Source organism: Proteus sp. fly-1013 (assembly GCF_040140245.1).
Lineage (GTDB): Bacteria > Pseudomonadota > Gammaproteobacteria > Enterobacterales > Enterobacteriaceae > Proteus > Proteus mirabilis_B.
The window spans coordinates 1-57671 of sequence record NZ_JBEEWD010000010.1 but is presented as its reverse complement, the minus strand read 5'-3'; the positions used below and the strand labels follow the sequence as shown (position 1 = coordinate 57671).

General features: G+C 41.3%; 60 protein-coding genes (2 of these 60 only partly in view). 34 read left to right on the top strand and 26 right to left on the bottom strand.

The features are described from left to right. A protein-coding gene (locus tag ABN236_RS17080) for a helix-turn-helix transcriptional regulator (RefSeq protein ID WP_148512287.1) crosses the window boundary here: on the bottom strand, positions 1–11 show its beginning. It extends 223 nt beyond the left edge of the window; 11 of the gene's 234 nt are visible here — the first part of the coding sequence; the start codon lies at positions 9–11; its stop codon lies beyond the left edge, outside the window. Then, positions 1–246, bottom strand: partial view of a helix-turn-helix transcriptional regulator gene (locus tag ABN236_RS17075; RefSeq protein ID WP_158117003.1) — the 5' portion only. Its footprint begins 3 nt before the window's first position; the window shows 246 of its 249 coding nt (coding positions 1–246); it begins with the start codon at positions 244–246; the stop codon falls past the left edge of the window. The genes ABN236_RS17080 and ABN236_RS17075 overlap by 14 nt, the downstream gene beginning before the upstream one ends. A gap of 267 nt (positions 247–513) precedes the next feature. Between ABN236_RS17075 and ABN236_RS17070 the strand changes: the two genes are divergently transcribed. After that, positions 514–654, top strand: coding sequence for a hypothetical protein (locus ABN236_RS17070; protein WP_167363658.1), 141 nt, complete (start codon positions 514–516; stop codon positions 652–654). A 58-nt stretch (positions 655–712) separates the two neighbouring features. Here the strand turns inward: ABN236_RS17070 and ABN236_RS17065 are convergent, their stop codons facing one another. From ABN236_RS17065 to ABN236_RS17055, 3 genes are all read right to left on the bottom strand, one after another. Further along, on the bottom strand, positions 713–1126 hold the full coding sequence (locus ABN236_RS17065) for a hypothetical protein (protein ID WP_072670333.1): 414 nt from the start codon (positions 1124–1126) through the stop codon (positions 713–715). Between the two features lie 113 nt (positions 1127–1239). Next, positions 1240–3384, bottom strand: coding sequence for a fimbria/pilus outer membrane usher protein (locus tag ABN236_RS17060; RefSeq protein ID WP_349474471.1), 2145 nt, complete (start codon positions 3382–3384; stop codon positions 1240–1242). A 435-nt stretch (positions 3385–3819) separates the two neighbouring features. Then, a complete protein-coding gene (locus ABN236_RS17055; RefSeq protein ID WP_270770239.1) occupies positions 3820–4407 on the bottom strand; it encodes a hypothetical protein in 588 nt (195 codons plus the stop codon). A gap of 413 nt (positions 4408–4820) precedes the next feature. Here ABN236_RS17055 and ABN236_RS17050 point away from each other — a divergent pair, with 413 nt between their 5' ends. From ABN236_RS17050 to ABN236_RS17035, 4 genes are all read left to right on the top strand, one after another. Further along, on the top strand, positions 4821–5387 hold the full coding sequence (locus ABN236_RS17050) for a hypothetical protein (RefSeq protein ID WP_270770240.1): 567 nt from the start codon (positions 4821–4823) through the stop codon (positions 5385–5387). 428 nt (positions 5388–5815) lie between these two features. Continuing rightward, a complete protein-coding gene (locus ABN236_RS17045) occupies positions 5816–6007 on the top strand; it encodes a hypothetical protein (RefSeq protein ID WP_270834640.1) in 192 nt (63 codons plus the stop codon). Then, positions 6004–6861 (top strand): phage replication initiator YdaU family protein, encoded by an 858-nt coding sequence (locus ABN236_RS17040; protein WP_349474470.1) that lies wholly within the window; start codon positions 6004–6006, stop codon positions 6859–6861. Before ABN236_RS17045 ends, ABN236_RS17040 begins: the two co-directional genes overlap by 4 nt. After that, positions 6861–7580: a replication protein P gene (locus ABN236_RS17035; protein WP_124743317.1), complete on the top strand. Its 720-nt coding sequence runs from the start codon at positions 6861–6863 to the stop codon at positions 7578–7580. Before ABN236_RS17040 ends, ABN236_RS17035 begins: the two co-directional genes overlap by 1 nt. A gap of 169 nt (positions 7581–7749) precedes the next feature. On the opposite strand, the gene ABN236_RS17030 is transcribed toward ABN236_RS17035, so the two are convergent. Together ABN236_RS17030 and ABN236_RS17025 are read right to left on the bottom strand one after the other, a co-directional pair. Further along, a complete protein-coding gene (locus tag ABN236_RS17030) occupies positions 7750–8070 on the bottom strand; it encodes a DUF2845 domain-containing protein (RefSeq protein ID WP_099659526.1) in 321 nt (106 codons plus the stop codon). 97 nt (positions 8071–8167) lie between these two features. Then, positions 8168–9472: a hypothetical protein gene (locus ABN236_RS17025; protein WP_099659525.1), complete on the bottom strand. Its 1305-nt coding sequence runs from the start codon at positions 9470–9472 to the stop codon at positions 8168–8170. 930 nt (positions 9473–10402) lie between these two features. On the opposite strand from ABN236_RS17025, the gene ABN236_RS17020 reads away from it, so the two are divergent. The 10 genes from ABN236_RS17020 (at position 10403) to ABN236_RS16975 (ending at position 20994) form a co-directional block, all read left to right on the top strand. Beyond that, on the top strand, positions 10403–10867 hold the full coding sequence (locus tag ABN236_RS17020; protein WP_039036071.1) for a hypothetical protein: 465 nt from the start codon (positions 10403–10405) through the stop codon (positions 10865–10867). Then, complete coding sequence (locus ABN236_RS17015; RefSeq protein ID WP_099659523.1) at positions 10867–11259, top strand: hypothetical protein; 393 nt, start codon at positions 10867–10869, stop codon at positions 11257–11259. Before ABN236_RS17020 ends, ABN236_RS17015 begins: the two co-directional genes overlap by 1 nt. A gap of 11 nt (positions 11260–11270) precedes the next feature. Then, complete coding sequence (locus ABN236_RS17010) at positions 11271–11627, top strand: hypothetical protein (RefSeq protein ID WP_101095840.1); 357 nt, start codon at positions 11271–11273, stop codon at positions 11625–11627. After that, positions 11614–13590, top strand: a complete 1977-nt coding sequence (locus tag ABN236_RS17005) for a type IV secretion system DNA-binding domain-containing protein (protein WP_153674020.1) — start codon at positions 11614–11616, stop codon at positions 13588–13590. The genes ABN236_RS17010 and ABN236_RS17005 overlap by 14 nt, the downstream gene beginning before the upstream one ends. Then, positions 13587–16694, top strand: a complete 3108-nt coding sequence (gene mobF / locus ABN236_RS17000; protein ID WP_270770257.1) for a MobF family relaxase — start codon at positions 13587–13589, stop codon at positions 16692–16694. The genes ABN236_RS17005 and mobF overlap by 4 nt, the downstream gene beginning before the upstream one ends. A 99-nt stretch (positions 16695–16793) precedes the next feature. Beyond that, positions 16794–18317, top strand: coding sequence for a hypothetical protein (locus ABN236_RS16995; RefSeq protein ID WP_212400399.1), 1524 nt, complete (start codon positions 16794–16796; stop codon positions 18315–18317). A 147-nt stretch (positions 18318–18464) separates the two neighbouring features. Further along, on the top strand, positions 18465–18725 hold the full coding sequence (locus ABN236_RS16990; protein ID WP_099659518.1) for a vWA domain-containing protein: 261 nt from the start codon (positions 18465–18467) through the stop codon (positions 18723–18725). Positions 18726–18961: 236 nt separating this feature from the next. Then, entirely contained in the window at positions 18962–19774 is an 813-nt protein-coding gene (locus ABN236_RS16985; protein WP_109402156.1) for a hypothetical protein, read from the top strand. A 31-nt stretch (positions 19775–19805) separates the two neighbouring features. Beyond that, on the top strand, positions 19806–20195 hold the full coding sequence (locus tag ABN236_RS16980; protein WP_153674022.1) for a hypothetical protein: 390 nt from the start codon (positions 19806–19808) through the stop codon (positions 20193–20195). A gap of 133 nt (positions 20196–20328) precedes the next feature. After that, positions 20329–20994, top strand: coding sequence for a hypothetical protein (locus tag ABN236_RS16975; protein WP_109402154.1), 666 nt, complete (start codon positions 20329–20331; stop codon positions 20992–20994). Positions 20995–21062: 68 nt separating this feature from the next. Here the strand turns inward: ABN236_RS16975 and ABN236_RS16970 are convergent, their stop codons facing one another. The 8 genes from ABN236_RS16970 to ABN236_RS16935 all read right to left on the bottom strand — a co-directional run bounded on the left by ABN236_RS16970 (position 21063) and on the right by ABN236_RS16935 (position 28695). Beyond that, the gene (locus ABN236_RS16970; RefSeq protein ID WP_109402153.1) at positions 21063–21419 is read right to left on the bottom strand and encodes a hypothetical protein; all 357 of its coding nucleotides are present in this window, start codon (positions 21417–21419) and stop codon (positions 21063–21065) included. 2 nt (positions 21420–21421) lie between these two features. Continuing rightward, the gene (locus tag ABN236_RS16965) at positions 21422–22585 is read right to left on the bottom strand and encodes a hypothetical protein (protein ID WP_153674023.1); all 1164 of its coding nucleotides are present in this window, start codon (positions 22583–22585) and stop codon (positions 21422–21424) included. Beyond that, positions 22578–22964, bottom strand: coding sequence for a hypothetical protein (locus tag ABN236_RS16960; protein WP_099659513.1), 387 nt, complete (start codon positions 22962–22964; stop codon positions 22578–22580). The genes ABN236_RS16965 and ABN236_RS16960 overlap by 8 nt, the downstream gene beginning before the upstream one ends. A 497-nt stretch (positions 22965–23461) precedes the next feature. Beyond that, positions 23462–24433 carry a GlxA family transcriptional regulator gene (locus ABN236_RS16955; protein ID WP_099659512.1) on the bottom strand — a complete coding sequence of 324 codons (972 nt, stop codon included), beginning with the start codon at positions 24431–24433 and terminating at the stop codon, positions 23462–23464. Between the two features lie 60 nt (positions 24434–24493). Beyond that, entirely contained in the window at positions 24494–24895 is a 402-nt protein-coding gene (locus ABN236_RS16950) for an ester cyclase (protein WP_099659511.1), read from the bottom strand. Positions 24896–24919: 24 nt separating this feature from the next. Next, a complete protein-coding gene (locus tag ABN236_RS16945; RefSeq protein WP_099659565.1) occupies positions 24920–25696 on the bottom strand; it encodes an MBL fold metallo-hydrolase in 777 nt (258 codons plus the stop codon). 740 nt (positions 25697–26436) lie between these two features. Next, on the bottom strand, positions 26437–27660 hold the full coding sequence (locus ABN236_RS16940) for a tyrosine-type recombinase/integrase (RefSeq protein ID WP_099659510.1): 1224 nt from the start codon (positions 27658–27660) through the stop codon (positions 26437–26439). A 171-nt stretch (positions 27661–27831) separates the two neighbouring features. After that, positions 27832–28695: a YicC/YloC family endoribonuclease gene (locus ABN236_RS16935; RefSeq protein WP_075673259.1), complete on the bottom strand. Its 864-nt coding sequence runs from the start codon at positions 28693–28695 to the stop codon at positions 27832–27834. Positions 28696–28820: 125 nt separating this feature from the next. On the opposite strand from ABN236_RS16935, the gene rph reads away from it, so the two are divergent. Beyond that, positions 28821–29537 carry a ribonuclease PH gene (rph, locus tag ABN236_RS16930; protein ID WP_069366895.1) on the top strand — a complete coding sequence of 239 codons (717 nt, stop codon included), beginning with the start codon at positions 28821–28823 and terminating at the stop codon, positions 29535–29537. A gap of 80 nt (positions 29538–29617) precedes the next feature. Further along, complete coding sequence (pyrE, locus tag ABN236_RS16925; RefSeq protein WP_088494131.1) at positions 29618–30262, top strand: orotate phosphoribosyltransferase; 645 nt, start codon at positions 29618–29620, stop codon at positions 30260–30262. 308 nt (positions 30263–30570) lie between these two features. Here pyrE and slmA read toward each other — a convergent pair whose 3' ends face one another. From slmA to coaBC, 3 genes are all read right to left on the bottom strand, one after another. Continuing rightward, positions 30571–31173: a nucleoid occlusion factor SlmA gene (gene slmA / locus ABN236_RS16920; protein ID WP_075673256.1), complete on the bottom strand. Its 603-nt coding sequence runs from the start codon at positions 31171–31173 to the stop codon at positions 30571–30573. Between the two features lie 112 nt (positions 31174–31285). Further along, positions 31286–31744 carry a dUTP diphosphatase gene (gene dut, locus ABN236_RS16915; RefSeq protein ID WP_088494130.1) on the bottom strand — a complete coding sequence of 153 codons (459 nt, stop codon included), beginning with the start codon at positions 31742–31744 and terminating at the stop codon, positions 31286–31288. Further along, the gene (coaBC, locus tag ABN236_RS16910; protein ID WP_194951544.1) at positions 31728–32939 is read right to left on the bottom strand and encodes a bifunctional phosphopantothenoylcysteine decarboxylase/phosphopantothenate--cysteine ligase CoaBC; all 1212 of its coding nucleotides are present in this window, start codon (positions 32937–32939) and stop codon (positions 31728–31730) included. Before coaBC ends, dut begins: the two co-directional genes overlap by 17 nt. 302 nt (positions 32940–33241) lie before the next feature. On the opposite strand from coaBC, the gene radC reads away from it, so the two are divergent. The 7 genes from radC to ABN236_RS16875 all read left to right on the top strand — a co-directional run bounded on the left by radC (position 33242) and on the right by ABN236_RS16875 (position 39268). Further along, positions 33242–33913, top strand: coding sequence for a RadC family protein (radC, locus tag ABN236_RS16905; protein WP_088494128.1), 672 nt, complete (start codon positions 33242–33244; stop codon positions 33911–33913). Between the two features lie 247 nt (positions 33914–34160). After that, on the top strand, positions 34161–34397 hold the full coding sequence (gene rpmB, locus ABN236_RS16900) for a 50S ribosomal protein L28 (protein ID WP_036914542.1): 237 nt from the start codon (positions 34161–34163) through the stop codon (positions 34395–34397). 11 nt (positions 34398–34408) lie between these two features. Next, complete coding sequence (rpmG, locus tag ABN236_RS16895; RefSeq protein WP_006534250.1) at positions 34409–34576, top strand: 50S ribosomal protein L33; 168 nt, start codon at positions 34409–34411, stop codon at positions 34574–34576. Positions 34577–34724: 148 nt separating this feature from the next. Beyond that, positions 34725–35852 (top strand): glycosyltransferase family 4 protein, encoded by a 1128-nt coding sequence (locus ABN236_RS16890; protein ID WP_349474467.1) that lies wholly within the window; start codon positions 34725–34727, stop codon positions 35850–35852. Positions 35853–35990: 138 nt separating this feature from the next. Further along, the gene (locus tag ABN236_RS16885) at positions 35991–36992 is read left to right on the top strand and encodes a glycosyltransferase family 9 protein (RefSeq protein WP_349474466.1); all 1002 of its coding nucleotides are present in this window, start codon (positions 35991–35993) and stop codon (positions 36990–36992) included. A gap of 3 nt (positions 36993–36995) precedes the next feature. After that, on the top strand, positions 36996–38099 hold the full coding sequence (locus ABN236_RS16880; protein ID WP_349474465.1) for a glycosyltransferase family 4 protein: 1104 nt from the start codon (positions 36996–36998) through the stop codon (positions 38097–38099). Then, positions 38099–39268 (top strand): glycosyltransferase family 4 protein, encoded by a 1170-nt coding sequence (locus tag ABN236_RS16875; RefSeq protein ID WP_349474505.1) that lies wholly within the window; start codon positions 38099–38101, stop codon positions 39266–39268. Before ABN236_RS16880 ends, ABN236_RS16875 begins: the two co-directional genes overlap by 1 nt. 1 nt (position 39269) lies before the next feature. Here the strand turns inward: ABN236_RS16875 and rfaL are convergent, their stop codons facing one another. Continuing rightward, positions 39270–40538 (bottom strand): O-antigen ligase RfaL, encoded by a 1269-nt coding sequence (gene rfaL, locus ABN236_RS16870; RefSeq protein ID WP_349474464.1) that lies wholly within the window; start codon positions 40536–40538, stop codon positions 39270–39272. A gap of 99 nt (positions 40539–40637) precedes the next feature. Here rfaL and mutM point away from each other — a divergent pair, with 99 nt between their 5' ends. Beyond that, a complete protein-coding gene (mutM, locus tag ABN236_RS16865) occupies positions 40638–41462 on the top strand; it encodes a bifunctional DNA-formamidopyrimidine glycosylase/DNA-(apurinic or apyrimidinic site) lyase (protein ID WP_349474463.1) in 825 nt (274 codons plus the stop codon). Here the strand turns inward: mutM and coaD are convergent. Genes coaD through waaA form a run of 3 tightly spaced genes read right to left on the bottom strand, consistent with a single transcriptional unit; the run spans position 41459 to position 43990 of the window. Beyond that, positions 41459–41944, bottom strand: a complete 486-nt coding sequence (coaD, locus tag ABN236_RS16860; protein ID WP_349474462.1) for a pantetheine-phosphate adenylyltransferase — start codon at positions 41942–41944, stop codon at positions 41459–41461. The two genes, mutM and coaD, sit on opposite strands and share 4 nt — an antisense overlap. After that, the gene (locus ABN236_RS16855) at positions 41934–42713 is read right to left on the bottom strand and encodes a glycosyltransferase family 2 protein (protein WP_349474461.1); all 780 of its coding nucleotides are present in this window, start codon (positions 42711–42713) and stop codon (positions 41934–41936) included. The genes coaD and ABN236_RS16855 overlap by 11 nt, the downstream gene beginning before the upstream one ends. Continuing rightward, complete coding sequence (waaA, locus tag ABN236_RS16850) at positions 42713–43990, bottom strand: lipid IV(A) 3-deoxy-D-manno-octulosonic acid transferase (protein WP_349474460.1); 1278 nt, start codon at positions 43988–43990, stop codon at positions 42713–42715. The genes ABN236_RS16855 and waaA overlap by 1 nt, the downstream gene beginning before the upstream one ends. Before the next feature lie 201 nt (positions 43991–44191). Between waaA and rfaQ the strand changes: the two genes are divergently transcribed. From rfaQ to ABN236_RS16815, 7 genes are read left to right on the top strand one after another with little or no spacing between them, the layout of a single operon-like run. Next, positions 44192–45256, top strand: coding sequence for a putative lipopolysaccharide heptosyltransferase III (gene rfaQ, locus ABN236_RS16845; protein WP_349474459.1), 1065 nt, complete (start codon positions 44192–44194; stop codon positions 45254–45256). After that, the gene (locus tag ABN236_RS16840; RefSeq protein ID WP_349474457.1) at positions 45253–46383 is read left to right on the top strand and encodes a glycosyltransferase family 4 protein; all 1131 of its coding nucleotides are present in this window, start codon (positions 45253–45255) and stop codon (positions 46381–46383) included. Before rfaQ ends, ABN236_RS16840 begins: the two co-directional genes overlap by 4 nt. After that, complete coding sequence (locus ABN236_RS16835; RefSeq protein WP_349474456.1) at positions 46380–47492, top strand: glycosyltransferase; 1113 nt, start codon at positions 46380–46382, stop codon at positions 47490–47492. The genes ABN236_RS16840 and ABN236_RS16835 overlap by 4 nt, the downstream gene beginning before the upstream one ends. A 2-nt stretch (positions 47493–47494) precedes the next feature. Next, positions 47495–48583, top strand: coding sequence for a glycosyltransferase family 9 protein (locus ABN236_RS16830; RefSeq protein ID WP_349474454.1), 1089 nt, complete (start codon positions 47495–47497; stop codon positions 48581–48583). After that, on the top strand, positions 48574–49668 hold the full coding sequence (locus tag ABN236_RS16825; protein ID WP_349474453.1) for a glycosyltransferase: 1095 nt from the start codon (positions 48574–48576) through the stop codon (positions 49666–49668). The genes ABN236_RS16830 and ABN236_RS16825 overlap by 10 nt, the downstream gene beginning before the upstream one ends. Next, a complete protein-coding gene (locus tag ABN236_RS16820; RefSeq protein ID WP_349474452.1) occupies positions 49661–50623 on the top strand; it encodes a polysaccharide deacetylase family protein in 963 nt (320 codons plus the stop codon). Before ABN236_RS16825 ends, ABN236_RS16820 begins: the two co-directional genes overlap by 8 nt. A 1-nt stretch (position 50624) precedes the next feature. Further along, entirely contained in the window at positions 50625–51698 is a 1074-nt protein-coding gene (locus ABN236_RS16815; protein ID WP_349474451.1) for a glycosyltransferase family 9 protein, read from the top strand. A 21-nt stretch (positions 51699–51719) separates the two neighbouring features. On the opposite strand, the gene rfaC is transcribed toward ABN236_RS16815, so the two are convergent. Genes rfaC through rfaD form a run of 3 tightly spaced genes read right to left on the bottom strand, consistent with a single transcriptional unit; the run spans position 51720 to position 54676 of the window. Next, on the bottom strand, positions 51720–52679 hold the full coding sequence (gene rfaC, locus ABN236_RS16810) for a lipopolysaccharide heptosyltransferase RfaC (RefSeq protein ID WP_349474450.1): 960 nt from the start codon (positions 52677–52679) through the stop codon (positions 51720–51722). Beyond that, entirely contained in the window at positions 52676–53728 is a 1053-nt protein-coding gene (gene rfaF / locus ABN236_RS16805; RefSeq protein ID WP_349474449.1) for an ADP-heptose--LPS heptosyltransferase RfaF, read from the bottom strand. The genes rfaC and rfaF overlap by 4 nt, the downstream gene beginning before the upstream one ends. Before the next feature lie 9 nt (positions 53729–53737). After that, positions 53738–54676 carry an ADP-glyceromanno-heptose 6-epimerase gene (gene rfaD / locus ABN236_RS16800; protein WP_088494111.1) on the bottom strand — a complete coding sequence of 313 codons (939 nt, stop codon included), beginning with the start codon at positions 54674–54676 and terminating at the stop codon, positions 53738–53740. 270 nt (positions 54677–54946) lie between these two features. On the opposite strand from rfaD, the gene ABN236_RS16795 reads away from it, so the two are divergent. After that, positions 54947–56146 carry a glycine C-acetyltransferase gene (locus ABN236_RS16795; protein ID WP_349474448.1) on the top strand — a complete coding sequence of 400 codons (1200 nt, stop codon included), beginning with the start codon at positions 54947–54949 and terminating at the stop codon, positions 56144–56146. A 9-nt stretch (positions 56147–56155) separates the two neighbouring features. Further along, positions 56156–57181, top strand: a complete 1026-nt coding sequence (gene tdh / locus ABN236_RS16790) for an L-threonine 3-dehydrogenase (RefSeq protein ID WP_023583402.1) — start codon at positions 56156–56158, stop codon at positions 57179–57181. A gap of 41 nt (positions 57182–57222) precedes the next feature. Here tdh and ABN236_RS16785 read toward each other — a convergent pair. Further along, positions 57223–57671, bottom strand: a 449-nt coding sequence (locus ABN236_RS16785; protein ID WP_349474447.1) for an IS3 family transposase, incomplete at its 5' end; no start/stop codon positions are given.

Below are 57671 nucleotides of genomic sequence, written 5' to 3'. Positions count from 1 at the left end.
GCTTGCCTCATAGAGCTCTCCTTGCTTGTTACGCAGCAACCACTGGTCTATTTCTGTACGCTTGAAGTAAAGACGTTTGCCCATTGGTTTGAAAAAAGGTATTAGTTTTCTATGAGTTAGTTTGTAGAGATATGATACGGAAAGCCCGGTGTATTGTGCGCACTCGTTTATAGTCATGACTTCTTTTGTCATGGCCTTTAATGAGCGGATGTTTTCAAACATTTCAGCAAGTTGATTTTCAGTCATTTTCTTCCCTTCACTTACTTTACTTGCTGTTATTTTCTCATTTGTTCCTTCAGTATATTGACTCTCAAACTGCCCAATACGGACACATTGAGCGTTATTTGGCTCAGTGTTTATCCCGTTTTCTGTAAAGGTACAGACTACCTACAGTTACTACTGTAAAGAAGGCAAATAATCCCAAGATTCCCCAGATCAACGGTGTCATTCGTCATCCCTCTCGTTATCCAATATCTATAGTTTATAATAGTTTGAACTTAGAAGGAGGGCATCATGGCAAGATCGTTAGATGAAATCATCGAGCATGAGAAACCGGAGGTTGTTCAGCAAGCTCATGAAAAAGCAAAGGAAATTATAAAAGATATTGATGAGAAGGCTGAGGCGTCAGCCGCTGGCGATAAATCAGACGGCTGACTATGGGAGTAGGCACAAAAAACTTTCACATGTGAAAGTTTTTCTGCCTTAGCATGATTCAATCGAAGGCAAATCCACCTTCATCTCTCATGCAGGGGATATCCTGGGAAAAAAACTCACCACGGGCGACTTGTTTATGTCCCTCACTAATTTTTTTATTGTCTAGGTAAGAGAGATATGAGTTAACATAAAATTCCTCTTTAAGTTTTCTTATCAACAACTTAACATCTTCCTTGTAGATGATTGTTGGCTTTTGAGTCATCCAGTCATTCCACTCAATCTCAACCTTACCCAGCACTTGAACAATTAAAGGCTTAACATCCTCAATAGCGCTCAAAACTTCTTTATCCTCTGCGCAAGGATGCGCTGAGATAGGAAGAAGAAGGCCTTGGATTGTCTCTTGAGTTGACCAAGCTTGCTCGGAATAAAAATACTCTTTGTTTTCGAAATCAAGATGTAAATGATATACCATGACCAATCTCCAATTTGCTTAAGACAGAGCTATTTTTACTCAGAAATTAGCCATAGTTGGCACGCTAAAGTGCCCATTTTGGACAAATCGGTCACTTTTGGTACTAAAAACTTTCACATGTGAAAGTTTTTAGTCGGTTTTAACTCAGGTTCTTCCACAACCTTGACCTTGAGTCCTGCCGGTGCATAAAACAGATACCATCCCCCAAACTCAGTGGTTTGTTCCGCTAGAACATCTCCCTTTTCAGCGTCAACGAGAGCGACTCGAATTCCGTCTCGATCAAGCTGGCCCTCAATTTCCCTAACTTCAGACAAAGGCAGGCGAAGATGGTTTATCCCTCCACGAACTAGCCGATCTGACTGAATAGACTTGTACCGAGGCGATAATCCGAAATCTCCAGATACTTCTATATTGTACCGACGGTACGGAGTCAGAGAGTCAACAATGGCCGGAGTTTTCACTTGGCGACCATCCACACTAGCGACAACCCCCTTAACGTCCGGCTCATTTTCCTGGCAAATACCATCGGCATTAAGATCCCGACAGGTGGACAACATGAGTGTGGCTTGACCTCGCTGGGGAGTTCTCTGAAATCCCGTGCGGCCAAAGCTACCACTAATTGATAAAGTAATGTTATTACTAGCACTAGGCGAATGGTTGAACGAAGCAGATAGAGTTGCAAATTTCCAGTTCCAAAGATCAGCACGCAAGCTTTGTTGCTGGCCTTCCCATCCATGACCAAAATTGCTCGCCGTGTAGCGGTAGGTGAGACGCCCCAAGCTGAATCGTTTTGATATCTCTCCATTGAAACGTTCTATATCTCTAATACCATTAATATCTTTACTTTCGTGCTCATAAGACGCCAAAACTTGCCAACCCGCCTCCATGCTAGCAAGCATCCACCCTCCAAAGATGTTGGATCTGACACCATTGGCTAAACGATTCGAATAGTATGGAGATAAAGAAAGTGATGTATTCAGTGTCTCAAGGCGCGTGCTGTGATACGTGCGTAGCGTCGTTTCCTGAGTTTCATAGCCGCCGTGCGTGCGGGAAGAATACTGAATAGTTGGTTGGAACTGAGAGCGGGAAGAATACTGAATAGTTGGTTGGAACTGAGAGCGTGATGAAATACTAACAGAGCGTAATTGATAGTTGTCTAAATCACTTAATTGCCCAAAGATCGCAAGATTGCCATCCTGCCAAGAACCGCTCAGAGCGTATCCACTACTGCCATACCAAGCAGGCTCAAATGAAAAGTTATCACTTGAATATAAAGCGGAAAAATACTGTCTTTCCTGCTCATCCTGACCAGCAAAAAGTGACAATTCATTGGTCATCCCGTAGCTCAAGCGTCCAATTAACTTGCTTTCATCAGTGGTTGGAGATTTGCCTACAGCTACTTGATAATTTAGGCCTCCTACAGGAGCAAGCCGCCCTGAAATGGCTCTCTCGATTGTTTTAGTGTCTGTTCTACCGTCAGGTAAAACCGCATAGAATTTATATTGATTATTACTGTAACTCAGCTCGATTTTGTAAGAGAACGGCTCGCTATCCAGAACCAGAGATTGTAAATAGGTTCCGTCACGGTAAACATCTACCCGTGTTCCAACAGGCCAATAAAGCTCAATTTGGTCATTAGAAAATGAACCAGTGGCAAGGCTACTTTCATTCGTGAGTGAGAAACCATCCAGCCCGTAACGCTGAACACGACCGACTTCAATGTCTTTGACGTTGCTGTTCTCCTCGTCGTGCCACTGGCTGGAGAAATATGATTCTTGCCCTCCTAACCCTGCTCTAACATCAACATCGAGATCTGCGATGCGGCCTGTTCCCGTGATGTTACCTGCAATATCACCTTTGCTTTGATAGGTGAGAAAGTAGTCAAAGGATTTTACATCCAGATTGGATACATTTGGCTCAATTGTAACCTCTGGTTTGACCTTTCTGGCTTTGGCTGCGTTGTTGCGTGGGTAAAAGTAGATGGTTTGTTCTGACCAAACAATTTTGGCATGACCAAGGTTGTTTAGCCTTTCCAAGGGAAGTGATGCTGTTGTGTTTACACCAACGGCTTGCCATAGCCCTGGCTCAGCCGTGGTGCTATCTACTTCACGAGAAACAAGGTATTCCCCCTTGTTTTGTCCGTTCACGACAAACTTCATCAGGTAGTCATCCGCACGTGTTGGTGAAGCTGTGAGTGTGAAAGCTGCGGCCAAGACAGTGGGGACAAAAACTTTCACATGTGAAAGTTTTTTCTTCATCGGGACACCTCCCTAACTGGGAGTCTGAGCGTGATTCTCGAGTGAACGCCTTGTTTTTCTTCGCTTTGTACGGCATAGGAAAATGCCATCTTTGCGTTTTGAGATAAGACTTTCCCATCTCTCTCTCGAGCTTTTACTACTTGCCGCTCTCCTGGAAGAAGCTGGAAACGCCGAGGGAAGACTTGTACTCCAGGAGGGGGAGTAATTCTCACGATGATTGGTGTATTTAAGGTATTTGCTATGGGGATTTCAGCAACCGCCTTGTGAGCGATGTCCACTTCGTGGATCTTGAGTTGGAAGGCTGATGCTGGTCTAGATAGAGATAGAAGCGCTACCATCGCTACCATCAAACCTGAATTAATAAGGGACTTCATTGGGACCTCTGTGAATGACAATGGTTAGGGCCAACGTTTTGCTGGCCCTGACGCTCTGGAATTATTGGTAATCGACGGCGATATCGACGGTTCCAGAAAAGATCCCTTCTTCCCATGCACTGAGCTGCATGAATCCTGATGAGGCTGTGGCGGGTTGGCGATACGACCAGGCGATGTAAAGCTCGCCCGCAGATGAAGTGGTTGCTGTTAAAGGTGCAGCGTTTACACCGACTCCTGTTGATGTTTGCGCTATGGCATCCGAGCAATCCACGTTTGAGGTACGAAGATCAATTTTAGGTGTGCCACTGAAGGTAAGAGTTGCTCCACCCGGAGCTGTTGGGTTGGATAGGTTAGTGATGGTAATCCCAACCGATTTATTCATGTCTCCCGCCACTTTTAGGCAGCCTGGTTGTACCGTGTCCTCCGGATTTTGCGCCAAGTAAGTCGCCCAACTTTTTAAAGAAAAGCCGCCAGTTGGGGCGGCTCCCGGCAGGCGTTCCAAGGTCATTGTGTATGGCTGAACTTCGACCACAGACAAAGCTGGCGGGGTTGCTGAAATTTGAGCTGTCCCGGTGCCTGTACCAGCATAAGCTGCGGCGGATGAAAGAGTAATAAATGCTGCGATGGCGGCGTACTTAAAAGGTTTCATTTCTAGTGTCTCCATGTGAATATAAAATGCGTTTTCGCATGGAGAATTTTGCGGGTGGGCGGCAGATATTTAGGCACGCCAAACTGCCCTTTTTGGACAAAATGGGAAAAATATTAGGGTTACGATAATTACGGTATTATCGTAATTATGATAATTACAGTAATTAAGATTTGTTCTGACGTAACAAAATTAACTGAATGAAATAATTGACTAATTTTGGCTTTGGAGTCGTTGACAACTCCCTATGTGTTGCTATTATTTATATAAAGGTAGCTGGCCTTTAAACAGCATATTATTTTAGCTGAGTTCAACTCAGCCCATTCAAATAGCCTATTCACAATTTGTGATTAGGACACCAAGTAAGGCATGGGGTCTCTCTTGTTCATCGTTTAACACTTTGAGCGGGGGGCTTTATGCGATCTAACATCCTCAAACTATTACCATTTTTACCAGCTCGACACCATCTCAATCGGTGGGCGTACGGTTATTATCTTGTACAAAAAGGGTTTTCTACTTGTATTGTCATGGAAGAAACGTCCTTTAGTTATAAGCAAATCAGAAAAATAAGAGAAGATTTAGCCATCAAAGAAAATCGCCGAGCGAATTATGGGCAGGATATTATTTCAAAAGAGAATTGGATAAAATATTCCGCAGCAATTCATGTTTACTGTGAGCTGAGTGAAAAAATGCCTCACATAGAAGCTGTTATAAAAGCATCTGAGTGGTTAAGAAGAGAAAAAAACTTTGATATTTCTGGCTTTTACAAAGCATGTAAAGAAATAAAAAGTGGCGAGGCTTTTTTTGTTGAATGTGTACATTGTAAAAGTGAAGTTTTTAGTGGGCCAGGTTTGAGAGATAAAGTTGTCAGTAAATGCTGCCCTGTTTGTGGAAAGAAAAATTGGGAGCATCCAAAAAGTGGACACAGACTGGGCCATATTGCTGCCCGTCCTAAACCTGGTGACCAACAACCGTTATTTTGAGGAGATTTGTTATGTACACACAAATTACAAAAATTGAAATGGTAATTGCTGGCTTAGTAATCGCAAGTTTGTTTGGAGTGGACATAATTCGAATCGCCAGCAAAATATTTACCTCCATATTAACAGTAAGTTTTTAAACTGGTGAGGTAGCTGGCCTCCATAAACAAACAGCAGATTAATTGATTTGGTAAGCAAAAACTTTCACATGTGAAAGTTCCAATGCGAGTTCTGGGCTAGCTAAGTCCTGAGCGGCCTTGCAGGTTGATAGCCTGCCTGAGCTTTTGCGTCTCGCCATCAACCTCCATCAAACTGGCACGGGTGGAGCTGAGCGCTGAAATTTAAGCCGCGAGCGCAGTGCCTCAACTTTTTATTCGTTGAGGTTTGTTATGAACGTACAAATTCACCCTTCTTATTTCCGCAAGATTGTATTGTCGGAACCATTTTCACAAATGATCGATGTGGCTGCTGCGACAGGCTATTCATCTCATCATGTTTATGTTTGCTTGTCAGTTGCTCGCGCTGCAAAACTGCCCACAGCATGTGTAAATGTAGCAGTTGAAGCGGAGATTAATCGTCGCTCGATGGTGCGTTCTGCTCGTGTCGCTGGAGGTGTGGTATGAGCAGTAGGGATAAGTTGTCGACTGAGTTATTTAACGCAGCGGACCTCACCAGGGCCATCGACGGACCAAGAATAGCGATCCCTCGCGCATCAATTCAAGCTCTGGGACTGGAAGCGGCTGCATTTTTACAACAGGCGTCGTTTCTGAGCAGCCTCAAATCAAATTCTGGCGGATGGTTCGATCTGCCTGCCGAGGGAGAGCCTGACCCCGAAGCTACCAATATTTTTGCAGAGCTTGGGAGCTGGCAAGCCTGTCTTGGAATTCAGAGAGATGCCCTGCGTAAAATCCGGCGTAAACTTTGTGATATGTGTTTGCTGGAGGAGAAGCGCTCAGGCGTTCCTGCACGACTTCATTACCGTGTAAATCATGATGCGTATATACAGTTTCTTGCTGACTGCGGTCAGAAAATCCAGAATGCGGAAAATCGCAAACTGGATAGCGATTATTCGCAAACTAGTTTGCACGGTTGTCGCACACAAGAATGCAAGGTTTCAGCAAACTATTCCAGAGAGATCCCAGAGAGCTTCAAAGATATTAATAACACCCGCTCTAAAGCGTGTTTTGATTTTGTTGATGCTCTTGTGTCGCGGGGAGTAGATCCGGTCCACGCCCGAGAGTGGCAAGCAATCCGTAAGAAAAAACGCGCGACTCTCACAAAGGACGCTGTGCTGCTGGTAGAGCGGGAGGCGGCGAAAGTTGGCATCTGCCTAGGCGACGCGATTGAAACGTGTGTTCTGAGGGGGTGGGCTGGCCTTAAGGCAGATTGGCTGGCGTCCAACAACGAGCGAAGCTCACAAACTCGCTCGCTTGTTGAAGACCTAACTGACACAAGCTGGGCACTGGGAGGATGGTGATGGCACTAAAATCCATTGCAGAAGTTATTGAGCTTGATCAACAGAAGCGTGTCGTTTGCTCGGCAAAAAACGCAAGGCCTACACAGTCTTCTTTTCGTGAAGTGGAAAGCAAACCAGATTCTGATCAACTTCAAGCTACGGCAAGGATCATCAATATCTTATTTGCCGAGCTCCAGTCATGCTTCCCCGCTTGGAAGGCGACATTCCCGAGCAAATCTGACGTTGACGCGGCGAAGAGGACATGGACCAAGGGCTTGCTGGAAGCAGGTATCATAACTGAACAACAACTCCAATGTGGGCTCCGGAAGGCTCGGCAAGCAGAATCACCATTCTGGCCGCCGCTTGGACAATTCGTTAAATGGTGTCAGCCAGATCCTGCGGATTACGGCCTACCAAGCGTCAGGCAAGCATACATAGAAGCCTGCCGTAACGCGCATCGCCTCGCAGAGATGGCAAATGATGAGTGGAGTCACGCTGCTGTGTACATTGCTTTAAAAAATACAGGGACGTTTGACATCCGAAATCGCAAAGAAGCAGAAACTTGGCCGATTTTTGAGCGGAACTATGAAATTGCTGTCCGGCGCGTCCTTGCTGGTGAAGATCTTAATGTAGAGATCCCCAAGGCACTGCCGCCACGGCCTGCACCACGGCCAGTAGACCCTGAAGTAGCCAAACAGCATTTAGAACGGCTGAAAAAGATGTTGAAGGGCGGTAAGTAGCCGCCCTTAAATGCCAATGGGACAATTTCTAGTTAAAGCATTAACTCTAACTCGTCTGCTTCGGATAAAAATATCTATGGGTTAACGCCGCACACAAGGGCCGGCAAAAAAGCGCAGCGTTTTGGCGGTCCCAGCGACCAACGGGAGTGACTGCTGTGTTTTGTTATATCTACTTTTGATCCCAACCAATAACCTCACCATTTTCTAAGGTTATTCTCAAAGCATACCTACCTTTACCAGTCTTATTGTATTTCCAAACTTCTTTAACCTTTGTTTTCATAACCCTTTGATCTATATCGACAGGTTTGCCAAGTGAATCTATAAGCTGCTCCTCAGATTGACCTTGCCAAAACATTTTTTTCATTAACCTATCAACAAGATCAACATCGCCATATTTTTCAATAAGGCGTTCTCTCCTAGCCTTTTCCTGGTAGGAACTCAGAACAAAAAAGCCGACAACCACCAATATTACCCACCAGTACCATTCCATTACGACTATCTCCTTCTAGATATAACGCCAGCCATAAACGGCGCGAGGAACGAGCGTCCGGCGACCGCAGGGAGCGAATTTAATGGCCTTGTTAGCGCTATTTCGTCCAATTAGCATATGCTGACGCCGATTTTGTGGGAACAGAACTTGGATCGATTAAGCCAACCAACCCCTTAAACCTATTACGGCAGCTCTGATGTGCCTTAATACGTTCGCTGACCAGAAGCTTCTTATTTGGCAATCCAAGCATAATCTCTACTTCGCTAGGTGAAAATCCTTGAATGATCTTAGTGTAGTGAGGTGCGGCTGCGTGAGAGACACCATAGCGGTTTCCAGCAGCGCAAGTTATTACGACCGTTACAAGCTCTTCCTTTACTGTATCTGGTATAGCTCCCTGTTCCGTAAGTTGTAGTAATCGCTCTGCAAACGGAGGCTCATTGTAAAAATTGTCCATTGCCTGGTGCACTCCAAGCAGCCGTTTTGCAGCATTCGATATAAGAGAATGGAACTCATGCTCACCCAAGAGAGAAAGCATTCCAAGCCGCTCAAAAAACTGCTGCGATGCTTTATGCCGCTTCTCATCGCCTTTAGCAATGTAGTCATGATGGCGATTGATTAAGTCTGATTTTGCCTTGGGGGTAAAATGAGGGGCAAAGGCAGATGCAATCATAAGAGCATTGACGCGAGACTGTTCGACGCTGGCAGGGTCACTGTAGATTCCATGTAACGTACCGAACAGAAGGTATTGCTGTGCCTCATGCGTCTTCTGGATTCTCTGAACCCACTGGCTTTTCTGCTCTTCAGAAAACTTTGTTCCTTTGACAGCGGCCATGAAAGCAGATATGTCAACGCCAACAGGATTATGCTCATTTCCTAGCGCGTACTTTGCGCAGCGATTAGCAAAACCTATGAACTCATGGTCATCAATTTTTCCGACAACAGGGTGCGCAGCAGAAAAGTTATTTCTTATATCTCGGCACTGGTCTAAAAAGAAATACCCATCTTCAGTTATTAGGTTCAGTTTAAGGCACAGATTAAGCAAATCTGCATCTTTTAAATCTAGCAAGGATTGCTCATCAAAATTTTGCTTGCTAAGGAGCTGTTCTACAACCGGGAGGCCGAAGCGCTTTACTTTCTCCCGAAGCTCGATAACGGAAGTATTCCAAATATAGTTAATCGCGCTATCGAACAAGCCCGCAGCAACCGCCACGCACATTCGAGCTAGACCTTCCGTTCGTAGCGCTGGAGGAATTTTATTCATTACTCCTGGGAGATTATTCCACGCCGTTTGAATTTCTTGTCCAGAAGCAAGAATGTCCCGAGGAACGCCAAGTGCATCCGTAAGTTGATCCAGGACGGGAAGTGTGTTGCCCATCACCGCCGGTAGATTCACATCAGTCATTTATCCTTCCTTCTCTTGGTATTCAACGGTACCGTAAGCGCTAACATTTTATTAGTGCGCATGCGCGTTTACCTCGTTGGACCAGTGAAAACGCGCACAGTTAACTATTTGTATGTAATGAACTTATCAGCATTTTGCTAAATTCACCATCTGGAAAAACGCGCATGCGCGTTTCCCAAACCTATTATCTAACCTAAGATTTTTTTAATTACATGATTTTAATCATATTTATTTATCTTTAAATGTGAAAACGCGCACGAAGTTGGGATAAAAATCATCATGATTGCAATATGACTGTATGCCCGTCCAGCGTTTAGGCTTTTCAACGAAAGACAACATTTGAGTGAAATGAATGAAAATTTGTAGGCGAGAAAGTCTGCGTTTGACTTCGCCACAGAAAACGACTCAACTCGTTTGGGGGCAACAGCGTGTTTTCGATAAGATTTTTACCATCATTTCTCCCAGGTGAACTTGCAGAGGAAAAGTAACGAGCTGAATGATGTACAGCCTTACATTGAATCCCGATATCTGTGACCTGAAGATAAATCTATTGACCCTCAGACTTGTATGGACGCCTTAAGCCCAACCTATTGTTTTTTTGAACCCTAAAAACAAACCTGCATTCGTTGTTTATCTCAATAGTCATCGAAACACCACCAATAGGTGGCTTTTCGATGACTCTGAGGGACTGAGACGGACTAAACCCTACTGAATACCACCAAAACACTACCAATAGGTTGCTTTTCGATGACGACCAAGGAAGGTTGTGGCTGCGCTACATCAGAAAGCGATCAACAGGTGGTTTTTGGATGATACCGGCCCATTTTTACCTAGCTTCTTATTTGTCCAAATTGGGCAGTTTGGCGTGCCAACAATGACTCCCCTCTAAGTAAAAATAATCCTGATTTTAATCAATCAGGAGATAAACCAATGAAATTGATCACTTTAACTACTGCGCTCGTCGCTGTCGGTATGCTGGCTGGTTGTACAACCAAAAGCATTGATTCAATCACGATGCACCACTACTTCCTTAATGCCCGCGACCTGTTCGTTATTGACGAAAAAAACGGAAATGTGTCATGCATCGTGTCTCACGATACTGGCAACTCGGATCAATTTAAGAAAGATCTTGGTGAGATTCGGGAGACCATTTACAAGTATCAGTGTGACTCCATAGTGATTCATGGCCGGTATCTTAATCCTGAAGTTAAATTTCAATGGGATAATCGAGGCAAGAGACCTGTTTGCTCAGTAACATTAAAAGCTAAAAATGAAGGTAAACATGGTTTATGGCCAGATGAACCAGCAGCCATCAGTCGGTCTTATGAATCAATGGCGGAGCTCAATTTACCAAACTGTGATTCCATTGATATCCGATGGCAGGAGGCTAAGTGATGCGTAATCAATTTAGTCTTAGCAACCCTCATACCTGCCAGCATTGCTGTGGTAGCAGCTATCTAAAAATACTAGAGATTGCTGCTGAATCTAGTACCGCCGTTGATGCAATCAATACCATAGCTTCTCAGTTGGCATTTTTGGCAGCAGAGCGACGCGAATATTCTACCAGAAAACTAGCGGAACTATTTTCTTCAATCACCCCGAGCTTAGCGCTCGGGGACCCCATCTCACAGCAAGAAAAATCCGTGCTTCGTCCGGATTTTTCTCCACACCCCACTCACCGCGAGTGGTCTGTCTCATCCGGCGCAGTAGCGCCTTCTGAGGGGACTCCCTGCACCTCTGTACACACAGAGTTGCAAGGGAGTTACACGCAAGAGAATCAGGGATAAGGGGGACTACAATGGGAGTTTCTAAGGCGTATCGCGTACAAATATATCCACCTAGGCAAGTACATATTTTGTTGAAGGAATTAGCTAAAGAATCGGGGCAAACGGTTAGTAAAACGGCGGTGTCTTTGATCGAACAGGCGTTAAATAATGACTCAACATTGAGCGAAATCAGAAATGTACAAGTGGATCAGAAGGAGATTTATCAGCAGTTAATTAACCTGCTGTCGATCAACGTGGCAACCACAGATTTTCTGCTCAAAAAGACCTGCTCTGAGGATGAAATGGCTGAGGCTAAACAGGTCATTTCAGCGCGCACAAATGCTCTGCGTTCTCACTTTATTGGAGGGGACGATAATGGCAACGATTAGAAAAGGTCGAGTCGGTGACTTTGTTCGTGGTGCGGACACATGGCTTCATAGCCAGCAGATGTTGTTATTCAGCGGAATTTGGATCTTTCTGCCTGGTGTTTTGTTGGCGATTGTCGGTGGCCTGTTATACATCGGGATAGACGCTGATAAATGTGTCTTGCAAAACGCTAATACATATATTTGGGCACAATTGAAGGGACTAGTACAACCATTTTCAAGCGTAACTGTAGGAACCTGTGTTGCCCTAGATGGGCGCGACTCTCTGCCATCCTCTGTGGTGATAAATGAACCACTATTCCGGGAAGCTGCTGTTAAGCTTCTCAAATCCTTTGGATGGGCTTTCATTTCGCTCTTTGTATTGTACTTGCCTATTGGTGTTTATCTTGTTGTGAAGGCAGTTAAGAGAGGTGAGGAGATCAAAGAAGACAAATATATTCGAGGTGCGAAACTTGTTTCAGCCGAAAAATTGAAAGGAGAAATCGTAGAAAAGCATGGTGTTTCTGATTTAACCCTCGGCGATTTCCCTTTACCCACAGGATTTTCAAAAAAGCATGCCTTGATTAGTGGCACCACCGGGGCAGGTAAATCTACAGCACTTACTCATTTGCTTAAAGCTATTCGCGCTCGTGGAGACCGAGCCGTGGTGTATGACAAGAAAGGCGAGTTCGTAGAGATGTTCTATCGGGACGGAATTGATCACATACTCAATCCGGCAGATAGCCGCTCACACCAATGGACTCCATGGGAAGAAATGGCCTCACCATTTGATGCAGACTGGATAGCTGAGACACTTTTACCTAGTTCTAATAGTAACAGTGGTTCTGATAAATTCTTCACATCCGCAGCCAGAGCAGTTGTTTCTGCCGCACTTCAGAATTTATATCTAGACGGACCGAAGTCATTGCTTTCACTTCTTCGGGCGACAGCGTGGAATGATCTTGAGTTACTCAAAGAACTAGTTGCAGGTACTCCAGCAGCGACATATTTCAATGAAGATAACGAGAGAACTCTCGAAAGTATTCGTTCAACCATCGTAGATGGTGTTCGTCCACTTCGCCTGTTGAAAGAAGAGAATAAAAAGGGGTTCTTTTCTATAAGAGATTGGATAGCAGAAGGCGATGAACCTAATGCCGATGATAGTTGGTTATTCTTACCAGTACGTGAATCTGAAATAGAAATACAGAAACCTCTCATCTCAACGTGGATACAAGCTGCGGCCAAAGGGTTGATGGCGCGTGGGGTTAATAACGAGCGAACTCTTTGGATTGTTGTCGATGAGCTACCAAGCCTCAAAAAAATTCCTGCTCTTTCAATGTTGATGGCCGAAGGGCGGGGCTTCGGTGCGGCTGTTGTTTTGGGTATTCAGGAAATAAACCAGCTAGAGGAAGAGTTTGGAAGAAATACCTCTAAAACCATACTTGGCCTGTGCTCCACACAGTTTCATTTTCGTTTGAATAATGCCGACACAGCTGAGTGGGTCTCCAAAGTACTTGGTGAAGCTGAGCGTGAGGAAGTTGATGAAGACTTAAACTACTCCGCCGATGACATTCGAGACGGTGTTCGGGTCAGTTCTAAACGCCAAAACCGAAAAATTGTTCTTCCCAGTGAAATCATGGACCTGCCTGATTTGTCTTGTTTTGCCAAAATTTGGGGCGTGGAGAGTAAAGCCCGTATTGATATTCCTTTCTTGAGACTTCCAAAGATCGCTGACGGTTTTATTCAAGGTGATGAGAATGAGACTGTTGGTATGCGTCTGCTCAATGCCGCAAGAACAATGAAAATGGAATCTGATACTGACTTTGTTCCGAAAGAACTTTCTAACGCGCAGGCTACTGATGAGCCTAAAGAGCAAGTGCCAAGCCCAAGTGACATTGAGCAGGAAGTACATTCAGTATTGGGAACGGTCGGAATGGATGATGATTTGGTATTTGGTCTGCTTGGGAAAGGAGGCAAAAAATCATGATGTCACCCAAAGCAATAAAAAGTGCCTCGCAGGCAGGTCATTACTTTGAAAAAGACGATTATTATGTCGATGGCCTGTCTCCGTCTGAGTGGGTTGGCTCGGGAGCAGAAGCGTTAGGTTTATCAGGAGACGTGCAGCGAGAAACTTTCAAATCTCTTTTGGAAGGCCAGCTTCCCGATGGGCAGAGAGTTGGAACTATCAGAGATGGTGAGTGGAAGCATCAACCAGGAACGGATGTAACCTTCTCAGCGCCCAAGAGTGTTTCTATTCTGGCTGAAATTGCTGGTGATCAAAGGTTACTGAGCGCCCACGATAAGGCCGTGCACGCCGCTCTGCGCTATATAGAACAGGAATATATTGTTACTAGGAACCGTAACCGGTTCGAGAATAGAGTCGAGTACGAAAAAACCGGCTCGATGGTGGCCGCCACCTTCAAGCACACAACCAGTCGCGCCCTCGACCCACAGCTCCATACTCATTGCGTCCTGATGAACATAACACAGCGCGGTGATGGGCAGTGGCGTTCCACTGAGAACAAGCCCCTCTTTGTTGATCAGAAGTACTTAGGCCTCGTTTATCGGCAATATCTCGCTGAAGAGGTGCGCTCTTTGGGGTATAGCCTGGATCATGCAAAAGATGGAACTTGGGAAATTACAGGCCTTGATAAAGATGTTGTCCATGAATTCTCGAAGCGTTCAGAGGCTATTGGGGATGCCTTGGAAGCCCGTGGAAAAACCAGAGACACGGCTACAGCCGCCGAGAAAGAGGCTGCTACTCTAGACACTCGGGATAGAAAGGTTCAGGCAGAACGGGGTGAACTTCTTGAACGCTGGCATGCTGAAATCAGCTCTGAGAAGCTGACCGAGTTGAAAGAAGTAATAGCTCTGTCACGGAAGAACATTCCAAGCCTAGATCGGCAATCCGAGGCGATTTTGGCGCGGGTTCAATTAGCCAACGAAGCCGTCATGTGGGCGACTGAGCACCTTGGAGAACGTGATACGTCTTGGGCACACCACGATCTAGTCAAAGTGGCTAGCCGTTATGCCGGATCGCGAGTATTACTTTCTGATGTAACGAATGCAATTGATGCTGCAATTCGCAGTGGTCAGCTCATAGAGAAGTCGGTTAGAACCTTTAATAAGGTCAGCAAGCAAGAGATTGATGTGCGGGGATATACGTCGAAAGCGGCCATCGCCATCGAGGATGAGGTGATCAAGGAGGAATACCTTGGCCGCGACCGAGTTCAGGCATTGTGCAGCCGGGAACAGGCGGCTGAGGCCATTTCTAATGCCGAGGAGAAAGCCAACGAATTGGGATACGAGTGGAACGCTGACCAAAGGAAAGCTACAGAGGGCATTCTTCTCTCCGAGAATCGGATCGTTGGAGTGCAAGGATTAGCTGGTACAGCTAAAACCAACTCCGTGCTCAGCACTGTTGCTGGAAAAGCACGAGTTATGGGGTACGAAGTAAGAGGTCTTACTCCAACTAACTCGGCTGCTCAAAGTTTATCTGAGGGCGCGAATATTCCCTCCAGTACAATCCAAAGTTTTCTGGGACAAAATCGCAATGAATGGGTAGAAGAGAAACGACTGATCGCCCAAGTAGAGAGAATAGACAGACGGCTGGATCGGATCAAGAAGGCCCTTGAAAACCCAGGAGTAGACCTAAAAACTGGTGCTCAGATCCCTAAAACCTCTCCCATTTACCAAAAGCGACTCGATGAACTTTGTTACGAACAAACAGAGTTAAAAAGTCAACGGGAGGAGTTAGCTAAGGGAATGCAGCGGTCCCCTCAACTTTGGATTGTTGATGAAGCATCTATGATCGGTACAAAATTGATGCGCGATCTACTTCAAAGAGCTAGACAGGTCGGTGCTAGGGTTGTGTTGACTGGTGACGTCCGCCAGCTTGCTTCTGTGGAGGCTGGTGCTGCCTTTCGTCAGCTTCAGGCTCATGGAATGGAAACATATCGACTAGAGGAAATCGTTCGGCAGACGAACCGAGGCACAAGGGATGCGGTATATCTCTCCCTAATGAAAAAAGCCTCTAATGCTCTCTCTCGGTTACAGGAGAGTGGCAGCACGATAAAAGAATTGGTCGCGCATAAGAAAAGTGGAAAAATTGACCATGAGAAAAGCGGTGAAGTCCGCAGACAAGAGCTTGTGAAGGACTACATGGCTCTTGCGCCGGATGAACGAGCCAAAAGTATTATCCTCGAACCAAGCCGTGAGGGCCGACGTCGCACGAATGAATTAGTTCGTGATGCCCTTAAAAAAGAAGGTGCTCTGGGCGAAGAGCTGCATACTAACCAGCTATCACCAGTCGATGCAACCGAAGCTGAACGGCGTGTGGTGACATCGTATCAAAATGGGCAAATCGTCCGGTTTGCGCGTAGCTTCAAGCGTGAGGGCATCAAGAAGGGCCTGTATTATCAGGTTGTTGGTCGAGATAACCACGATATCTTGCTTAAGAAGTTCGGGGCCAATGAGCAGGCTGAGCTGATTCGCTTCTCTCCTGAAAACTATGCGGCCAAGAACATCCAGTTGTTCGAACTAACTGAAAGTGGCTTGGCCGTTGGTGAGAAGATCGTGTGGCGTGATAATGATAAGCCAACTGGACGATTGAACAATGACACGGCCACAGTTGAGAAGATAGAAGGCACGAACGTAACCTTCAGACTTTCAAATGGTAAAACTGGTGAGTTTGACATGTCCAAACTGGCTAATTCCCATTGGGATCACGGTTACGCCATGACGGTTCATGCTGCCCAAGGTAAGACAGCCCAGAACGTGTTTGTGCACGCCGAAACCAGCCGGGAAGCTTTATTGAACACGGAACAGTTCTACGTGCAGATATCAAGAGCAAAGGACCGCGTGTATCTATACACCGATTCAACGGAAGGGTTTGTCCGAGCTGTGGAGCAGCGTTCAGGTCAAAAACAGACGGCTAAGGAAAGCCGTTACCAGTCTCTGGAACCGCTGGATCACTTGATTGATAAGCTATGGCAACAACCAGAGTCAGGACGCTCGTCAACGCAGACAACTGGTAAATCTCAGGCTAAAGGTATATCAAGAGGCGACAGTGAACGCAGTCTAACAAGATAATTGCAGTCCATTGTCCAAAAAGGGCAGTTTGGCGTACTAGCTAGACTGCCCTTTTATTTAAAAATGGAATGGATACAGAACCAAAAGGGAGATCTAAAAGTGAAAGTTCTTTTTACGTCAATCGTTGTAATGACTGCACTGGCAGGTTGCTCCGCGACCATGCCTAACATCGCCGGCAAGACTAAGACAGATACGTCGGTCCAAAAAACTGAAAAAACAGAGCCTGACATCCAGGCGGCACTAACCGACATGAAACTCGTTGGATTCAGACAGGAAGACTTCGGCAGTGAGGAGGCATTCAACTCAGCAGCTAAGATGGTGGCAAATTTAGGTGCCGAGTGGCAAACCTTCAATTCTTGGACCGAGGCGTTGCTAGAGCCCGGTTATCAATCAGCAGCCCTGGAGCGCATTCGTACAGCCAACGATGAGCGACGCCAAATAGAAAGGAAGGTGAATTTTTCAAAAATAGATCGCTATTCCGACGAAGCAGATAAGGCCATGGAGTACGGATTCCATGATTGCTTCAATGATTCTGGTCAAATGTTCTCAGTAGATGATTTCATCAGCCATTATGCGCTTACCAATGTTGCCTCTTTCAAAAGCACGGTTGAGCTTTATGAGCGTTGTCTAATTAACGGAGGTAGTGAGTGTACGGAGAACGGTCAGGAACTGAGCTTGGATAAATTCTTGGTGAACCACAATACAGCCGCTCCACAAGCGCGTAAGGATCTAGCCTTTAATGAATATTACGAATACTGTGCAGTGCGGACTCCTGTTTCATCTGTTCAATACACTATCTCGGCTCATGATAATGATGTGATGGGCAGCCTTATTGCGGCAGCGGCGTCGCGGGTTGGTTGGGATAGTGCGCTTAAAATGTCTCGTGATGTGTTAAACATGCAATCCAGATCTGGAGCAATGAATATGATTGCTGCCAACTTCTATAATTATCAACGAACTGGCTACTTTGATGCGTTTGATATCAGACCGTTCGCAATTGGGCGCTCCAGTGTCATCTCCGTAATGCACGTGGGTGGTATGTGTGCAGCGTTTGGTACAGGTAGTAGCAGCCAGGATAGTGACATCGAAATTGATGAGCTCGCTATCGCGCTGGGAGCTAAACCTCGTCAAACGAATGGGGGTTACCACTGTTTGAAATGGACAGACGGTAACTGGAAACGTGTTGCTGATTACATTGCTGGCGAAAGCGAGGGTCTTCGTGGGTTTATGTCGGTGTACTCTCCTGCATTCAACAACTATCAGGTGCCGTATTGGAGCTATCCCGGTCCGTACCAGCACAACTCAACTATTCAGACTCAACTCCAGAAAAAAGGAAGTGGTATTGCAAGTTACACAGAGAAAGTCATGGAGCGGGAAACCTGCTCTACATATGCGGCAGGCCATTCAGGACTCGCAACGTGGTCTTATCCTGCCTGTGATTACCTAGAAAAGGCAAGCGAGTCAATGAAGGCCAAGGAAAAAATGATGCAAGCCGCAGGTCGGTTTGATGCCTACATATGCAGCAGATCAGAGGCTGTGAATGGTTATGGAAAACCGGATCTGTCACGTTGTCCCACTGTCTTTTCTCGCGAACAGATAGAAGCTGGCGAACACAAACGCTAGATCATCGAATTCAACTTCTCCACTCATTCTTTTAGGGGCTCAGGCCCCTTTCTTTTTTGTCCAAATTGGGCACTTTGGCGTGCCATCTAAAGCTTGCTCACCTGAGAAAATATTAGCTCAAAGAGAGTAGAGATAAATGAGGACACTATGGCGGCAGAGATTCAATTGAACGGACTGGTACTTCCAATAAATGATGCTCACATTCATCAAAGACGAGGCGTAACCGCTGCAAGAGCAGCGTCTGGTGAACCTCTTCATTTCACTGTATTGAAGTGTCTCGATGGTCGATACACGAAAACATATTGTGGACTTGCCAGAGTCGATAACACCGATGACTTTTTGAAGATCATGGAGTGGGGAGATCACTTCGAACCTATTGCTTCTTGGTATCAAGGCGGCACTCAATGATTACCAGTATTTTCAGAAAAATCTTCAGAAGAGAGCCCAAGCCTGATCTGTACTCTCAACTATCTAACCTTGTGGCTGAAATTCGGAATTATCAGGCTGAGATCGAGCGCTTTCATGCAGATATAGAGGCGTCAGCTAGCCACTTTGAACACATTACCGAGCCCAATAATTTCATTAGCGCAGAGTGGGTTAATGGAAATCTACATGTAAAACATCGTCATTAAGAGGTAACTGGAATGGAATTGAACGAAAAAGCGAAAGTTGCGGCGCTCTATCAAGAACTTAGCAAAGCTGATGTCTCTGACCCTAACAAGTTGGTTGGACAGCTTGAATCGGCGGCTAAGTCAATTGTGCAAAGTATGAATAGTCATCCTATTAAAGATGAGCAGATTAAAACTAGCGTTTTTGATCATGCTCACATGAATGAGCAGTATCGACAGCTATCTGAGCAGCAGATGAAAATTGTTGATTCTGTCCAGTTGCTAATGAAGCAGGTTGAAAGCATGGGGCTCGATAAACCAACTCAAGATAACTGGCTATCTAAAACGCTTTCTAACTATCAAAGAGGTTATCTGGAGAACGATATTTTCACTGAAGCAGCAGGAGCCATGGTGTGGATGGCTGCAAAGGCTATCCAGAAAATCTTTTTTGAGTCAGATAACGCTAAGCAGCAACAAGCTGCCCAGGAGCTAAAAAAAGATATTGGGAAAATGACAAAGGCGCTAGGTGTTGAGTTATCCCGCCTTCGACTAGAGGTCAAAACAGAACAGCGGCATGAACTGATGTCAGATGCGATAAGCAATGCCAAACGGTTGGAACAAAGCGGCCAACAGAAGGAGGCTGATAAGCTGATAGTTAGTACCTATAACAAGCTATCTCATTCTGCCAAGAAAGAGTACAGCCAATATCAACCTCGCCCAGAACATCAAAAATCCATATCCCAGGCTCAATCGAGAGAAAAAGAACGCCAAGCTGCATCGTCAATTCAGCACCAGCAACACAGTGAAAAAAGAATCGACCGCGACAAAAACCAGTCAATTGGTCGTTGAGAATTACATTCAAGAAAATGAGGAAACTGAAATGAAAAAAGCAATCTTAGCAGTGGCTACCGCATCTATGCTCTCTTTGGCTGGGTGTGCGACAAAGCCTGGAATTAACGACGCTTCACTTATGGTTTTTAAGTTCCCAGCAAGTGGTGACACTATTAATGTTACTTACAAGATTGAGCATGGAAAAGACTGTCTTATTACCATGGCGCTCGGCCCTCAAAGTAATGAAGAGAAATATATGGCTGCTCTTGATATGGAATCTCGACATTGCCTGGAGGATGTAACCGGAGAGAGCCAAGTGGGATTACATCTGGACCTCTCTGATGTTCGTTACAATAATCCGGCTGTGATTAATTATAGCTTGACAGGGCCAAGCCCATTAGAGGAACTTGTAGCGCTCAAACCGGATAAGGCAAAATAATAATCATTCCCATCCCACTTTAAAAAGGCAGATTAACCTGCCTTTTTTGTCATTTATGGTGGCTTAAAATTTATCCGGCTTTGGTGTATGTTCGAGTAAAGGTGCTTCTAATGACCATAATATGAGGATTGCCGTGCCAAAGAACTATAGATCTAAGGTAAGCAAAGCAGTTGCTTACAAAAAGCTGCAAGGTGTTTTAGAAAGGCTAAATGATTGGAATGAGCTTTACTCTTCCTACTATGAAATAGAAGAGGCTGCATTAGTCGGCAGTTTGGCTAGAGGTGGTGAAAAATTTGGTGATATAGATGTGTGCTTAAAAATAAGGCGCAGCCAGCAGTTTAGTTACAGTGATTGTAAAAACGACTACATAAAATGGCGGGAGCAAGTTTTAGGGTATAAACCACCTGCTCCGTATTCATCAGCAGAACGATGTATGTTTGAAACGGATGTTAGCCGGTTTATTAAAAGTAGTGATGGACGAATTGAAATGTTGCGCTGGGACCAGTTCGAGCCAATATGCTTAACCTTACAGCCATTTATAAAATTAGTAGAAAATGGCCGCGTGATCGTTGCCAATGTTGAAGAGTTGGAAACTCATAGAATAACTTTCACCGCAGAACAAGCTCTGGATATAGTAAAGAGTGGTGTGCCAGAAAATCCAAGAGGAACAGAAGGCATATACTGGGAGTCTTACTGTGCTGCACTTAAGCTATATCCTGCGTTTATAAGAGACGCAATATTAGAGCGGGACGCATACTGTGCCGCATATCGTTCATTTACTGAAAAGAATGAAACATAGATAAAATTGGAAGGCCACATTCCGTTTACTACTACATATAGGCAGAAGGTAAGAATGTGGCTTTTGATTTAATTTTTATCAGCTTCCTTTAACGCTTTTCTCATCTCTGCTAAGTCTCCTTTGAGGTCATCCATTGACTCACCGTTATCCGCTTCCAATTGAGAGCGAAGTTTTTTGAGCTGTTTTATTCGCTCGTTTCGTTCAGCATTTTCCGACGAGAGAAGGGCCTTATCATGCTGGTTGGGTAGATCAAACTCAGCCCAGGCCTTGGAGAAGTCACGATGAAACTCTTCCGAGCGAATTTGTTGTTGAACTTCATGTGTTTTTTGTTGGATAAGAACTTCCTGCCTACCAGTTAAGGCAAAGTAGATCACGATGGCTGTTATTGGGCAGGCAATGATGATGCCATACAGTACAGATTTCATTTTTAATTACCCCCTTTTATGCCTGGCTGAGACACTGTGAAGCTTGCCTCCGTGGAATTGCTGAGATTGGATGCTTCCTCAGTTTGTAAGCGCTCGGAAGTTCTCATTGAAAGATTACGGGACTTGGATGAGCGGTTGTCGGTACTTGCATAATGAGCATTAGACGTTGATGCTTCTTTTGAGTTAGTTCTGGTAGTCGATAATGAAAAAAGAGTGTCGTGATTTAATGATGTCTCCAACTCCCATGACTCTCCAAAGAGTGAGTTTCCTCGGCCAAAGACAGTGAACTCGCCGATTGAAGCTGACAGATTTTTTGGATCAGCAGAAAAAGAGCCACAAGACCATTCGTATTTTCCTTCATACTGATACCCTCGTGTAGATGGCACTACACAGTTCCTTCCAAATTGTCTATCTACTATCTTCAAGGCCTTTTCTGGTAAGTCATTACGTATGAGCTGTTTACTCATTGCCTTGGCAAGCGCCATTTTTATCGCTGACTTGCCACTTCCGTTGACCGAAATCCCGCTTGATATTTCATCCAGCGTTGCTTCTGCTACAAGTCCGTAGACTGCCCAGCAAACCCCTTCTTTTTTCAGTCGTTCAGATGGAACTCTTATGGATGAAGGCATGCCAGTGGTCGCCCAGTTGAAAGCTGCCTGCTGCAACTCAACTTGGCATTGTCCCAGTGTTTTTTCTTTGTTCCAGGCCATGCAGGCCTGCACGCTTGTAACTAGGGGTTTGGGTTCTAGCTCTGGAAATTGTGGCGCTTGTGGGTTTGTAATGAGCGAACAATTTCTGATGAGGTTTGCTGTTTTCCCTCTTATAGATTTGCCTTTTTCGACATAGGCAAATAGCTCTATGAGAATAGAAAGTGGTGCTGTTTTTACTGAAAGACGGCGAGCATTTTGATATTGCTGCCTAGATGATGCTTCGCTTGCATGTCGAGCTGACGTGGAAGTCGTGTCTCTTTTTTCCTCACCTTTTCTTGCTTCCTCTCCCTTTTGGCGTTGTAACTCCATGCTTGTCTCATCGTTCAACGTGGTTTCTTTTTGGGTGCGCTTTTCCTGTGAGGATTTTTGGCCCACAGTGGCGCTTTCTTGAGCAAGTGTAATGTTTGAGTATGCAATTAATGTAAAGGCCAGCAAACTCAATGACTTTTTAATCATGTTGAAAAGCCTCCTTGAGCAAGGTGATTTGTGAGATGCTATTGATGCTCGGCTCTACCAGCCAAGCGTATCTGTACCTTTGAATGCTTTTACAGAGCGCAACTATGTACTGATCTGCGTCCTGGGGTTCTGAATGGATTTCCCCATCTTCTTCTGCGGCCATAAAATCAGAAAAATCATCAAAGGCTGCTTTGCTTAAATACTCAGCCAAATGAGTAGCATCGTCAGAACTTTTGCACAGCAAAACCTCCGGCCAGAGCAGGTCACCATCTGGCCCCCGATTGCCGGGCTGATCGGGCGGATCTAACCTGACGACCCAAACTTCTTTTAACTCATGTGCTACAGCTAGGTTGAGTAGTTCAATACCATTTAGCTTCATAAAAATAACTCCGTGCTTAGTGAACGGAGTCATTATCCCGCTGATAATTGCCGAGATTGGCACGTCAAACTGCCCGATTTGGACAAATGTGTTGTCTGTAGAGTCAGAAGAAAATTTCCAAGTTTTGACCTAGATTGGTGTTGCTGGTTGAACGTATATAAATGAATTTAAAAAGATATTTATGTTTCGTTACATGTCACGAATGTAAAGTGTGACATGTAACACCGCTGCCAGTTGTGGGAGAGGAATAAAGTTTCACACTAAACAGCCAAGTAACCCGGATCGAACTGTTTGTGATTAAACGTGATAAAAAATAAAAATTCATACTACTTACTTCTACCCATTTCGAATCGAGCAACCACGAAGTATTAAAGTATCATACTCGTTGTACCTCACTTCGGGACATAAATGAGCTACGCTGACCTCCCTAATAATCGGAATTGACATGAGGAAATGTATGGCAAACCTTAGTTGTAGTTGGGGCGCTGAATATTTATCTAAGGCTGTTGGTGGAACGTTTTTCTCCATCGGTTAGGTGTCACCTCATAACGCTCTTTAAATTTATCTCTGAAAATGAGAACTGAGCTAAACCCTGTTTTTGCGACAATCTGTTCGATAGATAAGTCTGTAGACTCAAGTAGATCCTGAGCCAAGTTTAGTCGTTCAGCCGTCAGCCATTCTACAAATGACATACCTGTAGCTCTATTAAATTTTCTCGTAAAGGTTCGGCGGGTCATCATCACCGAATCTGCTAGCTCATCCAGTGAATATTTTTGATTGATATTACGCCTGATATCGTCCATTAATGCATTGATACGTGAATCAGATGTCGTCACGGGTATAGGTTGATCTATAAACTGAGCTTGTCCGCCATCTCTGTATGGAGGCACAACCATTCTTCTTGCTACTCGGTTCGCAATCGTGCTGCTGTAGTATTTTCGGAAAACATACAGACAGCAATCTATACCAGCGGCAGTACCTGCTGAGGTGATCACCCCACTATCTTCAACATATAAGGCATTCGTATCGAGCGAAACTTCTGGAAAGCGTCGACTAAAATCCTGTTCTAATTCCCAGTGTGTCGCAGCTCGTTTTCCCGCTAATAAGCCAGCATAAGCGAGAACATAACCACCAAGACATAAACCGACAACCAATGCGCCTCGGGCATGAGCGCGACAGAGAGCATTGAGCAGGTTTTCATTAGGGCGTTCATCAATTGTTCTCCAATAAGGGACAACGATAATGTCGCAAGACTCTAAGAAATCCAACTGTGTCTCGGTATGAATTTCCATACCGATATCAGATAAAATCGGTCCTTGCTCTCCTGCGACAAATTTAAGTTCGAAAAAAGTTTCATTTAGGGTATCTCGCCCAAACACAATGCTCGGAACAGAAATATGAAACGGACTAAAGTGATTAAAGACGACAACTGCAACTGAGGGAATTGTATGGTTTTCAGCGAGGTTCATTGGGCGTTTCCAAAGTAAAATGCACAGAGCAATATCAATCACTCTGTGCCGTTATCAACTCTAACTCTGTAGTTGCTTCATAATATCAACTTCATTGAAGTGCGCTCGTTTTTCGATTATTTTGCCGTCTTTAATCGTTAGCTGCATCATCAATGAAAAGCGAACCTTCTTACCTGTTGGCTGCAAATTATGCATAGGTGCCGAATGAACGCCTTCAAATATCATATAACAAGCAACTTTATCATCATGAGCGAAGATGTCATGTATACGGAAAATAAAACCAGGAAAGCCGTCCATATTTCCCTTTTCTTGAGCAAGGAACCCGTCGATATCTAATGGCGTATCTACCTGTGAGTAAAACGTGAATTGCTCATGGCACATTGAAGCCACAGCATCGTAATCATTATCCTCTATAGCCCTATAGAAAGACTTCACTAACTCAATATTTGTCTCAGACGTCATTACCAGCCTACTCCTAACATCTGACTAAAGTGTTACTGTTTCACCATCTTCTGGAACAAACACAAAATCGCTAATCATATTTGAAGCTGCGTATTCGCGCATTTCTTGAGTAGTCACCAATACATGGTTAACCGCGCCCATATGAGTCGCAACGATTTTCGCTGTGGGTAGTACTTGGTGTGTTTTTAGTACATCTTCTTTACCCATAATAATAGGACCAAAGCCCAGTACATGCGCCCAGCCCGTATTGAGAATAACGACACCAGGTTGTTCTTTTTTCATGGTTTCTTCTACACTTGGAATCCAAATCGTATCACCAACCACATATAACTTTTCTTCATCGGCATGGGAAAAAATCACGCCTGTCACTTCACCCAAAATTTCAGCCATTTGATCATGTTGGAACGCTGCATCAGAGCCATGCTGGCAGACGGTACGTGTAAATGAAATACCATGATAATCAGTTTCTTCAGAGAAGATTTTAACGTTGGTAAAACCTTGTGATAGAAGAATAGCTTCATCACCTTCGTGCTGTACAAAAATCAATTTATCTTTAGGGATCGCATTCACTGCTGTTTCATCCCAGTGGTCTGGATGAGTATGAGTTAGCAGAACTGCGTCCACATTGATGATGCTTTCAAGAGGCAGAGGCAATTCAACGGTTGGATTGCGTAAGTGTGAATTTGCGGTTCCTTCAAATCCTGGGTAAGTGCCTTTTGGCGCTAACATTGGGTCAATAAGGAATGTTTTACCTGCATAGTCAATGATTTGTGTTGCATTGCGAATTTGTGTGATTTTCATAATTGTGCTCCAGTATTGCTGTGTTTTGCTGTAATGGAGTCATTTTATGCAATAGCATAGACGCTCAAAAGTGGCTTAAAGGACATATAAGGATGCTATTGGGACAAAAATTATCCTTGGTATTCGTTGCTATTAGATAAATTGAGGGAAACTAATAGAAACCACTTTAATGATCGTTAACTTACTTAGCACACAAAGGGGCATTTTCGATTTAGGAATGGCAGCGAATCGACTGAGTACGCTGCCATTTTAGTATGAGACTCTATTACTCTCCCACACCAGTGACATATGTGGGAACGTTGCACGTTTAAGCCTTGGGTATATTGGTTGGCTGCACGATTAACGCTTAAACCTATGGGGCGGTTGCAAGGATGAGCTATTTTTAACCGCTGTTTTCGGCTATTAGTGCGATTTTGATGGTGCTTTTCGGTTCGTTAGAACCTGTTCAACGTGATCTTTTAGTTATGTGGGATTGTTGCACGGATATTTCTCGAATATGTGGGGCGGCTGCACGTTTAGTCTGCGTAGAGCATTTTTGAAGTTTCCCAGCTAAAATCGGATGAAAATACTTGGAGATAATAAAAATATGCGTGATGTTCAAACCATCGAAGACCTCGAAATATTGGCATTTAGGCTTCTGCTGGAACAAGCTGAGCGAGATATAGCTTGTTCCAGGACTGTTTCTTCAAAGGAACTCAGGAAAAGTTTGTCCCAATTAGCCATAAATGATGGAGGGCCTATCAATCCAGTTGAATGAGAGGTGTAACTAGATCGGCAACTTTCTGGTGAGCAACTTTTCGTTCTTTGAAGTACTCATACCGATCGTATATACCGTCAACTCCTCCCTGCCTGTGATTGATGCACAACCGAGCGACGTGATTTGGTGTTCCTACTGATGCAGCGAGACTCCTGAATGTTCGCCGTAAGTCATGTACTGTAAAATGCTCGATATCACCCATTACGTTGGGGGGCTGAATCTTCCTCCCAGCTTCTCGTCCAAATAACTTTGAGATTGCGCTATTCAGGGTATCAGGTCCCATATGTAACAGATTGCTTCGGCGTCTGGCAGGAAAAACGTAATCAGAGCCCATCGATCTTACTTTGAGCTCACTAAGCCATGTCATTGCCTGAGTTGGTAAAGGGATAGAAATAGCTATTCCAGTTTTCACCCGCGATTCGGGGATGTGCCACACAGATTCTGTCATGTCAAATTCCCACCAAGGAGCTTCACATAGTTCACTCTTCCTGTTACCTAGTACCAAAAAGAGGCAGCACAGCAAATAGTTATCTCTACCAAAGCTATTTAGATGGCTTCGAAATACTTTAAAGACTTTCTCGATTTCATCCAGATCTAATGCCCGTTTACAACTGTTTTCAAGGCCTCCAGCATCGTTTATTGTGAAAGGTGCAGCGGGATTATTGGCGGTTAATCCAAGCTTTAAAGCGTGCTTGAAAAGCTGCTTCATATAACCCAGAGTGTCATTGGCAATGGTTAGACGGCCGCTATCCCTAACTCTTTGAATTATCTCTCGAACATCCAGAGCTGTGACGTCCTGAATTTTGAATTCGCCAATGACTGGCTTAATTTCCTTTCTATATATTCGAGCTGGAATGTTGGGATGCTTTAGCCTTGGCGCTAAATCGTTTTTATACCAATCCTCAAATAAATCATCGACCGATATGATACCAGTCCACTTTTGACGCTGTTTTGCAATGAGGGGATCTACGCCTTGCCTTAAGTCACGTTTAAACACTTCGGCTTCTGATCTTGCATCGGCCAACGACATATCAGGGTACTGACCCAGAGTCATTTGTTTTCGTTTGCCATTTCCACTATATCGAAGGGCCCAATAGGGCGCTCCCGAGTCTGGAACGACAAAGTAGAGTCCTTTTCCGTCGGATTTTCTTGTCGGCTCTCCTGATTTTGCAAGTGACGCCACCTGCTTTGCGGTCATTGATGCCATTGTGTCTCCTAATACTCACCATTTGATGCAAGTATAGCGAGGCATTACTCACCAGTTAACTCACCACTTAGATGAAACAGATTGAAACGTACAAGAACAGAGTGAAAATAAAAAGCCCTGATAAATCAGGGCTTTGATTAATATCGGAAAGCTTTGGAAAACAAGAGAAAATTATTCAATGTTCTGGATCTGCTCGCGCATTTGTTCAATTAAAACTTTTAATTCAATGGCTGAATTAGTGACTTCAGTATTAATTGATTTCGATGCTAATGTATTGGATTCACGGTTAAATTCTTGCATCATAAAATCAAGACGACGACCTACCGCCTCTTTTTTCACAAGAATTTTGCGTGTTTCTTTAACGTGGGCTTCTAATCTATCAAGCTCTTCAGCAACATCTAAACGTTGCGCTAACATCACTAACTCTTGTTCTAAACGATTATTATCAATTTGGACTTGAGCTTCTTCTAATTTGCTCGTTAAACGTTCACGTTGCCATTGTAAAACTTCAGGCATCTGTGCTCTCACCTTAACAACTTCTTCGCAAACAGCATCTAAACGCTGTTCAATAAGTACTTTCAGTGATTGTCCTTCAGCTTCACGGCTGGCAATAAAGGCATCAATAGCTAAATCTAATTCAGCTAAAAGCTCAGTACCAATGGCATCTAAATCTTGTTCTTGTGCGGAAATAACACCCGGCCAACGTAAAATATCAAATGGGCTGATAGTTCCTTCATGGCTGTGACTTTTTACCCAGTTGGCAGAAACAATCAGTTGTTTTGCTAAATTTTCATCAAGATTAAGTTCACCTTGAAAGCGAGCATTAAGATCAAAACGTAAGTTACATTCAATTTTACCGCGCGTTAAGCGATTACGTAGACGTTCACGAATAACAGGCTCTAAACTACGTAATTGCTCAGGTAAACGAATATAAGTTTCAAGGTAGCGTTGGTTTACGGAACGTAGTTCCCATGCAGCGCTACCCCAGTCTTTTTTGATGTCTCGGCGAGCAAAAGCGGTCATGCTACGGATCATAATAGGGTCTCAATAGTGTAAAAGATGATACGATTATAACCCTAGGCATCGATACAGGATAGGCATAAGCCATTTTAGGTCGTATAATGCGCCCCCAATATGTCAGAGAAAGCGGAGATAACACCATGCGTCCAGCAGACAGACAAGCAGACCAAGTACGTCCTATTACCATCACTCGTCATTATACAAAACACGCTGAGGGTTCTGTATTAGTCGAATTTGGTGATACTAAAGTCTTGTGTAACGCCACTGTAGAAGAGGGTGTACCTCGTTTTCTTAAAGGACAAGGGCAAGGTTGGGTAACCGCAGAATACGGTATGCTTCCTCGTGCCACAAATAGTCGTAATGCACGTGAAGCGGCTCGCGGTAAACAAACCGGCCGTACTATGGAAATTCAACGCTTAATTGCACGTTCATTACGTGCCGCTGTTGATTTAAAAGCATTAGGTGAATTTACGATCACTGTTGATTGTGACGTTATTCAAGCTGATGGTGGTACACGTACTGCCTCTATCTCTGGTGCTTGCGTCGCATTAGTTGATGCTTTAAATAAAATGGTTGAAGAAGGTAAACTGAAAAAGAGCCCTCTTAAATCAATGGTCGCTGCGGTATCTGTAGGGATTGTTGATGGTGAACCATTATGCGATCTTGAATATGTTGAAGATTCTGCCGCAGAAACGGATATGAATGTGGTGATGATTGATGATGGTCGTATGATTGAAGTTCAAGGTACGGCAGAAGGTGCACCATTTAGTCACGAAGAATTACTTGCTTTACTCGCCCTTGCAAAGGGGGGGTTAGAGAAAATATTTGAAGCGCAAAAAGAGGCGCTTAAGCAATAAATTATATTTTTAAGGCGACTGAGAAGTCGCCTTTTTTATGCCTAAAATTTGTCATCAAGTAACGTAGAGAGGAGAAAGAAATGAAAGCCTACCAACGCCGCTTTATCGAACTAGCATTAGCAAAAAATGTCCTGAAATTTGGTGAGTTCACACTGAAATCAGGAAGGGTGAGTCCTTACTTTTTTAATGCCGGTTTATTTAATACAGGGCGTGATTTGGCTTTACTGGGGCAGTTCTATGCGCAAACATTATTAGATAATAATGTGTCTTGTGATGTGTTGTTTGGACCCGCTTATAAGGGGATACCTATTGCAACCACAACGGCAGTCGCATTGGTTGAACATCATGATATCGATATTCCTTACTGTTTTAATCGCAAAGAGGCTAAAGATCATGGTGAAGGAGGAACATTAGTAGGAAGCCCATTGAAAGGTAATGTTGTGATTGTCGATGATGTCATTACAGCTGGTACCGCAATTCGTGAATCAATGGAAATCATAAAACAGCATGATGCAACGCTTTCTGCTGTGTTATTAAGTTTGGATAGACAAGAGAAAGGGCGAGAAGAACTTTCTGCAATACAAGAGTTAAAACGTGACTATCAATGCCAAGTGTATTCGATTATTACCTTGGATGATTTAATTAGTTACCTAAGTGAGAATGAAACACTGTCTGAGCATTTACCTGCGGTTAAAGCTTATCGTGAGCGCTATGGCGTGAATTAATAAAGTGAATACGCGATAAACGAGTTGGTCGATTAGAGATAAAAAAAAGCCCTCGCCCAATTATGGGCGGGGTGAGTAGTACAATGAATCTTCTGCGACAATTATCACAGATATTGAAATATAAAAAGGACTTTTACAGCAGGGGCAAAGCGAGTCGCTAATGCCACAATGTAGGAACTGCACGAATGCCATTCCTGATAAATACATTTAGGTAACTGTGTACCCGAGGACGCATGTTAACACAAATAAGAAAAAAACGGCATATCTGTAAATTTCAAATTGTTGAGTTAAATCACGAGTCCATCATTTCATTGTAACTGTGCCAAAATTAATGGCCAACGCGCTTCAAATTCTTGAGTAGGTTGATAGCGAAATTCTGTGCGTACAAAGCGCGCTAACATACCTTCACAAAAAGCGAGTAGTTGTGAAGCAAGTAATGCTTCATCATGCAAGAATGCACTACCTTCACGAATTTTACGCTCTTTAATGACTTGTCGTAGTTGAACCTCAATACGCTCGTAAAGCTGATTTATTCGCCCTTGCAATCTGTCTTGTTCAAACATTAATGCATGACCAGTCAAAATACGAGATAGCCCCGGGTTTTTCTCAGCAAAACCGAGGATCAAGATAAGAATTAAGCGAATTCTTGCAACAGCCTCTTTCTCGTCTTTTAAAATCAAATTAATACGGGAAACTAAGCTATCTTCAATAAACTCAATCAAGCTATCAAACATTTTTGTTTTACTTGGAAAATGTCGATAGAGCGCAGCTTCAGATACACCAACCGTGGCGGCAAGCTTTGCCGTTGTGATACGCTGACTGCCATCACTTGATTCCAACATTTGGGCAAGTGACTGTAAGATTTCATCCCGTCTATTTCTTTTCTTTTTGGTTTCTTTTTCTTCTGCCATGACTGATAAGGCCCCTGCTAAAAGCAAAACAAATCAGTAAACCTTTGCACTAAGGTTTTTAGTGCAAAGGGAGTGATATCGTCATTGATATAATTAATGCAAGACGTCGTTATTATTGGCGGCCGGAGTGACCAAAGCCACCGCTACCGCGTTCCGTTGCGGTAAAATCTTCAACAATATTAAATTCAGCTTGAACTACGGGTACGATAATCATTTGAGCAATACGCTCACCCGGTTCGATGGTAAACGCTGTTTGACCACGATTCCAAACCGATACCATCAGTTGACCTTGGTAGTCAGAATCAATTAGTCCAACTAAATTACCCAATACAACACCGTGTTTATGACCTAAACCTGAACGAGGAAGTACCATTGCTGCTAATCCTTCATCGGCAATATGTACAGCAAGACCTGTAGGTAATAATTCGGTTTGCCCTGGTTCAAGAACTAATGGTGTATCAAGGCAAGCACGTAAATCTAAACCAGCAGAGCCTGTCGTGGCATAAGCAGGAAGTGGATATTCTTGACCAATACGTGCATCAAGGATTTTAACATCAATTTTTTTCATCATAATGTTTGGCTATCTCGTCAAGTAGGCGATGGCTAAGTTGTGCTTTACTACTGTGTGGTAAGCGCGTTTCTCCATTAGCCCAAATAAGGTGTAATGCATTGTTGTCACTGTTAAAGCCTTGATTTTCTATTGAAACATCATTGGCACAGATTAAATCGAGCTGCTTTTGTTCGCGTTTTTTGCGGGCATATTCTTCCACATTCTGGGTTTCGGCTGCAAATCCAACAACAAAAGGACGGTGTTCAACCATTTTTCCGACACTCGCGACAATGTCGGGGTTTTTTACCATAGTGATGGTGACTTCATCACCTTGTTTTTTTATTTTTTCAGCCGCGATAAGTTTAGCGCGGTAATCAGCAACAGCCGCACAACCAATAAAAATATCTTGCGAAGGTGCGATTAACATCACTTGTTCATACATTTCTTGTGCGCTTTCAACGTCAATACGTTTAACACAAGCGGGTGTCGGTAATGTGACAGGCCCTGCGATAAGTGTAACATCAGCTCCGCGTAATGCGGCTGCTTGTGCAATCGCAAATCCCATTTTTCCTGAGCTATGATTACTGATAAAACGCACTGGATCTAAGGCTTCACGAGTTGGACCTGCGGTTATCGTGATTTTTTTACCTGCAAAATCTTGTGGCTGTAAAGCAAGTTGTTTTTCAGCTAATGCGACAAGTGCTAAAGGATCCAACATTCGTCCCGGTCCTACATCACCACAAGCTTGACTACCAGAGTCAGGTCCCCAAATTAAACAGCCACGTTGCTCTAAAGCTGATAAATTTTCTTGTGTAATCGTGGCTCTGTACATTTGTTGATTCATTGCTGGCGCAATAGCGATAGGTGCGTTACTCGCTAAACAGAGTGTGGTAAGTAAATCATTTGCCATACCCACTCGTAAACGTGCAATAAGATCGGCAGTAGCGGGTGCAAGTAGAATTAAATCAGCCCATTTACCTAATTCAATATGCCCCATAGCGGCTTCTGCTGCTGGATCAAGCAAATCATCCGCAACAGGAAAACCAGAAACAGCTTGTAGTGACAAAGGTGTCACAAATGCATGAGCTGCGGGTGTCATTACAACTCGCACAATTGCACCTTTCTCACGTAAACGGCGTACAAGTTCAGGTGCTTTATAGGCCGCAATACCACCACTGATACCAAGAATAATCTTTTTGTCGTGAAGTGTAGTCATGATGAAATGCCTAAGTACATAAATAATTGCCCGTAATTTTACCACAAGGTCATCGTGAATTCGGAATTCTATGTAACTTCATGTTTTATAGATTAAATTTTTGCGATTCATCTCGCATAAATTTGATATGTGTCTTTTTTATACAAGATTAGCAGTTTATAGTAAATTAACTGTATAAAACAACAGTTGTTTTGTGATTAGCATTTAATGATGAGTGATGCTTCACCTAAATCCTAATGCTTATGTAAATGAATAAAATAGATCATTAATACCACTGCCTTTGCTTACTAAGGAGCCCATGGATGGAAAATCAATCGGTTAGTGAACTTTTACCTAGAGAAAAATTATTACTTTATGGCGTTGAATCACTCACCGATATTGAGTTATTAGCACTCTTTTTACGCACCGGTACTTATGAAAAATCGGTATTAGAATTGGCAGCTTTTTTACTTAAAGAGTGCGGTTCTCTTTATCATGTTATTAATGCTGATTATGAAACTTTAGGGCGTTTTAAAGGCGTTGGTGTGGGAAAGTTTACCCAGCTACAAGCGATTAATGAAATGGCACAACGCTTTTCTACAACACAATTTATGTATAAAAATGTATTATCTTCTTCAGAAGATACAAAGCATTACTTACAAAAATTATTGCATTGGCGAGACAGAGAAGTGTTTGTGGTACTGTTTCTTGATAATCAAAATCAATTGATTGCATTCGAAGAGATGTTTAAAGGAACAATTAACAGAGTAGAGGTTCATCCTAGAGAAATTGTCCGTCAATCAATAAAAAAGAATGCAACATCCATCATTCTTGCTCATAATCACCCTTCTGGTGTTTGCGAACCAAGTCTCGCAGATAAAGAAATAACGGAAAAAATTTTTACTGCTTGCCAATTAGTGGGTGTAAATGTACTCGATCACCTTGTGATAGGGCATGATAATTGTGTTTCTTTCGCAGAACGGGGTTGGTTGTAGCAAATATTTTTGTAATTATTGTCAATCTTTATTTGTACGGGTCTTGAGCGTTGAGGCCATTGGGCGTATACTACGCCACCTTTGAGGATCTTGGGTTTGGCGAGAAGAGCCTATCTCAGCAAGTTTTTTCTGAGGTGTTTACACAGTTTTTCAATCGTTAAAAGTTGCTGAGATGGGCTCCAAAGCCTGACGAGGCGGTCAAACCTGATATTAAAGCTCGAGCTGATTAGATTTTTGGAGAATAGACATGTCCCGAGTCTGCCAAGTTACCGGCAAGCGTCCTGTGAGTGGAAACAACCGCTCTCACGCATTAAACGCGACTAAACGCCGTTTTCTGCCAAACCTGCACTCTCACCGTTTCTGGGTTGAGTCTGAGAAACGTTTCGTAACTCTGCGTGTATCTGCTAAAGGTATGCGTGTGATTGATAAGAAAGGCATCGAATCTGTATTAGCAGATTTACGTGCCCGTGGTGAGAAGTTCTAAGGAGCTGAAAAATGGCTAAAGGTATTCGCGAGAAAATTAAACTCGTTTCTTCTGCTGGTACAGGTCACTTCTATACCACTACGAAGAACAAACGCACTATGCCAGAAAAACTGGAAATGAAAAAATTCGATCCAGTTGTTCGTCAACATGTGCTTTATAAAGAAGCTAAAATTAAATAATTTTAGTTTTCTTAAAAAACCCGACCTTAGTGTCGGGTTTTTTGTTATCTGGAGTCTGCTAAGTATAACAAAGTAAAGCTATTGTGATCTTAGCTTACTCTTTAGTTATACTATGGCTCTTTTTAAACATCAGGTAAATGGATTGCGGATGAGTAAGTCAGTATTATCAATATTACATACAGAATCATCTTGTGGGTGGGGTGGTCAGGAAATCCGTATACTGACGGAATCTCAAGGTATGATCCGCAGAGGGCACCGAGTTGCATTAGTGTGCTGCCCTACATCCAAAATTGCCAAAGCTGCCCCTGATTATGGTATTGAGGTTTTCACATTACCCATTGAGAAAAAACGCGGTTCAGCATTAAAAGCACTTCGCCAATGGCTGAAATTACATCATCACCAATTTGATGTTATCAATACTCATAGCTCAACCGATGCATGGTTAGTTGCCGCTTCTTGTGCCACATTACGTCATTCTCCTGTGGTTGTTCGAACTCGACATGTTTCTACGGATGTTTCACGCTCATTACCAACTCGATGGCTCTATCTTTCGTCTAGTGCCCATGTTGTGACAACAGGTGAGAAATTACGCCAGACTCTCCATCAGCATAATAAATTTCCATTAGAAAAAATGACATCAGTGCCTACAGGAATTGATCTGCAACGTTTTTTTCCACAAGACAAACAACAAGCTAGAGAAAAAATTGGAATACCGAATAAACCGACATTAGGTATTGTTGCAACTATGCGAGTGTGGAAAGGACATAAATACTTAGTAGAAGCATGGAAATCATTACATCAGCAGTTTCCTGATTGGCAATTAATTTTTGTTGGTGATGGACCTCAACGTAAAAATTTAGAACCGATGGTTAAAGAGGCAGGATTAGAGCAAAGTATCTTCTTCCTTGGTAATCGTAATGATGTGCCTGATTGTTTAAATGCAATGGATCTCTTTGCGTTACCTTCTTTTGGTAATGAAGGTGTGCCACAAGGTATTATGCAGGCAATGGCGTGTGGTTTGCCCGTTGTATCGACTACAGTTGGCGCGATTAGCGAAGCCGTTATTGACGGTAAAACAGGATTTACATTAGCACCACAAATACAAGAAATATTCACGAGTCATTTAGCTAAATTAATGAGCTCAGCTGAATTACGTGAACAGATGGGAAAAGCCGCGCTTGAACACGCTGTTTCACGATTTGGTTTGGATAATATGTTAGATAAGATGGAAAGGATCTTTATTCAGGCAATTAACGATAAAAATAAATCAGTATGATTAATGTTGATAATAAAGTCGTGAAACGATTATCTCTATTATCAACTTGGTGTATTCATCTTATTGATGAATATTTGTAATACTTTTTAGTGTATAGTCTGAGAAGTAAATGTATCATTTAAGCCAAATAAAAAGCACATGGATCCAAAAAATATATTGGTTATAGCGGTAGCACGTTTTGGTGATACATTACTTATCACTCCCGTTATTCATGCCTTAAAACAGCGTTGGCCCAATGCTCATATTCATGTATTTGCACATAAGCGTAGTGCATGTATTCTTGAGCATAATCCTGATATTAAAAGTATTAGACATTTTTCTAAAAAACGCGCTGTTTGGTCAGGTTGGTTACCTAATAAGCCTTATGATTTGGCTTTGGTATACGGTAATGATTGTGAATTAGTGAACTATGCTCGTCGCCAATCTCATCATACCGTTGCTTTTGCTGATATATCTGAGCAGCAAGGCAATACAACTTGGGTTGCTCGCCCCAAGTCACCAATGGTTGCACAAAAAGAGCGCGCCTTATTAATTAATGCATTAGGGATTTATCCGAGTTGTTGGCAATTACGTTACTTTATCTGTGAGGAAGAGGTGACTTTTGCACAACGATTTTTAAAAGATAATTCATTAATTAATAAGAATATTATTGGTTTTCAGTTACAAAGCTTTCCTGCTAAATCCTATCGAGATTGGCCAGTGGAGAACTTTCTGCAATTAGCAAAGCAGATTATTTCCCATGACGCGAGTACGTATTTTTTGCTATTAGGTGGTAAGGAAAGTGCGCAATTATCTATTGATTTAGCGAAAAAAATAGGTGAAGAGCGATGTTTAGCCTTAGCAGGGCGTGTTTCGATGCGTCAAAATGCGGCGATTATGGCAAATTTATCACTTTATGTTGGTGTTGATACCGGCCCTACACATTTAGCCGGTGCTTTAGATATCCCGATGGTGGCGCTATATCATAGCTATCATCCTGGGTGCTATTTAGCCCCTATACAACATTCTTGTTGTCAGGTTATCCAACACCCTACACCATTAGAAAAAGCACGCCGTGAAGATAATATGGCTGAAATCTCTGTTGAGAATGTGTGGAATGCAGTGAGTAATATCATGAATGGAATGAAGGTGAAAAAGTAATCCATGAAGATCGGTATAATTGATGTCACAATCACCATGTCTTATGGCGGGATCCAAACAGCGGTTTGGGAACTGGCTAAGCAATTGCATGATGCTGGGCATGAAGTTCATCTTTATGGCGGCAATGGCGAGATCCGACACAATCTGGCAGGACGCCAAATACAAATTCACACTTACCCTTATACACCACGAGATAAAGTTATCGATCTCGGTGGACGTTTTCGTCGTATTGTTGAGCGTTACTCTTTTGCACGACACGCTAAAAAAGATGTTATCAGTCAAAATTTTGATTGGGTTATTTTAACGAAGCCTTTTGACTTTTTTTGGCCTTCAATGATGCCTAAATCATCCTCAACGCGTTTTTGCTATATGAGTGGGGGAACCAGTTTTTTCAAAGGTGATCGCTGGTTAGGTAAAAAGATTTCAGCATGGGTGGCATGTAGCCATTTTAATGCTTGGCAAATTCAACATCATTTTAAGCAATTCCCTAGTGTGATTTATAATGGTGTGGATATTGAAAAATTTAGACCTATGACTACCTCGTTACGTGAGCAATTAGGGGTCAATGAATCTACTTTTTTACTCTCATTTGCAGGGCGATTAGTGGGTTGGAAAGGCTTGAGTGTCGTCATCGATGCCATAGAGCAGTTAAAAGGTGAGGATGTTAAACTCTTGATTATCGGTGCGGGTGATGATCTTGAGCGATTAAAAAAGAAAGCGATTTCTAAAGGTGTTGCAGAGCAAGTCATTTTTCATCAGCCTGTCGAGCATAACGTATTACCTGAATTTTATGCAGCAAGTGACGTGGGTATTTTCCCAAGTACTGGAGATGAAGCCTTCGGTATTACGATTGCCGAAGCGATGGCATGTGCAAAACCGGTGATTGCGAGCCATATCGGCGGTATTCCTGAAGTTGTGGGTAATGAAGGTACCGCAGGGCTTTTAGTCGCACCAGGTAGTGCAGATGAAATTGTGATAGCGATTAATCATCTTCGTGGATTACCAGACCGAGGTAAGGCGATGGGAGAGCTGGCGCGTGTCCGTATAGAAACACGTTATACTTGGCAACATTCTGCGCAACGTTTATTACAGGCATTGGCGTCATAATTATGAAAATTGCCTATCTTGATCCTTACCCAGTGCCTGACTTACGTGTGGCTTCATTACAAATTTTACAAAATGTGGATGCATTTGCTCGAGCAGGCGCTCAAGTGACATTAGTCACACCTAAAGGACAATATCGAGATAGTGATATATTAGGTCGTTCAATTCATACTAATGCGAGTTTAGTTTCTTTAAGAGATATTCGCCGTAAATGGTATTTTCCATTTAATTCACAAAAACTTTTCTCATTACAGATTACTCGCTGGGTAAAGCAAAATAACGTTGATGCGTTGTTTACCCGTAATTTAAAACTAGCTTGTTATCTTTGTGAAAATTACCCAGAAATTCCTCTCTTTTTTGAGAGTCATGAAATTTTCGCTCAATCTTTTGCAGAATCTCATTCATTTGAGAAAAAAAAGAATCGTGCCAAATATCATAAGCTATTAAAAATGGAAAAGTTAGTTTATAGCCGAGCGACGGGTATTTTTGTTCTTACTTCATTATTAAGAGATGATATTGTTTCACAGTATCAAGTCACTACGCCAATAACAGTGGTTCCTGATGGGGTTGATTTACATGCTGTGGCTGACTATCAGGTCAAACCGTTAATTACTGAGAAAAACTTTACTGAAGTGTTGTATTTAGGGAGCTTGCATAAATGGAAAGGTATTCCAACCATGATGCGAGCGATGAAATACCTTGATAATGCAAGACTTAATATTGCGGGTGGTACACCAGAACAGATTGAAGGATTAACTTTATTAGCTCAAGAAATGGATGTAAAAGATAAAGTGAATTTCTTGGGATTTATTGATCCAAAAAAACGCTTTGAAGCAATTGGCCAACATGATATCTGTGTACTTCCGCTTACGTTAACTAGCATTGGAAGTCGTTACACCTCACCACTTAAGTTATTTGAATATATGGCTATGGAAAAACCGGTGGTGATTTCAGATTTCCCTTCCATCCGTGATGTTGTAGATGAGAAAGCGGTAAGCTTTGCTGATAGTGGCGACGCGCAGAGTTTTGCAAAACAGATAATACAGCTAAGAGAAAAGCCGCAACGGGCTAAAGAAAAAACAACTCATGCCCGTTCTCTTGTTGAAAACTATTACAACTGGGATAAACGGGCAGAGACTATATTAAAAACAATAGAGAAGTTAATTAAGTAACCTATTGTTGTTTTTCTGATGGTGTGACTGATTGATTATTGAGTAAAGCGTGACGCAATGCCAACATTAATCCCACCAAAATACCCACCTGATTAATATACGCATTTTCAAATAACCCTCGTAGTACATAAACCCCTAAGAAGGACATCAGTAATACCAGAGCAGCTTGACGAATAATCCCTTGGTTTTTTCTTATTAGCTGGATACCTTGGGCAATCATAGAAGAGCAAAAATAAAGAATACCAAATAATCCTAAAATACCACCTGCAAACCAAAAGGCTAAAAAGATATTGTGGGGGCCAATGGATTTTTTAAACTTCCAATTAGGGTAATCTTTAACTTTTTCATTATAGACGTCATGGTAAAGCTGATTACCATAGCCATAGCCCGTAAAAGGGTTTTCTAGAATGAGATTAATTGCCGAATCGTATGTGCCATTAATGAAACGATCACCACTATCAATCTGTGTTAATTTATATTGTAATCTGGATGGTTTTCGTTTATCTAAGGGAGTCTCCGGTATTATTTGTATAATTACAAAAAGTAAGATAATACTGATAAAAACACCTATAGTCGTAAGTATCCATTGGCGGTTGATCAATAATATTAAAAAAGAAACAATTAACAGAGATATCCATGCACTTCTAGCTAAAGTGCCTAACATAAGTAATAAACAGGCTACCCCAAAAAAATATAGTAAACTTTGCTTTATAAATTGGTGTTTATTTAATATTAGAAAGGTAAGAATAATAGGATAAAAAAAGAGTAAAGCATAAGATATTTCTCTGTGAAACTTATGGCTTTTAGACTCAAAGGGAATAATACCTCTCTGATATTCCAAATAATACTGCACCAACTCTTTAGCCATAATCACTAGTAACCCAATCACAAAAGCCACCATCACCATCTTTGCTATATCGGTAGGTTTCTCTTTATACAATACAATTGGAAAGGTAATAGCAAAAAGCAGTAGCCCATTGAGTATCGGCTTATTAATCTCTTTTATACTGATACTGGGCTCAACCGAAATCACAATGGAATAACCAATCACCAGCAATAAAAATAGCAGTGAGAATGACAGATTATTTTTAAATATCTTACAGATAGTCTTAAAATCACGCACCAAATACCACAGCGCTGTTGCACCAATTAATCCCATCACAATATTTTTATAACGGGTGATATCCGGTAAGTAGATCAATATAATGTAAAGCCCAATAATGGATAAGTTCCAGAGGGATTTTTTACTATAGTCTTTAAACAACATCATAATAATCTGCTATCGTCCTTTCTACTTTTAGGGAAGCTGATCATACAATAAAAATGATGTTATCGCTGTATCTCTTATCTGATAATAATGGAGCTACCTGTGCCTGAATTGCCAGAAGTTGAAACTAGTCGCCGAGGTATTGAACCTCATCTTGTGGGCAATGTGTTGCACTATGCCATTGTGCGCAATAGTAAATTACGCTGGCCTGTTTCAGAGAAAATAAAAACGTTACTGGATGAACCTATTTTAAGTGTAAAGCGTCGCGCTAAGTATCTGTTAATAGAGCTTAATACTGGATGGATTATTATCCATTTAGGAATGTCAGGTAGTGTGCGTATTTTATTAGAAGAACAGCCTGAAGAGAAACATGATCATATCGATTTGATTTTTCGTGATGGCAAAGTATTGCGTTATACCGATCCACGACGCTTTGGTGCTTGGTTATGGTGTGAAGATTTAGAAACTAGTTCTGTATTAGCCCATTTAGGGCCAGAGCCGCTTTCTGATGAATTTAATGCTGAATACCTATATCAACAGTCGAAAAATAAAAAAACAGCTATCAAACCGTGGTTAATGGATAATAAATTAGTTGTTGGTGTCGGTAATATTTATGCTAACGAGGCGCTATTTTCATCGGGAATTATGCCTGATAGAAAAGCTAATAGCTTAACGCAAGAAGAGTGTACGGTACTGGTGACTGCGATTAAACGAGTATTGACGCGCTCCATTGAGCAAGGTGGCACAACACTTAAAGACTTCTTACAGTCTGATGGCAAACCGGGATATTTTGCCCAAGAACTCTTTGTTTATGGACGCAAAGATAAGCCTTGTTTGATTTGTGGGCAACAAATTGAAAGCATTAAACAAGGGCAACGTAGCACTTTTTTCTGCCGACATTGCCAACATGGTGAGAATGAAAGCTAAAGTTTACCTAACTTTTTCAGCATTGCGGTGGTTACCACTTCGGGTAAAAATGTAGAAACATCACCGTCATGGCGCGCCACATCTTTAATTAAAGATGAAGAGACAAAGGAAAGATTTTGAGAGGGTAGTAAAAAAATACTATCAAGATCAGGCGCAAAGTGGCGGTTCATATTTGCCAGTTGCCATTCATATTCAAAGTCAGAAACGCTACGAACACCACGAATTAAAATAGTAGCTTGTTGCTGTTTGGCAAAATTTGCCATTAGCTCACTAAAACCAACGACTTCAACATTCGGTAAATGGCTCGTCACCTCTCTGGCTAAATTAACTCGCTCTTCTAAGGTAAACATTGGGTTTTTGCGGGCGCTATCAGCAATGGCTAATAAAACGGTATCAAACATACCTGCTGCACGAGTTAATATATCAATATGCCCATAAGTGATAGGATCAAAGGTTCCGGGGTAGATAGCTTTATTTTTCATGATTGGTCGTCTTCTGGCTGAGTTCCCATAAAGAAGCGTATTTATTAAAGGTATACTGTGCATTAACAAATGCCAGTATTAATCCCTGTTTCCCATCTAAAAAACCCATTCTTAATAACCAAGTCTTAAAAAAGGCACCTAATGTATGACTTAAGATGGAGCCATAACGGGTTTTTTTACCTTGTTGATGGCGTTCTTTAGCCCACTCGGTAGCATATTTTAGCTGTTTTTGCTGAAACTCCATTAAATCACGGCAGGTAAGATGCAAGAGATCACCTTGCAGCGTTTTAACTATTGCACCTTGAGTTTCTAACGACTCATGAACCAGGTTATTGTTATATTGATAACGTTCACGGGCATATAAACGCGTCACTTTATCGGGATACCAACCACTGTGCTTCATAAATCGCCCCATAAATAAGTTACGGCGAGCACAGTTATAAACTACATTTTCTTCAGGTTGCTGCAATATCGTGAGGATACTGGTTTTGAGTTCAGGTGTGACACGTTCATCACTATCGATCATAAAAATATAATCACCTGTGGCATATTGCTGCGCTAATTGACGTTGTTTACCAAAACCTGGCCACTCACTGTTTACAAAAACTTTTGCCCCTTTCTCTGTCGCAATACGACAGGTGTCATCTTGGCTTCCTGAATCCAATACAATGATTTCATCAGCCCATTGTACGGAGTCTAAGCATTCACCAATGATATCAGCGGCATTTTTACTGATCATCACGACAGAAAGGCGCTTGCTTTGGCTCATCAGTGACTCCGAGGGGGAAGGTAAGGTGAAAGCAGGGTGAGTAAACGCAATAATGCACCTTGGTTTTCATGAAGCACTTCAACAGCATGACGACCATAATAACGGCGATAATCTTCATCATTAAGTAATGAGGCAATAGCAGTCGCCATCGATTCACTGTCTGTAACAGTAATTAATCCTTCAGCTTGATCGAGCTTGGCACAGATATTTTTAAAATTAAAAGTATGAGGTCCCATAATAACCGGGATAGCGTGTGCGGCTGCTTCTAAAGGATTATGACCACCACGCTCGACTAAACTTCCCCCCACAAAAGCCAGATCAGCAATACCATAGAGCAACATCAGTTCGCCCATGGTGTCGCCTATCACGACTTGGGTCTGTGCATCAGGAACAGTATCAGTGCTTCGTAATGTATACTTTAACCCTGCTTCGCGTGTTAATTGCTCAGCTTTAGGAAAACGCTCTGGGTGTCGAGGAACTAAGATCAACAAAAGCTGTGGAAATTGTGCCAGTAGCTTTTTATGTGTCTCTAAAATAATGGTTTCTTCACCTTCATGGGTACTGGTTGCAATCCATACAGGGCGATGAGCAGCCCATTGGCGACGCAAAGCAACGGCTCTTGCGGCTAATTCTGGGGTGACAGAAATATCAAATTTTAGGCTACCTGTTACATGTAAATGTGAACGTTTGAGTCCTAATTCGATAAAACGCTCACCATCTTCTTGGTTTTGAGCCGCAATTAAGGTGATTTTTTGGAGCATCGTTTTGACGAAACTGCCTAATTTCTGATAACCCGCCGCAGAGCGTTCTGATAAACGTGCATTGGCAATAATCAACGGGATTTTTCGTTGATGTAGTTTTGAAATTAGGTTAGGCCATAGTTCGGTTTCCATAATGATAACTAATTTCGGATCAACCGTTTTAAGAAAACGATTAACTGAACCGGGTAAATCATAAGGAAGATAGACATGGTAAACATCATCACCAAATGCAGAACGCACACGTTCTGAGCCTGTTGGTGTCATGGTTGTGACCGTTATAGGCAAATCGGGATAGTGATGACGAAGGGCGCGAACAAGTGGCACGGCGGCGAGTGTTTCACCGACAGAAACCGAATGTAATAATATCCCTTGAGGCACGACTTTGCCTTTGCAAAAGCCATAGCGCTCTCCCCACCGTTTACGGTAGGCGGGTGCTTTGCGGCTGCGTAATAAAAGACGCAACCAAATCAGAGGTTGAATAAGGTAAAGAAGTACCTGATATAAACGCAACAACATGCTATCAAATTCACTTATCTGGACGAACGCTTATAGTATCACACTGTGTAGTAGAAAGTGTGTAAAAACAAACGTTGTGGCGATAAACAACGCGGTATAATGCTTTTTTATTAATTTTAACAGGCTTTATTCAGGAAACTTGATAGAATTTTTTTTATAATCAAATCACATTACTAATTATTCAAGTCCATTTGGAATGTTATGAGTGAAAAAATGAAGTTAATACAAAGGGTTCTTGTTATTAAGTTACGACATCATGGTGATACTTTATTGATTACCCCTGTTATTAATACATTAAAAGCTAATTTTCCAAATGCGAAAGTTGATGTTCTAATCAATAAAGAAACCATGCCAATGATTGAGCACTTTTCTTCTATTCATCATATCTTTGTACTAGATAAAGCGTGGAAAAAAGAGGGAAAACTGGCAAGATTACGTCATGAGTGGAAATTACTAACAGACTTAAGAAATCAACAATATGATGTTGTTATAAACTTAGCAGATCAGTGGAATAGCGCGATAATAACCCGTTTTACCGGAGCCAAAATTCGTATTGGGTATGATATTTATAAACGTCAAAGTCCTTTTTGGAAAAAATGTTTTACACAGTTGATCCCATTAGGCTCTGTAGATGACAAACATATTGTTGAGCAAAATTTAGCACTCTTGCAGCCATTACAATTGCCTAAAACCGATACTCAAGTATCAATGGCGTATAGCCATCAAGATAAACAAATTGTTATCGAAAAATTAAAAGAACATAAAATATTGAGTTCTTATATTGTTATTCAACCGACATCTCGATGGTTTTTTAAATGTTGGGATGAAGGTAAATGGTCAGAATTAATTGATACTTTGGAACAGGAAGGAAACCAAATTGTTTTAACATCAGGTCCTGATCCAAAAGAGCAAGAGATGGTTAATACTATAATTAAAAAGAGTACTTCAAAAAATCTAGTCTCATTATCGGGGCAGCTCTCTTTACCTCAACTTGCAGCATTAATTGATGATGCACGTTTATTTATTGGAGTTGATTCTGTTCCTATGCATATGGCTGCGGCGCTTAAAACGCCACTTGTTGCTCTCTTTGGACCATCAAAATTATTTCATTGGTCACCATGGGAACATATTGGCGAAGTATTATGGGCAGGAAATTATGGTGAACTCCCAGATCCTGATGATGTCAATACCAACACACAAACGCGTTATCTCAGTTTAATACCTGTCGAAGATGTACTGAATGCCGTAAGAGGACAACTAAAATGAATTCATTCCGATTGGCTATAGTGCGTCAAAAATACCGACCTGATGGAGGCGCTGAACGATTTGTTTCTCGGGCGCTTGAAGCATTGGATAATCAAGCGGTAGAACTTAATGTGATCACGCGTTCATGGATTGGTGCTGTACAACCACAATGGCATATTCATATTGTCAATCCAATGAAATGGGGACGGATTAGTCGTGAGAAAGGTTTTGCTCAAGGTGCAAGGCAATGCTGGCAAAAAGAACAGTTCGATTTAGTACAAAGCCATGAGCGTATTGCTGGATGCGATATTTATCGTGCAGGAGATGGTGTTCATCATCGCTGGTTATTACAACGTTCACGAGTATTAAGCCCACTACGTAGTCAATTACTGCTTAACAGCTGCTATCACCGCTATGTAATGAAAGCTGAAAAAGAGATGTATCATTCATCAGAACTGAAACGGGTTATCTGTAATTCAGAGATGGTAAAACGTGAAGTGATGGAAGACTTTGGTGTTGAAAGTGAGCGTATTAGTGTAATTTATAATGCGATTGATAATCAGCGATTTTTTCCTGCCACAGCACTTTACCGTGAACAGTTACGTCAGCAATACCAGATCCCAATAGAAGCAAAATGCTTTATTTATGTAGGTTCAGGATTTGAACGTAAAGGCTTAAAAGCGGCCATTGAAGCCATTAGTTGTACTCATGCACATTTGATTGTTGTTGGGCAAGATAAAGAGCAGAAAAAGTATCAACAACTCGCTTATCAATTAAAAAGCCATGAGAGAGTTCATTTTTTAGGTATGCAAAAAGATACTCTACCTTTATATCAAATGGCTGATGGTTTACTGTTGCCGACCTTATATGATCCTTTTCCTAATGTTGTTTTAGAAGCAATGGCATGTGGTTTACCTGTTATCACCAGTTATACTTGTGGTGGTTCTGAATTTATTGAACAAGGTATTAATGGTTTTGTCACAGATGCTTTAGATATTTCTGCAATGATAAGTGCAATAGAAACAATTTCTGCCGATAATCTTGATAATAGAATGTCTAAAGCCGCCCGAAATAAGATATTGCCTTATACGCCAGAGCATTTATCTCAACAACTGATTGGGCTTTACCAAAAGGTTCTTAGTTTATGAAGGAACATATCCTTTTTATTATTGATGGATTACCAGGTGGTGGTGCTGAAAATGTCACTATCAGGTTATGTCATGGCTTAAGCCAGCGTGGTTATACCGTTACGTTACTCTCTTTAGCCGAAAAATGTGATTATTCTATTCCCGCTAATATTGAGTTATTGATTGATGCAGATAGTTATCGAGGGTTATTTCATCGACAAACTGAACTGAAACGTCGAGCAAAATCGATGGATAACACGTTGAAATCACTATTTTCACGTAAAGGTATTCCATCGCTTGTTGTTTCAAATTTGCATAAGACTGATAGGATTGTTGCTTTATCTAAAGAGTTAGTGGATAAAAATACGTGGTATTGCATTCATGGCATATTTTCCCAATCTTATTTAGGTAATAAAACCGGTTTTTCTCGTTGGTTAAAACAAAAGAAGATCCAAAAAGTATACCAAGGGAAAAATATTATTACGGTTTCCAATGCGGCTGGGCAGGATTTGATCCAAAACGTGGGGATATCACCACAACAATTAAAAACAATTTATAATCCGTTTGATATTCAAGAAATTAGAAATTTAGCTTTAGAAAATAATTCTTATCAAGGGCAAGATTATTTACTGCATATTGGTCGTTTTCATGAAGTTAAACGACATGACAGATTATTAGAAGCATTTGCGTTAGCGGATTTACCTTGTAAATTATTTATTGCAGGGCAAGGCTCTTCTGAAGTGACAACTAAAATTAAAAATAAAATAGTAGAGCTTAATTTAGAAGATAAGGTGAGTTTAATTGGTTTTTTATCAAACCCATTTGCTGTTATTAAAGACGCAAAAGCGGTTGTTTTAAGCTCTGATAGCGAAGGTTTAGGTAATGTGTTAGTTGAATCGTTGATTTGTAATACACCGATTGTGAGTACCAATTGTCCTGGTGGTATTGGTGAAATTATGGAAGGTGAGCTTGCTAATTATAAAGCAGAACTAAATGCAGCATCGTTAGCAGAAAAGATGCGATTGGTTTATTTTACGCCACCTGAAATTACACCAGACATGTACCAAAAATTTGATATTGATGAAGTGATTGATCAGTATATTGAACTCATAGTAGTTAGAGAGCACTAAAAATGAGAAGTAAAAAACTTAGTACAATTAGACGATTAAATAGACAAAAAAACTACTTTTTTAAAAAAGTAAAATTTTTAATTGCTAAATTTTTTATTGACCCCATTTCTCGTAAGAGCTTTTCTTTAAAAAAAGAGCCTAAAGTACTCTTTTTAAGAGATGATAATAAAATTGGTGATATGGTTGTTTCAACATCTATTTTAAGACATCTAAAGAATAATGGATATTCTGTAGATATTGTTTCTGGAAATAATAATTTTTGTGTTATTGAGTATTCTGATTTATACAATAAAAATTATACATATGAAGAAAAATTGTTTTCTATAATAAAGTTAGCGTTTGAGTTAAGAAAAGAAAAGTATGATTTAATTATTGATATGGGAGAGTTGCTTCCAATATCTTATTTGTTATTTATAAGAATAATTAATGCCAAAAATGTTGTGGGTTTTAATAAAGCCAACATTAAAATGTATAATTTAAATATAGGTTATGATAAGTACCAGTCTCATGTTATTGAAAGATACAAGAAAATGCTTAATGTTCTTAATGTGCCTTTTAGTGAACTTAAATATGAGATTACGATCCCTTATGTGATAGATGATAAGATAAAAAGTTTTATTAATAATCTACCGTATAAAAAAACGGTAGTAATCAATCCATTTTCTGCATCTGAAAAAAGAGATATATCAAGAGAACAGTTATTATTTATAATTTCTTATTTCAAGGAATATAAAGTAAATATTATCTTTATTGGGAAGCAGAATGATTTGAAAAGCCTGCAATTCGAAAATATTTTGGGTAATCCCATTGGGGACTTTATTAGTGCGTCAGCAATTATAAAATATGCTGATTTAGTAATAACACCAGATACATCCATTGTTCATGTTGCTACAACTTTTGATAAACCGACACTTGCATTGTATGGCAATGATTATCATGGTTTATATGTAAATAATTATCTGTGGTCACCGAATAATAAAAAGGCGATTCAAGTAACACAAGATAAAATAGACAGTAAAGTCAGTGAGATATCAACAGATATAATTAAATCTAAATTAGATATTCTTGTGGGTAAATATTTATGTCAATAAAGAAAATAACAATAGTTGGTATCGAGTTGCAAGGTTTAGGAGGTATGGAAGTTGTTTTTAATAAATTAAATAATTTATTAAAAGATTTTTATCCTCAAGTAAATCTATCTATTATCCTTTTGAAGGAACGGGATATTTGTATTAATGAAAATTGGTATGAAAATTTAAATGTTAGATTTATTAGTTGTAAAATTAGAAATCATAAAGTAAGAAGATTTTTATTTTCATGTAAATTAGCTCATGTTTTAAGAAAAGAAAAACCAGATGTCATTATTGGATCAGATGTTATAGGATGTTATATTGCTAATTTAGCATCTAAGTTCTCACTGAGAAATATCCCAGTATTTTCTTGGATACATACATCATTATGGATAGCATATAAAGCGATATACACTTTAAATACGCAATATCATATACCGATTAGTTCAGGTAATAAAAAATATTTACTGAGTAAGAATGTACCTGAATCCCGTATTAATGTAGTTTACAATCCTGTAGATAGAACTGATAAAACTATTCCTCGTCCTCAAGATAAAATAAAGTTTCTCTATATTGGCCGATTATTATCCAAAGAAAGTAAAAACCTTGAATTTATGTTTCGTTCATTAAGTAAATTAGAAGGAAATTGGGAGTTACACTTAGTTGGAGATGGTAAGGATCGGGCAGATCTGCTTTCACTTGCAAGAAAATTAGATATTGATAAAAAAGTTATTTTTCATGGATGGCAAAGTAATGCGTGGGATTATGTATTAAATCATATTAAAGAAGTTACAGCATGTTTGTTAACATCAACTCATGAAGGACTTCCTATGGTTTTAATTGAGGCTCAATCTTATGGTATTTACTGTATTAGCTCTGATTGTTTAACTGGGCCTTCTGACATTATTAATGGAAGTAATGGGAAATTATTCCCCGTTAATGATGAATTGTCATTCTTGAAAATATTAGATGATATTGTTAATAAAAAATTAAGCTTTCCTGAATATAATGAAATAAAAAAATCTATTGAGCCATTTTATGGCGATGTATATATAAAAAACATGATGGATTTTTTTGAAATGAAGAGTAAAGAATATAATGGCTAAACCTGCATTTATTATCACATTAGATACCGAAGGCGATAATCTTTGGGAAAATGAGGGTGAGATCACCACTCAAAATACGCACTTTCTTCCCCGTTTTCAGCAACTTTGTGAGCGCTTTAATTTTAAACCTGTTTGGCTAACAAACTATGAAATGGTTATGGATGAAGCCTATATTGAGTTTGCTCGTGATGTTATTGCGCGTAATACCGGTGAAATAGGTATGCACTTGCATGCATGGAATAGCCCACCATTAACACCTTTAACGGATGATGATTTACGTTATCAGCCTTATTTAATTGAATATCCCAAAGATCAAATGCGAGAGAAAATCGCATTGATGACGTATCTACTTGAAGATAAACTGCAAACTAAAATGTTAAGCCATCGTGCAGGTCGTTGGGCTTTTAATGAGATTTATGCACAACTTTTAGTTGAGTTTGGTTACCAAGTCGATTGTTCTGTGACACCAAAAGTAGATTGGCGTTTTACTAAAGGTGATCCAGCACAAGTAGGTGGAACAAATTACACCGATTTTCCAAGTCATGCTTATTTTATGGACTTACAGGATATCACTAAAGCGGGAAATTCTTCGCTACTAGAAGTGCCAATGAGTATTCAATATAAGCACTCGCCTTTAATGAATAAAGTTAAGCAGGGTTACGACAAATTAAGAGGTAAGCAAAGAGCCCCTTCAGTGAATTGGCTTCGTCCTAAAGGAGGGAATGCCCAACAGATGATTGAGGTTGCTGAAAAATCTTTAGCTCAAGGCCACTCTCATATTGAATTTATGTTGCACTCATCTGAATTTATGCCGGGTGGTAGCCCAACATTTCGTACTGAAAAAGATATTGAAGGGTTATATAACGATTTAGAAACCTTATTTAGTTTCTTGTCAGGCAAAGTGCAGGGAATGACGTTAGCTGAGTATTATCAAAGTAAGATGCAGGCAAAATAAGATGAAGTTAAAAAAATTAAAATGGGTACATAACTTTTTAAATATTTATAACCCACTTTTGGGCAAGATGAAAAAAACAGATACATTTTCATCTGATATTCAATTTAACAGTATTCTTATTTTCTCTACAACAGCGTTGGGGGATTTTATGTTTAATACCCCCGCGATAAGAGCGATCCGAGCGCACTATCCTGATGCACATATCACCTTGGTTTCAAGTGAGAAGAATAGGTTATTAGTTGAAAACTATGATCAAATAGACAGTGTGGTTTATTGGGATAATAAAATTAGAAACTTACTTCCTATCGCACTACAGGCAAAAAAATATAAACCTGAATTAGCAGTTATATTACATTCACATCTTCCTTACGATGTGTTATTTGCGGTTATGTCTGGTTCCCAATATATTTTTCGTAATACATCAGATTCTATTCCTGAATGGTTTAGAAAGTGGATAATTGCTGATCATAAACCGGCATCTGGCCATGTTATCCAAAGTAAACTTAATATTATTCGTTATTTAGGAATAGATAGTGCTGATACAAGAATGGAAATTCCTTGTGAAATAAAACAATTAGATAAAGGAAATTATCACATTGTTGGATTTCAGATGGGGGCATCAACGCAAGAACGTAGATGGCCAGTAAAATATTTTGTTGAATTAGCGCAAAAGCTTATTGAGAATGACTCATCGTTACAGATTAAGTTAATTGGTTCACCAAGAGAGTTAGACTTACCGGAAGACTTTTTTGTATTGTTGCCAGAAAAATATCATAGCAATATTGAAAATCTAGTAGGTAAAACTTCATTACCTGATTTGTTAAGTCAGATAAAAATAATGGATGTATTAGTCACAGGAGATACAGGACCTCTGCATTTGGCGATTACATTACAACGCCCAACAGTGAGTTTATTTGCGACGGCAAACCCTAAATGGACGGGACCTTATCAAGATCTTCATTTGCATACCATTATCAATAAAAGACCTAGCCCTGATGAGGGAATACAAGCATCAATGGATCTTATAACGGTTGATGAAGTTTTTAATGCCGTCAATAAAACCCTAAAAGACTAATAACTTTTAGGGCTTATAAGGCTAAATATCGAGAATATTGATAACTTGTTGCGCATTTATCTCCCCAATATCCCCACCTTCTGCTTTTACAGCCGTTTGAGCTTTACCGTAACCGCCAATTAAGCCGGGATCGGTAGGGCCAAATAGGGTGATATTGGGTTTATCTAATGCAGCCGTTAAATGGCTTAATCCTGTATCCACAGAAACGACACTTTTAGCACCAGCGATAACCTGTGCCACTTGGGCTAATGACATCTTCGGTAATACATCAACGTAGTCAAAATCTTTTGCTAAATGTATTGCTCGTTGATGTTCATGCTCGGCACCCCAAGGTAATTTAATACGTAACCCAGAATCGGCAAGCAGTGCAATTAACTCTCTCCAATGAGATTCAGGCCAATGTTTCTCATCACGCGTAGTTGCGTGTAAAAAGACTAAATAAGGGCGCTCATCAAAGGCGGGAAGTGAGAGAAAATGCTGTGCAATTCCATAATCACCCTGAGATTGTGGAATTGGATAATTTAAGCTTAAAGCAAACAGTTGACGAATTCGCTCAACGGCGTGCATCTCTTTACTGACATTGTGGCGAATATCGTAAAAGAAACTTGCTAAAGGCTCTCGAGCGCATTGGCGAGAATAACCGTGCTTAGTGCCTTTGGCATATCGAGTGACCAAAAATGCACTTTTTAGTAAACCTTGTGCATCAATAACAGCATCATAATGATGAGATTGAATAGCGCGACGAAATTGCGCGCGCTCAGCACGAATAAGGGCACTAAACCAGTTTTTTCGCCAACGGCGTATTGCCACAGGAATAACCGTATCAACGGCTTGATGCCAGCTTGGGATCTGTGCAAAACCTTCTTCGACGACCCAATCAAAACGAATATCAGGATAAGCATTTATTGCATCAGTTAATGCTGGCAACGTATGTAATACATCGCCCATGGAAGAGGTTTTAACGATTAATACCCGCTTCACGCTGATGGCTCCGTTGACAGTAAATTTGCTAACTCAGCAAAAACCTTCTCTGGCTGAATATCGATTAAGCTTTGGTGATAGCCTTGTTCAGCATCCCCTTTACGCACTTTGTGATAACCCGTAATTAAACGGATAACGCGTGCTTTATGTGATAAAGGTGGTGTAAAGTCAGGGCTACTTGGGCCATAAAGAGCCACTAGTGGACGCTTTAACGCGGCTGCAACATGCATTAAACCAGAGTCATTACTGACGACCGCTTTACAAGATGCAATCAAATTAACTGCCTGCTCAAGACTGGTTTCGCCAGCAAGATTAAAACACGCTTCTCGAGCATCAGGTGTTAAAGCTTGTTTTATCTCTTCGCCTGCTTCTTTATCTTTTTGAGAGCCAAACAAGAAGATTTGATACCCTTGCTCTGCAATAAGTTTTTGCGCTAAAGCAGCGTAATGATAATGAGGCCAACGTTTTGCAGGGCCAAATTCAGCACCGGGGCAAAAACCAATTGCAGGGCGTTGAGTCGATAATGAAAATTGACTTAATGTGGTAGCAATATCATTTTCGGTAACTGATAACTTCGGCCATAACAAAGGTTGTGGTAAATCAGTCGCTTTTTGGACTTTTTGCTTGTCATAAGCTAGCGCAACATAGCGCTCAACCATCAAAGGAAATGCTTCTTTATTTAAAGGTCGCAAATCATTTAATAGCCCATAACGCATCTCTCCACGCCAACCTGTGCGCTTAGGAATATCTGCAAAGAAAGGGACTAAGGCAGATTTTAACGAGTTAGGTAATACATAAGCGTGAGTATAACCATTCTCTTTTAATTGTTTTCCTAAACGGCGACGTTCACCAATGGCTAAAGCCCCATGACCTAACGGCATTGGGATTGCATTATCAACTTCTGGCATTTTTTCTAATAATGGACGGCACCACGCAGGTGCCATCACATCAATCGTTGCCGCAGGATGTAATGCTTTCAATGTACGATAAAGACTTTGGGACATCATCATGTCCCCGACCCATGAAGGCCCTACCACAAAGATTTTCATAAACAGCGATTACTTACCTTGATTTAACCATTGCATATAAAGCTCTACGCCTTCAGCAACTGTTTTAAAAGGTGCGGTATAACCCGCTTTACGTAAATTTGTCAAATCAGCTTGAGTAAATGCTTGGTAACGACCTTTCAATTTCTCTGGGAACTCAATATGTTCGATAGAGAGATCTTTATCTTTATGATGAGCAATAACGGCATCTGCAACAGCTTGGAATGATTCAGCACGACCTGTACCACAGTTAAAAATACCAGATACATTATTACGCCAGAACCATAAATTAACCGCAGCTACATCCCCAACATAAATAAAGTCACGTTGGAATGTTTCGCTACCTTCAAATAATTTTGGATTTTGACCCGCATTTACTTGGTTATTTAAATGGAATGCAACACTCGCCATGCCACCTTTATGTCCTTCACGAGGGCCATAAACATTAAAATAACGGAAGCCACAAATCATTGAATCTGCTTCAGGTAAAATCTGGCGCACATATTCATCGAATAAGAATTTTGAATAGCCGTAGACATTTAAAGGCGCTTCATATTTTCTATCTTCGATAAAGTTATCTGTACGACCGCCATAAGTTGCAGCAGAAGAGGCATATAAGAAAGGAATTTGGCGTTCAAGACAAAAATGAAGTAGCTCTTTAGAATATTGATAGTTGTTATCCATCATATATTTGCCATCCCACTCAGTAGTAGAAGAGCAAGCACCCTCATGGAAAACTGCATCAATATCACCGAAATCATCACCAGCAACAACGCTTGCAATAAAATCTTCTTTATCCATGTAATCAGTGATATTCAGATCAACCAAATTCACAAATTTGGTGCCATCTTTAAGGTTATCAACAACTAAGATATCAGTATAACCTTCATCATTTAATGCTTTAACAATATTGCTGCCGATAAAACCCGCACCGCCAGTGACGATAATCATGTGGCTACCCCTTCATATAAAATCTAAAAATTAGCTCTAGGTCTATAATAACACTGAACAGCTTTAACGGTAGCATTCATCATGGAACAACAGACTGAAATTCTCGAAAAAAGCAGAGCGTATTAGTGATCTTAATTACACAAATAACATTAATTATTTACATTTGTCGTTTTTAATAGAACAAAGGCATAGAATAAGAAACAATACTGACTATATTGTAGTCAAACTATTTAAGTTGTCTCTTTTCGAATTGCTGTCTTAGGAGAAAGTATGTCTACTCCCGCGTTTTACCAACAAATTAATCAACAACTAGAACAAACTCGTCAAGATGGCCTCTTTAAAAATGAGCGCATCATCACTTCTTCACAAAGCGCAGATATCGCAGTTGCTGATGGAAGCCATGTTATTAACTTCTGTGCTAATAACTATTTAGGCCTCGCTAATCACCCAAAATTAATTGAAGCCGCAAAAGCAGGTATGGACAGTCACGGATTTGGTATGGCTTCTGTGCGTTTTATTTGTGGTACACAAGATTCACATAAAACATTAGAAAATAAAATCGCTGAATTCTTAGGTATGGAAGATGCCATTCTGTATTCATCTTGCTTTGATGCGAATGGGGGATTATTTGAAACACTAATGGGTCCTGAAGATGCCATTATTTCTGATGCTTTAAACCATGCATCTATTATTGATGGTGTGCGTTTATGTAAAGCAAAACGTTATCGCTATGCCAATAACGATATGGCAGAGCTACGCGTTCAACTTGAAAAAGCCAAAACAGATAATGCTCGCCATATTATGATCGCGACAGACGGTGTATTTTCAATGGATGGCGTGATTGCAGATCTAAAATCTATCTGTGATTTAGCCGATGAATTTGGTGCTCTCGTCATGGTCGATGATTCTCATGCTGTTGGTTTTGTGGGTGCACAAGGTCGCGGAACCCATGAATATTGTGATGTGATGGGCAGAGTCGACATTATCACAGGTACTTTAGGTAAGGCGTTAGGTGGTGCTTCTGGTGGATATACCGCAGCGCGTAAAGAAGTCGTGGAGTGGTTACGTCAGCGTTCTCGTCCTTACTTATTCTCTAACTCGTTAGCTCCTGCGATTGTTTCGGCCTCTATTGCTGTTTTAGATATGCTGAAATCAGGGGATGAAATTCGTGCCCGTTTATGGCGTAACGCCTCACTTTTTCGTGAAAAAATGAGTGCTGCAGGTTTTACATTGGCGGGTGCTGATCATGCCATTATTCCTGTGATGTTAGGAGAAGCTAAATTAGCGCAAGAGTTCGCAACACGCTTACTTGATGAAGGAATTTATGTCACAGGATTCTTCTATCCTGTTGTGCCTCAAGGGCAAGCGCGTATTCGTACACAAATGTCGGCAGCACACACGACTGAACAAATTGAGTGTGCAGTGGCGGCATTTATCAAAATCGGCAAAGAACTTAATGTGATTGCATAAGGTTACTCTATGAAAGCATTGTCAAAATTAAAAGCACAAGAAGGTATTTGGATGACCGATGTTCCAGTACCTGAACTTGGTCATAACGATGTGATGATCAAAATTCGTAAAACAGCAATTTGTGGCACTGACGTTCATATTTATAACTGGGATGAGTGGTCACAAAAAACAATTCCTGTTCCTATGGTTGTCGGCCATGAATATATCGGCGAAATTGTTGCGATAGGGCAGGAAGTTAAAGGCTTTAATATTGGTGATCGTGTCTCAGGTGAAGGACATATCACTTGTGGGCATTGCCGTAATTGCCGTGGTGGTCGTACCCATTTATGCCGCAATACCATTGGTGTGGGTGTAAATCGTCCCGGTTGTTTTGCTGAATATCTGGTTATCCCTGCCTTTAATGCGTTTAAAATTCCAGACAATATTCCTGATGAATTAGCCGCTATTTTTGATCCCTTTGGTAATGCTGTGCATACCGCGTTATCTTTTGATTTAGTGGGTGAAGATGTTCTGGTTTCAGGTGCTGGTCCTATTGGGATTATGGCAGCTGCCATTTGTAAGCATGTTGGGGCACGTCATGTGGTGATCACCGATGTTAATGAATATCGTCTTGATCTCGCGAAAAAAATGGGTGTCACCAGAGCCGTCAATGTCAGCAAAGAAAACTTAATCGATGTTATGAAAGAGTTGGGGATGACAGAAGGCTTTGATGTGGGATTAGAAATGTCAGGTGCACCACCTGCGTTTCGTACCATGCTTAATACCATGAATCATGGCGGTCGTATTGCACTGTTGGGCATTCCACCTTCTGATATGGCAATTGATTGGGGACAAGTTATCTTTAAAGGTCTGTTTATTAAAGGTATCTACGGTCGTGAGATGTTTGAAACATGGTATAAAATGGCAGCACTTATTCAGTCTGGCCTTGATCTCTCTCCGATTATTACTCATCAATTCCCAATCGATGAATTCCAAAAAGGCTTTGATATCATGCGTTCAGGTCAATCAGGTAAAGTTATTTTAGATTGGCAGTAATGAGTGATCGCTGACTAGTCCTGATATAGGTTGACAACTTTTCAGGCATAAAACGCTCGATGTACTTCATCGGGCGTTTTATAGTTTAACGATAAGTGTGGCCGTTTTTCATTATAGAGTTGAATTGATTCTTCTACTAATTTTCTTGCTTGTTCCAGATTACTCGGTTTTATCAGTAGATACTCCATTTTTAATATTCCATTAATTCGTTCTGCTAAGGCATTTTGATAACAATCATACCCATCAGTCATAGAGCATTGAATATTATGCTCTTTATGTATCTCCTGATATTCTGAAGAACAATACTGTATTCCTCGATCTGAATGATGGATTAACGAAGTTGTCGAAGTTCGTTTTTTTAACGCCTGAACCAACGATTTCTTCACTGAACTTGTTTTCATATTGTCATCTAGATGATATCCCACGATTTTTCGTGAATACGCATCCGTAATTAAACTTAAATAAGTATCACCTTCATGCGTCGATAAAT

Coding starts and splice junctions, on each gene's coding strand:
- ABN236_RS17020 (WP_039036071.1), top strand. CDS start 10,403: ATGAAATTGATCACTTTAACTACTGCGCTCGTCGCTGTCGGTATGCTG.
- ABN236_RS16970 (WP_109402153.1), bottom strand. CDS start 21,419: ATGAAATCTGTACTGTATGGCATCATCATTGCCTGCCCAATAACAGCC.
- ABN236_RS16935 (WP_075673259.1), bottom strand. CDS start 28,695: ATGATCCGTAGCATGACCGCTTTTGCTCGCCGAGACATCAAAAAAGAC.
- ABN236_RS17035 (WP_124743317.1), top strand. CDS start 6,861: ATGGCACTAAAATCCATTGCAGAAGTTATTGAGCTTGATCAACAGAAG.
- ABN236_RS16940 (WP_099659510.1), bottom strand. CDS start 27,660: ATGGCATCAATGACCGCAAAGCAGGTGGCGTCACTTGCAAAATCAGGA.
- ABN236_RS16830 (WP_349474454.1), top strand. CDS start 47,495: ATGAGAAGTAAAAAACTTAGTACAATTAGACGATTAAATAGACAAAAA.
- coaD (WP_349474462.1), bottom strand. CDS start 41,944: ATGAAAAATAAAGCTATCTACCCCGGAACCTTTGATCCTATCACTTAT.
- ABN236_RS16965 (WP_153674023.1), bottom strand. CDS start 22,585: ATGATTAAAAAGTCATTGAGTTTGCTGGCCTTTACATTAATTGCATAC.
- waaA (WP_349474460.1), bottom strand. CDS start 43,990: ATGTTGTTGCGTTTATATCAGGTACTTCTTTACCTTATTCAACCTCTG.
- ABN236_RS17065 (WP_072670333.1), bottom strand. CDS start 1,126: ATGGTATATCATTTACATCTTGATTTCGAAAACAAAGAGTATTTTTAT.
- ABN236_RS16980 (WP_153674022.1), top strand. CDS start 19,806: ATGAAAAAAGCAATCTTAGCAGTGGCTACCGCATCTATGCTCTCTTTG.
- ABN236_RS17015 (WP_099659523.1), top strand. CDS start 10,867: ATGCGTAATCAATTTAGTCTTAGCAACCCTCATACCTGCCAGCATTGC.
- ABN236_RS16815 (WP_349474451.1), top strand. CDS start 50,625: ATGAAGTTAAAAAAATTAAAATGGGTACATAACTTTTTAAATATTTAT.
- rfaL (WP_349474464.1), bottom strand. CDS start 40,538: ATGATGTTGTTTAAAGACTATAGTAAAAAATCCCTCTGGAACTTATCC.
- rpmB (WP_036914542.1), top strand. CDS start 34,161: ATGTCCCGAGTCTGCCAAGTTACCGGCAAGCGTCCTGTGAGTGGAAAC.
- ABN236_RS16955 (WP_099659512.1), bottom strand. CDS start 24,433: ATGAACCTCGCTGAAAACCATACAATTCCCTCAGTTGCAGTTGTCGTC.
- ABN236_RS17040 (WP_349474470.1), top strand. CDS start 6,004: ATGAGCAGTAGGGATAAGTTGTCGACTGAGTTATTTAACGCAGCGGAC.
- ABN236_RS16885 (WP_349474466.1), top strand. CDS start 35,991: ATGGATCCAAAAAATATATTGGTTATAGCGGTAGCACGTTTTGGTGAT.
- coaBC (WP_194951544.1), bottom strand. CDS start 32,939: ATGACTACACTTCACGACAAAAAGATTATTCTTGGTATCAGTGGTGGT.
- tdh (WP_023583402.1), top strand. CDS start 56,156: ATGAAAGCATTGTCAAAATTAAAAGCACAAGAAGGTATTTGGATGACC.
- pyrE (WP_088494131.1), top strand. CDS start 29,618: ATGAAAGCCTACCAACGCCGCTTTATCGAACTAGCATTAGCAAAAAAT.
- ABN236_RS16880 (WP_349474465.1), top strand. CDS start 36,996: ATGAAGATCGGTATAATTGATGTCACAATCACCATGTCTTATGGCGGG.
- ABN236_RS16795 (WP_349474448.1), top strand. CDS start 54,947: ATGTCTACTCCCGCGTTTTACCAACAAATTAATCAACAACTAGAACAA.
- ABN236_RS16835 (WP_349474456.1), top strand. CDS start 46,380: ATGAAGGAACATATCCTTTTTATTATTGATGGATTACCAGGTGGTGGT.
- ABN236_RS17010 (WP_101095840.1), top strand. CDS start 11,271: ATGGGAGTTTCTAAGGCGTATCGCGTACAAATATATCCACCTAGGCAA.
- ABN236_RS16990 (WP_099659518.1), top strand. CDS start 18,465: ATGGCGGCAGAGATTCAATTGAACGGACTGGTACTTCCAATAAATGAT.
- ABN236_RS16950 (WP_099659511.1), bottom strand. CDS start 24,895: ATGACGTCTGAGACAAATATTGAGTTAGTGAAGTCTTTCTATAGGGCT.
- ABN236_RS16820 (WP_349474452.1), top strand. CDS start 49,661: ATGGCTAAACCTGCATTTATTATCACATTAGATACCGAAGGCGATAAT.
- slmA (WP_075673256.1), bottom strand. CDS start 31,173: ATGGCAGAAGAAAAAGAAACCAAAAAGAAAAGAAATAGACGGGATGAA.
- rpmG (WP_006534250.1), top strand. CDS start 34,409: ATGGCTAAAGGTATTCGCGAGAAAATTAAACTCGTTTCTTCTGCTGGT.
- rph (WP_069366895.1), top strand. CDS start 28,821: ATGCGTCCAGCAGACAGACAAGCAGACCAAGTACGTCCTATTACCATC.
- ABN236_RS16890 (WP_349474467.1), top strand. CDS start 34,725: ATGAGTAAGTCAGTATTATCAATATTACATACAGAATCATCTTGTGGG.
- ABN236_RS16945 (WP_099659565.1), bottom strand. CDS start 25,696: ATGAAAATCACACAAATTCGCAATGCAACACAAATCATTGACTATGCA.
- ABN236_RS16855 (WP_349474461.1), bottom strand. CDS start 42,713: ATGAGCCAAAGCAAGCGCCTTTCTGTCGTGATGATCAGTAAAAATGCC.
- ABN236_RS17005 (WP_153674020.1), top strand. CDS start 11,614: ATGGCAACGATTAGAAAAGGTCGAGTCGGTGACTTTGTTCGTGGTGCG.
- ABN236_RS17060 (WP_349474471.1), bottom strand. CDS start 3,384: ATGAAGAAAAAACTTTCACATGTGAAAGTTTTTGTCCCCACTGTCTTG.
- ABN236_RS16840 (WP_349474457.1), top strand. CDS start 45,253: ATGAATTCATTCCGATTGGCTATAGTGCGTCAAAAATACCGACCTGAT.
- ABN236_RS17055 (WP_270770239.1), bottom strand. CDS start 4,407: ATGAAACCTTTTAAGTACGCCGCCATCGCAGCATTTATTACTCTTTCA.
- ABN236_RS17070 (WP_167363658.1), top strand. CDS start 514: ATGGCAAGATCGTTAGATGAAATCATCGAGCATGAGAAACCGGAGGTT.
- ABN236_RS16960 (WP_099659513.1), bottom strand. CDS start 22,964: ATGAAGCTAAATGGTATTGAACTACTCAACCTAGCTGTAGCACATGAG.
- ABN236_RS16985 (WP_109402156.1), top strand. CDS start 18,962: ATGGAATTGAACGAAAAAGCGAAAGTTGCGGCGCTCTATCAAGAACTT.
- rfaF (WP_349474449.1), bottom strand. CDS start 53,728: ATGAAAATCTTTGTGGTAGGGCCTTCATGGGTCGGGGACATGATGATG.
- ABN236_RS17030 (WP_099659526.1), bottom strand. CDS start 8,070: ATGGAATGGTACTGGTGGGTAATATTGGTGGTTGTCGGCTTTTTTGTT.
- mobF (WP_270770257.1), top strand. CDS start 13,587: ATGATGTCACCCAAAGCAATAAAAAGTGCCTCGCAGGCAGGTCATTAC.
- radC (WP_088494128.1), top strand. CDS start 33,242: ATGGAAAATCAATCGGTTAGTGAACTTTTACCTAGAGAAAAATTATTA.
- ABN236_RS16825 (WP_349474453.1), top strand. CDS start 48,574: ATGTCAATAAAGAAAATAACAATAGTTGGTATCGAGTTGCAAGGTTTA.
- ABN236_RS17050 (WP_270770240.1), top strand. CDS start 4,821: ATGCGATCTAACATCCTCAAACTATTACCATTTTTACCAGCTCGACAC.
- dut (WP_088494130.1), bottom strand. CDS start 31,744: ATGATGAAAAAAATTGATGTTAAAATCCTTGATGCACGTATTGGTCAA.
- rfaD (WP_088494111.1), bottom strand. CDS start 54,676: ATGATTATCGTCACTGGCGGTGCGGGTTTTATCGGCAGCAATATTGTT.
- rfaQ (WP_349474459.1), top strand. CDS start 44,192: ATGAGTGAAAAAATGAAGTTAATACAAAGGGTTCTTGTTATTAAGTTA.
- ABN236_RS17025 (WP_099659525.1), bottom strand. CDS start 9,472: ATGACTGATGTGAATCTACCGGCGGTGATGGGCAACACACTTCCCGTC.